Genomic DNA, 50,065 nt, shown 5'->3' on the forward strand with positions numbered 1-50,065 from the left:
CCGACACCATCGGCTTCGCCGTCCACTTCCCCCAGCCCTTCGGCCGCGTCCACATCGAGGACAACTGGGCCACCTGGCACCCCGTCGACGACTGACACCACCCGACCGCACCGGATCCCCGGCGACCTTCCCCCCGGGGATCCGGTGCCCAGCCTTCAGGCAGCCCAACCCAGGCAACCCGCCACACATAGTTTCTGCACATATTTCATGAAATGGAAAGCCATGGATCTCCGCCTCACTGGCAAGACCGCCATCGTCACCGGCGCCAGCAAGGGCATCGGACTCGCCACCGTCCGGACCCTGATCGGCGAAGGCGTCCGGGTCGTGGGCGCCGCCCGCACCATCACGCCCGAGCTGAAGGAGACCGGCGCGCACGCGGTGTCGGCCGACCTGAGCACCGCGGAAGGGGTCTCCACCCTCGTCGACGCCGCTCTGGCCGAGCTGGGCGGCATCGACCTGCTGGTGAACAACGTCGGAGGCGTCGACGACATGACCTACGCCTTCCTCGACATCAAGGACGCCGCGTGGACCAGCGCGTTCGACATCAACCTGCTCAGCACCGTCCGGACCACGCGCGCGGCCCTGCCCAGCCTGATCGAGCGCCGCGGAGCGATCGTCAACATCTCCTCCACCGTCGCGCAGCTGCCCACGAACGCCCCGGCTCCCTACAGCACGGCCAAGGCGGCACTCACCGCGCTCGGCAAGGCCCTGTCCGAGGAGTTCGGCCCGCGCGGCGTCCGCGTGAACACCATCTCCCCCGGCCTGGTCCACACCGCCGTCTACGACGACCCCGACGGCCAGGCCGCCCAGATGGCCGCCGCATCCGGCCTGAGCACCGCCGAGTTCGTCCAGCAGATCGTGGCGTCCCAGAACGTCGCGACCGGCCGCATGAGCAAGCCCGAGGAAATCGCGACCCTGGTCGCGTTCCTCCTGTCCGACGTGGCCGGCAACATCACCGGCGCCAACTACGTCATCGACGGCGGCACGATCAAGACCGTCTGAACCAGACGCACGGCCGCCCACGGATCAGTACGAAAGAAGACCGGGCTCACCGGTGACAGGCCCGGAACGCGGCGAGTGATCGCGCCGCCCGCCTGATCGGGCCCGGCGGCGCCACCCGTCGCGTGGACCGGCGAACCTTGCCGTCACCACACCCGTGAGTCCGGGCGTGTGCCCGGCCGGCCGAGGTGGGATCTTTCGGGGCCCCGTCGAAGGACCCCCGGCGAAGGATCCCACCCGGCTGTCCACCCTGTTCATCAGAGCCCCGTTCGCCAGAACCCCGTTCATCAGAGAAAGGGCAGTGTCCCGATGGGCCTACGAATAGTCGTCACCGGCGCGGCCGGGATGCTCGGCTCGCACCTGGTCGCGCGTCTGGCGGCGGACGGTCACGAAGTGCTCGGCCTCGACGTGCGTGATGTTTCTCCCCTGCCGGACGGTGCCCGGCACACGGTCGCCGACATCCGTGACGGTGCTGCCCTCGCCCGCGCGTTCGCCGGTGCCGATGCCGTGATCCACAGTGCGGCCGCGCTGCCCAGCTACCCCGCCGACCAGATCCGTTCGATCACGGTGGACGGCACCCGCAGCGTCCTGACCGCGGCCGAAGCGGCCCGCGTCGCCCGCGTCATCCACATCTCCTCCACCGCCGTCTACGGTCTGCCCAAGCTGGTACCCACGCCCGAGGAATACCCCCGCACCCCCGTCGACCCCTACAGCCGGGCCAAGGCCGAAGCCGAGGTCATCTGCGAACAGTTCCGGACCCGCGGGATGTGCCTGTCGGTGCTGCGTCCCAAGACCTTCCTCGGGCCCGGCCGCATGGGCCTGTTCTCGATGCTCTTCGAGTGGGCCGACGAAGGCCGCAACTTCCCCGTGCTGGGCAAGGGCGACGTGCGCATCCAGATGTTCGGCATGGCCGACCTGGTCGATGCCGTCGTGCTCACCCTGAACGCGCCGCCCGAGACCGCCAACGACGTCTACAATCTCGCCGCCGCCGAGTTCGGCACCATCCGCGAGGACTTCCAGGCCGTCCTGGACGCCGCGGGACATGGCAAGCGTGTGGTGTCACTGCCCGCCAAGCCGACGGTGGCCGTCCTGCGCGGCCTGGAGCGCACCGGGCTCTCCCCGGTGTACGGGCGGCTGCTCTACAAACTCCTCGACGACTCCTACGTCGACATCAGCCGCGCCCGCGAACGCCTCGGCTTCGCCCCCCACCAGTCCAACCAGGACGCCATTCTGAGCACCTACGAGTGGTGGCACAGCCGCCCCCAGGGTCCGTCGACCGCCCCCCGCACCGGCCGGACCAGCCGCGACGCCTGGCGCCAGGGAGCGCTCGGCCTCGCCAAAGTATTCTTCTGAACCCCCTTGGAGCCACAGTCATGAACAGCTCCGTCCTGCACGCACCGCCCGCACCGCCCACCCCGCCGTCCTCCGCCCGGCCCGCGCCGGCCCCCAGGCGGTGCCGTCTGTCCGGCCCGGGCAGGCCGCCGACGGCCCCCCGCGCCGTCGTCACAGTGCCGGTGGCCGCCCCCGCGGCCGGCCCGTCGGCGGCCACCCGCACCACCACGCCGCCGGCAGCGGCCACGGTCACGCCGCGCCCCCGGGCGCTCGCCGACCTGCTGTCCCTCATCCGCCCCGGCCAGTGGGTCAAGAACTTCGCGGTGATCCCGCTGGCCCTGCTCGACACCCGCTACTGGAGTGTGTGTCCGGGCTCGGCCGGATCGCCTGGGCCGTCGGCGTGTTCACCCTCGCGTCCGCCATCGTCTACGTCGTCAACGACCTGTCCGACCGGGAACGCGACCGCCTCCACCCCGTCAAACGCCACCGCCCCCTGGCCTCCGGCCGGATCGGCACCATACAGGCCCTCACCCTCGTCGGCGTTCTCGGCGCACTCCTGATCGCCGCCTGCGCCACCCGCCCCGTCACGGTGTGGTGGCCGGCCGCCCTCTACCTCGCCGTCAACTACGCCTACAGCCGCGGCCTCAAACACGTCCCCCTGCTGGACGCGTTCATCGTCGCGTTCGGCTTCATCCTGCGTTTCGTCGAGGGCTGCCTCGTCCTCTCACAGCCCGTGCCCCAATGGCTCGCCATCTGCGTCTTCTCCGTCTGCCTGCTGCTCTCCCTCGGCAAACGACGCCACGAACTCCTCAGCGCCGGAAGCAGTCACCGCCCCGCGCTGAGCGGCTACACCCTGGACTTCGTCGACCACCTGATCGTCATGGTCACCGGACTGACCGCCGTCTCCTACATGCTTTTCATAGGCGACAACCCGGCCTTCGCCGGCTCCGCCCATCTGCCTGCTCTGCTCTCCACGTTCTGCGCCCTCTTCGGACTCGCCCGCTACCTCCAGGTGCTGTACGTCATGAAGGGCGGCGCGAGCCCGGTCAAGACGCTCTTCCAGGACCCGGTCAGCCGGGTCAACTCAGCGCTCTGGGCCGTCCTCCTCGGCGCCGCCCTCCTGCTGCAGCGCTACGTCGCCTGACCGCCGGAACAGTCCGGAGGGTGCGGCTTGTCATGACCGCAGGAACACCACGCGTCCCCGTCGTGGTCCCTCATGGCGACTACGGTCGCGCACTCGGCCTCGCCAACACCGTGACCATGCTCCGTGCCAACCCTCGCACCGGCACCGTCCGGGGCACCTCCGTCGCAGAACCACCTACGCGTGACAGCCTCGTCGAGGAATACCCACGCCTCCACCAGTGCTGCCGGCTCGCCGGGATCAGGTGACTCGCCGCAGCCCCGAGGGGGACGGCCGCCCTGACCCGGTAACGCCGGCCCGAAGGCCACCGCGGCACCCGCGCCCTTTACAGCATCGGGGCGTCCCTCGACGGCCGTGAAACCCTGTTTCGGAAGCTCGGCGAACCCAGGAAGATTCGTTCAGTGATGCCAGCCCAAGTCGCCCTGTGTGCCGCCCTCGTGTGGTCGGCCTTCCTCGTGGCACACCTCCTGCTCAACGGCCGCTGGTGGGTCTGGCTGCTGCCCTCGCTCATCCCGCCGCCGCTGTTCGTGGCCGTACCCGCGCTCCTCGCACTGCTCGGTCTGCTGGCAGGCGGCCGTACGGGCCTTACCGCCGCCGCGCTCGGCGCCGCCGCCCTCGCCGCCGGCGCACGCCAGTCCGGAATCACCCCGAAAGCCCTGCATCGTGGCAGGACCGCCACGTCCCCGGCGGACGCGGTACGGCTGGTCTCCTGGAACACCCAGCACTGGTGCCAGAACACCGACCCCGACCGGTTCTACACGTTCCTGCGCGAACTCGACGCCGACGTCTACCTGCTGCAGGAATACAGCCACGACCATTTCGACGGCACCTACGAACTCATCGACGACGAGCCACGACTGCGCGCCGCCTTCCCGGAACACCAGATCGCCACCGCCCGCGGCCTGGTCACCCTCTCCCGGCTGCCGATCGCCGATGTCGTGGAGACCGCCGCCCGCCGTACCCTCCGGGTCGACCTCCAACTGCCCGACCACCGTGTGCTTTCCACCTTCAACGTGCACATCCCGGTCCAGCTGCGCCTCATCAGCCCCCTGCGCGCCGAGTTCTACCGCCAGGTACGGCAACGGGCCGCGGACCGGAAGAAAGAGTACGAAGGCCTGGCAGCCGATGTCGCCGACTGCCGCACGCCCGCGCTGATCGCGGGCGACTTCAACACCAGCCCGGCCATCGGCGACGCTCACCGCATCGCACGGCTGGGCAAGGACGCCGTCCGCCTGACCGGCCGCCTGTATCCCACCTCATGGCAGCCCAGGCCCGGCATGCGATGGTGGCGCCTCGACTGGCTGCTGACCACACCCGGCGCGCACGTCCACTCGTATCGGTTCCGCGACCCCCACGGCCTGTCCGACCACAGCGTCCAGGAAGTGACCGTCAGCCTGCGCACAACCCGCCCGGCCGGTCGGCACGCCCGGCACCTACCGCCTCGTCACTGAGCAAGGTCGGGGACCGGCGCGGCGGCTCTCGCTCCGTTTCCAGTCCCCGCCGGTGCGGACCGTGCGTGCGGTTCTCCCGCACACGGCTTTCCGACATCGTTCACCGACTGGCATGCGCCGCGGCCCCGTGCGCAGAGCCGAAGTGCCGACGAGTCCGTTCCTGGCCTACGGGAAGGGTTCGCGCGACGCCTGCCGGAGTCGACTCAGGAGTTCCTCTCAGCCGTTGCGGCGACGGGTGCGGTGAAGCCTTCCTCGTCCGGGAGTTCTTCGGTGTCGACGCCGCGAACCTGGGCCAACTCGTGCTTGAGCGCGGCAAGTTCGGTGCCGCCCGCCATGTGGTTGGTCAGCTCCTCCAGGCTCACCTCGCTGCGGGAGGCGGAGAGTTCGAGGGTGCCCAGGCGCAGCACGCTGAAGTGGTCGCCGACCATGTAGGCGTGGTGGGGGTTGTGGGTGATGAAGATGACCCCCAGGCCGCGATCCCGCGCGGCGGCGATGTACTTCAGCACCACGCCGGACTGCTTCACACCCAGGGCGGCGGTCGGCTCGTCCAGGATGAGGACGCGGGCGCCGAAGTACACGGCGCGGGCGATCGCGACACACTGGCGCTGGCCGCCGGAGAGGGTGCCGATGGGCTGGTCCAGGTCGTCGAGGACGATGCCCATGTTGCGCAGCTCTTCGTCCGCGGTCTTCTTCATCTTCGCGATGTCGAGCCGGCGCACGGGCCAGGGGCCCTTGGTCAACTCGGAGCCGAGGAAGAAGTTCCGCCACACCGGCATCAGGGGGACGGTCGCCAGGTCCTGGTAGACCGTGGCGATACCGCGGTCGAGGGCCTCGCGTGGCGTCGAGAAGCGCACCGGGGTGTCATCGACGAGGAACTCGCCCTCGGTGTGCTGATGCAGCCCGGAGATGATCTTGATGAGGGTCGACTTGCCGGCACCGTTGTCGCCGAGCACGCAGGTGACCCGGCCAGGGTGGACCCTGAGGCTTACGCCGTGCAGGGCGCGGATGTTGCCGTAGGACTTGCCGGTGTTCTTCAACTCGACCACCGGCTGGCCGTCCTGGAGTGTGGCGTCCTCGGGTGACGTCCCACTTGGTGTGGTGGTGTTGGTCGTTGTCATGTGTGTGGTCACCTCCGGGTCGCGGTCCGCTGGACCCACAGATTGATCATCACGGCGCCGAGCAGCATCACGCCGAGGAAGGCCTTGAACCAGTCGGGGTTCCAGCCCGCGTAGACGATGCCCTGCTGGACCATGCCGAACATGAAGGCGCCGAAGACGGGACCGATCGCCGAGCCGGCGCCACCGGTCAGGAGGCAGCCGCCGATGACGGCCGCGGAGATGTAGAGCAGCTCCTGGCCCACGCCCTCGCCGGACTGCACGGTGTTGAAGGAGAACAGCTGGTGCATGCCGACGAACCAGGCGCCGACGCCGACCAGCATGAACAGAGAGATCTTCGTGAACGCCACCGGGACGCCGACGGCGCGGGCGGAGTCCTTGTTGCCGCCGACCGCGAAGATCCAGTTGCCGTACTTGGTGCGCAGCAGCACCCAGGTGGCGATGGCGGCGAAGATCAGCCAGTAGAACACGGTGATCTTCACCTGGACGCCGCCGACGTCGACAGTCGAGGCGAAGATCTTCCTGGCCTGGTCGAAGCCGTCCATGTTGCTGATGTCGTCGGTGGCGACGTTCCCGGTGACCAGCTTGGTCACCGCCAGGTTCACGCCCTGGAGGATCAGGAAGGTGCCCAGGGTGACCAGGAAGCTGGGCAGTCCGGTCTTGACGACCAGCCAGCCATTGAAGAAGCCGACCGCCAGCGATACGAGCAGGGCGACGAACACACCGACCCAGACATTCATGCTCAACTGGTAGGCGAGCATGCTCGCGGTCAGCGCCGAGGTGATCACGCCAACGCCTGCCGAGAGGTCGAACTCGCCGCCGATCATCAACAGCGCCACCGGCAGCGCCATGATCCCGATGGTCGACGACTGATACAGGATGTTCGCCATCGAACTGCCGTCACGTACGGGTGGCGCCGAGATCAGGAAGAACACGTACACGGCCACCGCACCGAGGAAGACACCCACCTCGGGCCGGGCCAACAACCGCAGCGCCAAGGGGCGCTCGGCGGTCCGCCCGTCCTTCTCCTTGCCGGGGCCGGAGGCCGGCGGTGTCGCCACCGCCGGCGCAGCCTGTTGGGTCATGCTCATCACCGGGTGCCCTTCGCGGCGAACGCGGCGACCTTGTCGACGTTGGACTCGTCGACGAAGGCCGGGCCGGTCAGCACCGGCTGCTCACCGCCGCCGCTGTAGTTGCCGTTGTTCTTGTAGAGCCACAGCGAGTCGACCGCCAGGTAGCCCTGCAGGAAGGGCTGCTGGTCGACGGCGAACTCGATGGTGCCCTTCTGGATGGCGGACACAAGCTCCTTGTTGAGGTCGAAGGTGGCGACCTTCGCCTTGGTGCCCGCGTCGGACACCGACTGCACCGCGGTGAGTGCGATCGGGGCAGCGAGGGTGACCACCTGGTCGATGGAGGAGTCCTGCTTGAGCTTGGCCGTGATGGTCGACTGCACCGACGGCATGTCGGTGCCGTTGACGTAGAGGGTCTGCACCTTGCCGGAGAAGGTCTTCTTGACGCCGTCGCAGCGCTGGGTGAGGGCGACGTTGCCCTGTTCCTGAATGACACAGGCGACGTTCTTGGCACCGGTCTCGTTCAGCTTCTTGCCGAACGCCTCGCCGGCCACCGTCTCGTCCTGGCCGAAGTACTCCAGCATGCCGAGTTTCTTCCACTCGCTCAGACCGGCGTTGAGGCCCACAACGGGGATGCCCGCCGACACCGCCTTGCCGACGACGGTCTTGAGGGCGTCCGGCTTGGCGAGGGTGACCGCGATGCCGTCGACCTTCTGGTCGATCGCGTTCTGCACCAGGTTGGACTGGTTGCCCGCGTTCGGGTCGGCGGAGTAGATCAGCTTGATGTTGTCCTTGGCCGCCGCCGCTTCGGCACCCTTGCGGACGATGTCCCAGAAGGTGTCACCGGGGGCCTGGTGGGTGACCATCGCCACGGTCATGCGGGGAGTGCTCGCCTTCCCCGCGGAGGCCACCGCACCGTTGTCCTCGGACTTCTTGCCCCCGGAACTACTGGAACAGCCGGCGACGGTCAGAGCTGCCGCAGCCGCCACGGCCACGAGCGGGACCAGTCTGCGGGAGCGTGAGTGAGAAAAGCGTTCCATGTTTCGTGCACCTCGCTGTGCGACAGGGGAGACGGAAGTTGCAGATCCCAAGGATCCGGAGGATCCGGAGGATCCAGAGGCCGACATCCGATCGTCGGATACGTGCCTGATTGCCGTAGTCACGGTGACCGACGGGAGTGGCTCTGCCGACAGATGCCGGAAGGTCATCCCGACATGCGCCGACAAGGCAGGCATTGGCGTTCGCCTGCATCTAGTACGTTCTAGAAGGTGTGGTCAGTACGCCAGGCTTCGGGAGTCACGTCAAGGCATCCGGCCTGGAGCGTTATAGAAGCGTTTCGACATGAATGCACCCTCGACTGATCGCCCACCCCAACGATCGCTCGCTACAGCCCACCCGAAGCCGGAGCAAGGGGACCCGCACATGCACTGAAGTCGTCCGAGCTCCGATGACCGGGGGTACCGATAGACAACTAGTACGTTCTAAAGAATGTCAAGACATTAGCATCGAAGAATTTCCTCGAACGAGCGCCGAAGCCACGGGTCAGCGCGGCGCCGGGCCGGTGGTCGCCCGCTCCACCAGGCGGGGTGTGAGGACGACCTCCTGCGGAGTACCACCCGCGATGAGGTCCAGCGCCGCGGTCACCGCGGCGTCCGCCATGCGGGGCGCATCCTGGGAGACGGTGGTCATCCGCACGTGTGGCATCTTCGCCAGCCGTGAGTCGTCGTAGCCGACCACGGACATGTCTCCGGGCACAGCACGGCCCTGATGTGCGAGGACGTCCAGGACACCCGTGGCCGTCCGGTCGTTGAAGGCGATGACGGCCGTGGGTGGTGGCACTTGACGAGCCAGCAGGTAGTTCATGCCTTCCGCCCCGGCCTCCTCGGTGAGTCCGCCCGCGAGCACGTCGGCGAAGTCTCCCAGCCCGTGATCCGCCATGCCCTGCAGGAAGCCGAGGCGGCGGTCGGAGCTGCCCGGGGCTCCGGCGCCGTCGATGTGCGCGATCCGACGGTGGCCAAGGCCCACGAGATGGTCGACCGCGAGCCTGATGCCCAATGAGTCGTCGCCGCGGACGGCACCCACGCTCGGTACATCACTGTGGCGGGCGACGAGGAGGGTGGGCAGCCGCAGGGCCAGACGTTCGAGTTCTTCGGTGGTCAGGCGGCTGCCGAGCAGAATCCCAGCCTCGCAGCGCTCTCGCATCAAGGCGTTGAGCGCCGTGGACTCGCTGCGGCTGGGGGCCACCGCACTGATCACCGCTTCGTAGCGATGCCGTGCGGCGGCGGCGTAGATGTGCTCCACGAGATCGCCGTGGAAAGGCTGCTGGAGCTCGAAGACGACACCGAGCACCCGCGAGCTGGACCGGCGGAGTTTCTGGGCACGCTGATCAGGGACGTAACCCAACTCGTCGGCGATCCGCAGAACGCGCTGCCGGGTCTCGTCACTGGCGCCGGGGACTCCGCGGATCACGATCGAGACCAGAGCGGTGGAGATGCCTGCGGCTCGTGCCACGTCGGCCATGGTCGGGCGTCCTCTGCGTGCGGAGCCGGCGTCGGCGACAGGCGCAGGGGGCGTTTGTTCGACGCTGTCGCGAGCGTCGCCGTCGCCCAACTCGGTCACGTCACCACTCCCCAACCTGGTCGAATGCGGCTTCGTCGCCCATTCGGGCGGCCTCCGGCCGAGCATATCGACCCCTTGACCGATTCCCGGTGCGCGCTCTACCTTCCCGCCTAGAACGTACTAGTTTCTGGGAGCCCCGACATGGTCGTCGCTGACAATTCCCCCGGCCGCAACCGGCCCGTCCCGCACACACTGCGGTTCGCCACGATCGGCGCAGGCCGCATCGGGTCGAATCACGCCGCGATAGTCGCCCGCCACATCCCCGGCACCGCCCTGGCCGCGGTCAGCGACCCGGTTCCCGGCGCCGCCGAACGCCTCGCCGCCGAACTGGGCGCGCCGCAGGCCACCACCGACGTGATCGAGGTCCTCGGCCGCGACGACATCGACGGCGTGCTGATCACCGCACCGGCGCGCGCCCATACCGAGCTGGTCGTCGCGGCGGCCGAGGCCGGCAAGCACATCTTCGTCGAGAAGCCGATGGCGGTGACCCTGGCGGATGCCGACCGGGCCATCGCCGCTGCGGAACAGGCCGGCGTCGTACTCCAGGTCGGCTTCAACCGGCGCTTCGCCCCCGGCTTCGCCGCCGCCCGCGCCGCGATCGACGAGCAGCGGATCGGCACCCCGCAGCTGCTGCGCTCGCTCACCCGCGACCCGGGCCCCTTCACCGCTGACCCGGCGCGCATCCCGCAGTGGACGATCTTCCTGGAAACCCTCATCCACGACTTCGACACCCTGTGCTGGCTCAACCCCGGCGCCGAACCGCTCAGCGTCCACGCCACCGCCGACGCGCTGGTCCGCCCCGACGCCAAGGACCAGGGCCACCTGGACACCGCGGTGGTGACCGTCCGCTTCGACAACGGCGCCATCGCCACCGCCGAAGCCTCCTTCTGCGCGCTGTACGGCTACGACGTACGCGCCGAGGTGTTCGGCTCGGAAGGCATGGTCACCGCCGGCGACGCCCGCACCACGAACATGACCTTCTACGGCGCCCAGGGCATCCACATCGACACCGCCCGCCGTGACACCGACCTGCTGCACGCGGCATACGTCGGCGAACTGACCGCCTTCGCCGACGCCGTCCGCCACAAGAACCCCGCCGCCGTCACCGGCCACGACGCCCGCCGCGCCCTGTCCATCGCCCTCGCGGCGATCCGCAGCGTGGAGACCGACCGCCCCGTCACGATCGCCGAGGTGACCGCATGACCCCGACCACGTCCGGCCCGTCCCCCTTCGTCCTCGCGGCCAGCGCCGAAATGCTCTACCGTGACCGGCCGTTCACCGAGCGCGTGACCCGGATCGCCGAGCGCGGCTTCCAGGTGGAGATCTGGGACTGGTCGGCCAAGGACCTCGACGCCCTGGCCGCCACCGGCGCCACCTTCTCCTCCATGACCGGCTACCTCACCGGCAACCTCACCGACCCCGACGGCATCGACGCCCTGCTCACCTCGGCCGCCACCTCCCTGGAAGCCGCGAGCCGCATCAACTGCCCGAGGCTGAACCTGCACGGCACCGGCCTCGACGACAAGGGCCTTCCCGTCCGCCCCATCGAGGTCGTCACGCCCCACATGTGGCTCACGGCCGCCGACACGCTACGGCGCGTCGCGGAACTCGGCGAAGCCGCGGGCCGGGTCTTCACCCTGGAAAACCTCAACCTGGCCGTCGACCACCCGGGCACCCCCTTCGCCCGCGCCGCCGACACCCTGGCCCTCGTACGCGCCGTGGACAGCCCGTACCTGCGCATGAACCTGGACCTCTACCACGCCCAGATCGGCGAGGGAAACCTCGTCGAACTCTGCGAGCTGGCGCTGCCGTACATCGGTGAGATCCAGGTCGCCGACGTCCCCGGACGCTGCGAACCGGGCACCGGCGAGATCCACTACCCGGCCGTCGCCCGCGCCCTTCACGCCCTCGGCTACACCGGCGTCATCGGCCTCGAAGGCTGGGCCCGCGACGACTCCGACGCCGCCCTCGACGCCTTCCAAGACGCCTTCACCCTCACCATCCCGGCCCCACCCGGCCACGACACCACTGCGGCCACCGTCAGCTCCTGACAAGGACGAACTCCCCCCGACTGAGCGGTACCGCCCGCCGCGCCTGCGGTTCCGCCAACAACACCGCCGCGCCTTTCGCCGGGCGAAACAGCCTCCCGGCGAAACCTTCCCCCTTCACACGAGGTGACACCGATGAACTCTCGCACCCGCATCGGAAGCGCCCCCGATTCATGGGGTGTGTGGTTTCCCGAGGACCCCCACCAGACGACCTGGACGCGTTTCCTGGACGAACTCGCGCTCGCCGGGTACAGCTGGCTGGAGCTGGGCCCCTACGGTTTCCTCCCCACCGACCCGGAGGTGCTCCGCGAGGAGCTCGGCCGCCGCAACCTGAGACTGTCCGGCGCAACCGCCGGCGGCCCCCTGCACCTGCGGGAGGCCCACGAGAACATCCGCAAGGAACTGCTCCAGGTCGGTCGCCTCGCCGCCAGCCAGGAAGCGCGGTACGTCGTCTTCCTGCCCGCCATGTACCGCGACCTCCACAACGGCGCCCTGCTCGAACCAAGTGAGCTCGATGCCGACGGCCGACGGGCACTCGTGGAAGGGGCCACCGAACTCGCCCGCGCGCTCTACGAGGAGACCGGAACCCGGTTCGTCTTCCATCCGCACGCGGAAACCCATGTGGAGACCGACGAACAGATAGCAGCGTTCCTCGCCGACACCGACCCCGGGTTCGTCGGCCTCTGCCTCGACACCGGACACGTCGCCTACCGGCACGGGGACACCCGCCGGCTCATGCGCGAGTTCGCCGAACGCATCTGGTACGTCCATCTCAAGCAGGTCGACCCGCAGATACTCGGCAGGGCCGACCGGCAGCAGTTGCCCTTCGCGAAGGCCGTCCAGCTCGGCGTCATGTGCGAGCCCCCTCAGGGAGTCCCCAGCCTCCAGGAGATCGGCGAAGGACTGGCACACCTGCCCGACGACACCTTCGTCATCGTCGAGCAGGACATGTACCCCTGCGCCCTGGACCACCCTCTCCCGGTCGCCACGCGCACCCGCCGCGTGCTTCACGATTCCGCGATCGGATGACACCTCCACGGTGCGCCAGCCCCCTCTTCCATCCACACGCCCCTCCTCCGAAGTGAAGGGAACCAGCAATGCCGTTCGAAGTGCTGACCATGGGCCGGGTGGGAGTGGACGTGTATCCGCTCCAGACCGGTGTCGGGCTGGCCGAGGTCACCTCGTTCGGCAAGTACCTGGGCGGCAGCCCGACGAACGTCGCGGTGGCCGCGGCGCGGTACGGCCGTACGGCGGCCGTGATCACGAAGACCGGCCGGGACCCGTTCGGGGATTTCGTGCGCACCGCGCTGGACGGCTATGGCGTCGACAGCCGCTTCGTCGGTACGTCGGACATCGCGCCTACCCCGGTGACGTTCTGCGAGATCTTCCCGCCCGACGACTTCCCGCTGTACTTCTACCGCCTTCCCAAGGCCCCCGACCTGGACCTTCAGCCCAATGAGCTGGACTTGGACGCGGTGCGGGACGCGGCCGTCTTCTGGATCACCGGGACCGGGCTGAGCGAGGAACCCAGCCGTTCGGCGACGCTGGCCGCTCTCCAGCACCGCGCCAAGGCCGGCACGACGGTGTTCGATCTGGACTGGCGGCCGATGTTCTGGGCCGACCCTGCCGAAGCACGGACGTACTACGCCCAGGCCCTGCGCCACACCACGGTCGCGGTCGGCAACGTCGACGAGTGCGAGGTCGCCACCGGCGAGCGCGAGCCGTACGCCGCCGCGAAGGCACTGCTGGCCGCCGGTGTGGAGCTGGCCGTGGTGAAGCAGGGCCCGAAGGGCGTGCTGGCCGTGGACCGCGACGGTACGGCCACCGAGATCGCGCCCGTCCCGGTCGACGTCGTCAACGGCCTCGGCGCCGGCGACGCCTTCGGCGGGGCGCTGTGCCACGGACTGCTGTCCGGCTGGGACACCCATCGCACGGTGTCATACGCCAACGCCGCCGGCGCCATCGTCGCCGGCCGGCTCTCCTGTTCCGACGCCATGCCGACCCAGGACGAGGTCGAAGCCAAGATGCGTGAGGTGACCCGTGCCGTCTGAGAAGCTGAGCCGCATTGTGGAGGCCCGGGTGAACGACCCCGGCGCCATCGCGGCCGCCGCCGCCCGGCGGGTCCCGGCAACCTCACTGCGGGGCGACCACGGCAAGGCGATGATCATCGCCGCCGACCATCCGGCCCGCGGCGCGAACGGTGTAGGCGGCGACCCGACCGCCATGGCCGACCGCTTCGAACTCCTCGACCGCCTGTGCGTCGCACTGGAACGGCCGGGCGTGACCGGGGTGTTGGGCACCGCCGACATCCTGGAGGACCTGCTGCTGCTCGGCGTGCTGGACGGCAAGTCCGTCTTCGGCTCGATGAACCGGGCCGGACTCGCGGGCAGCGTCTTCGAGATCGACGACCGCTTCACCGGCTACGACGCCGCCACCATCGCGGCGATGGGCTTCGACGGCGGCAAGATGCTCACCCGGATCGCGCTGTCCGATCCGGCGACGCCGTCGGTGCTGGAGGCGTCCGCCCACGCCGTCGACGAGCTCAACGACCGCCGGCTCATCGCGATGGTCGAGCCGTTCATGTCCGAGTGGCGGGACGGGAGGATCCGAAACGACCTCTCCCCGGAGGCCGTCATCAAGTCGATCACGATCGCCTCGGGGCTGGGCCGCCGTACCGCCTACACCTGGCTGAAGCTGCCGGTCGTGGCCGACATGGAGCGCGTGCTGGCCTCCTCCACGCTGCCCGCCCTGTTGCTGGGCGGCGAGGTCACCGACCCGGAGGCCGCGTTCGCCTCCTGGGGCCGGGCGCTGAAGCAGCCGACCGCGCAGGGGCTGGTCGTCGGCCGCTCGCTCCTGTACCCCGCGGGCGGCGATGTCGCCGGCGCCGTCGACAAGGCGGTGAGCCTGCTGTGAGCGGCGACAGGTACCACCTGCCCAAGGGCACGTCGGCCGACGGCCCCTACGACCTCCTGGTCACGCCGGAGTCGGCGGGCTGGGGATACTCCGGCCTCAGGATCCTGACCCTGGGGCCGGGCGAAACGCACGCCCTGTCCACCGAGGACTCCGAGTTCCTGGTCCTGCCGCTGACGGGCTCGTGCACCGTCGCCACGGACGGCCAGGCCTTCGAACTCGAAGGCAGGACAGGCGTGTTCGCCTCGGTCACCGACTTCGTCCACCTCCCCCGCGAGTCGGCGGCCCTCATCAGCAGCGCGGCCGGCGGGAGGTTCGCGCTGCCCTCCGCCCGTACCGAGCAGGGAGGTCATTCCGCTCGGTACGGGCGCAAGGAGGACGTCCCCGTCGAACTGCGCGGCGCCGGGGCCTGCTCGCGGCAGGTCAACAACTACTGCCTGCCCGGCGCCTTCGACGCCGAACAGCTGCTGGTGTGCGAGGTGCTCACGCCGGGCGGCAACTGGTCCTCCTACCCGCCGCACAAGCACGACGAAGCGCGGCCGGGGGTCGAATCCGAGCTGGAGGAGATCTACTACTTCCAGGTCGCGGGCGGCGAGGGGGGCTTCGGCTACCAGCGGGTCCACGGCACCCCGGACCGCCCGATCGACGTGCTCGCCGAGGTACGCTCTGGCGACACCGTGCTGATCCCGCACGGCTGGCACGGCCCGTCGATCGCCGCGCCCGGCTACGACCTCTACTACCTCAACGTCATGGCGGGCCCCGGCCAGGACCGGGCCTGGCTGATCTGCGACGACCCGGCCCACGGGTGGGTGCGCGCGACCTGGGACGCCCAGGACGTCGACGACCGGCTGCCCTTCGGAGAGGACCGATGAAAACCGTACGACTGACCACCGCCCAGGCCCTGGTCCGCTTTCTCGCCAACCAGTACAGCGAGCGGGACGGCCAGGAGCAGCGCCTGATCCCCGGTGTGTGGGGGATCTTCGGGCACGGCAACGTCGCCGGCATCGGGCAGGCGCTGCTGCAGGCCGCGGTCACTCGGGAGGCCGATCTCCCCTACTACCTGGCGCGCAACGAACAGGGCATGGTCCACGCCTCCGTCGCCTACGCGAAGATGCGCGACCGGCTCGCGACCTTCGCCTGCACGGCGTCGACCGGTCCGGGCTCCACGAACATGATCACGGGTGCGGCGCTGGCGACCACGAACCGCCTGCCCGTCCTCCTGCTTCCCTCGGACATGTTCGCCACCCGCGCCGCCGACCCCGTCCTCCAGCAGCTGGAGGACACTCGGGGCGGCGACGTCACCGTCAACGACGCCTTCCGCGCGGTGTCGAAGTACTTCGACCGCGTCTCCCGGCCCGAGCAGCTGATCCCGGCCGCGCTGGCGGCGATGCGGGTGCTGACCGACCCGGTCGAGACCGGCGCCGTCACTCTCGCCCTGCCCCAGGACGTGCAGGCCGAGGCCTACGACTGGCCGGTCTCCTTCTTCCGCCGCCGGGTCTGGCACGTCGGCCGCCCGGTGCCGGAACCGGCCGCCGTCGAGCGAGCCACCCGGCTGCTGCGGAACGCCAGGAAGCCGCTGATCGTGGCCGGTGGCGGCGCGGTGTACTCCGGTGCCGAGACCATGCTGCGGGCCTTCGCCGAGGCCACCGGCATCCCGGTCGCCGACACCCATGCCGGCAAGGGTGCGGTGCCGTGGGACCACCCCTACGCGGTCGGCGGCATCGGCTCGACCGGTTCGTTCGCGGCCAACGAGCTCGCGAAGGACGCGGACGTGGTGCTGGGCATCGGCACCCGGTACTCCGACTTCACCACCGCCAGCCACACCGTCTTCGGCAACCCGGACGTCACGTTCGTCAACCTCAACGTGGCCCGCCTGGACGCCGTCAAGCACTCCGCCGAGCCGCTGGTCGCCGACGCCCGCTTGGGCATCCAGGCCCTCGCCGGAGCCCTGGACGGCTGGGAGGTGGAGGAGTCCTACCGGCGCCGCACCCGTGAACTGATCGCCCGCACACGGGAGATCGAGGACGCCTGCTTCACCGTCGGCCACGGCCCGCTCCCGGCCCAGACCGAGATCCTCGGCGCCCTCAACGACGTCCTGGACGACCGCGCGGTGGTCATCAACGCGGCCGGGTCCATGCCCGGAGACCTCCAGCAGCTGTGGCGGGCCCGCGACCCGAAGGCCTACCACGTGGAGTACGCCTACTCCTGCATGGGCTACGAGGTCGCCGCCGGCGTCGGGGCCAAGATGGCAGACCCGTCGCGTGAGGTCGTCGTGCTGGTCGGCGACGGCTCGTACCTGATGATGGCCCAGGAGATCGTCACCATGGTCTCCGAAGGCCTGAAGGTCATCATCGTCCTGGTCCAGAACCACGGCTTCGCCTCCATCGGCGCCCTCTCCGAATCCCTCGGCTCCCAGCGGTTCGGCACCAAGTACCGCTACCGCAACGGCGATTCGGGCCGGCTCGACGGCGACGTCCTCCCCGTCGACCTCGCCGCCAACGCCTCCTCCCTGGGCGCGGACGTCCTGCACGCCACCACCGTCGAGGAGTTCCGCTCCGCGATGGACAAGGCGAAGGCCGCCACCCGCACCACCGTCGTCCACGTCGAGACCGACCTCTACGGCCCCAACCCGCCGGGCCACGCCTGGTGGGACGTCCCCGTCAGCGAGGTCTCCGCCCTCGACACCACCCGGGCCGCCTACGACACCTACACCGCCCACAAGCAGACCCAGCGCCACTACCTGTAAGGAACCCCCGCTGTGAACACCATCCCGCACTGGATCAACGGCGCCGAGGTCAGCACCGAGACCACCGCCCCCGTCTTCAACCCCGCCACCGGCGCCGAGCAGGCCCGCGTCGCCCTCGGCGGCGCCCCCGAGGTCGACGCGGCGGTCGCCGCGGCCTCCGCCGCCTTCGATACCTGGCAGGACTCCTCCCTCTCCCAGCGCACCCAGGTCACGTTCGCCTTCCGCCAGCTGCTGGTCGACCACGAGGAAGAACTCGCCCGGATCATCTCGGCCGAGCACGGCAAGACCGTCGACGACGCCCGCGGCGAGATCACCCGCGGCCGCGAGGTCGTCGAGTACGTCTGCGGTCTCGGCGACGTCCTCAAGGGCTCCTTCTCCGACCAGGTCTCCCGCGGCGTCGACGTCCACAACTTCCGCCAGCCGCTCGGCGTGGTCGCGGGCATCACGCCCTTCAACTTCCCGGCCATGGTCCCCCTGTGGATGCACCCCGTCGCCATCGCCACCGGCAACACGTTCATCCTCAAGCCGTCCGAGCGCGACCCCTCCGCCGCGAACTTCGTCGCCGGCCTCTACCGGAAGGCGGGCCTGCCCGACGGCGTCTTCAACGTCGTCCACGGCGGCAAGGACGCGGTCGACGCGCTCCTCACCCACCCCGGCATCGAAGCCGTTTCCTTCGTCGGCTCCACCCCCATCGCCAAGTACGTCCACGAGCAGGCCACCGCCCACGGCAAGCGCGTCCAGGCCCTCGGCGGCGCCAAGAACCACGCCGTCGTCCTCCCCGACGCCGACCTCGAATTCGCCGCCAACCACCTCACCGCCGGCGCCTACGGCTCCGCCGGCGAACGCTGCATGGCCGTCTCGGTCGCCGTCGCGGTCGGCGACGCCGCCGACTCACTGGTCGAGATCCTCACGCGCAAGGCGAACGAGGTGAAGGTCGGCCCCGGCGACGCCCCCGGCACCGAGATGGGCCCCCTGGTCACCAAGGCCGCGCAGGTACGCGTCGAGAACGCCGTCACCACCGCCCAGACCCAGGGCGCCACCGTCGTCGTCGACGGCCGCGGCCTGAAGGTCGAAGGACACGAGAACGGCTTCTTCACCGGCCCCTCCCTCCTCGACCACGTCACCACCGAGATGGACGCCTACCAGGAGGAACTGTTCGGCCCGGTCCTGGCGATCCTGCGTGTCGACACCCTCGGCGAGGCCATCGAGGTCATCAACGCCAACCCCTACGGCAACGGCACCGCCCTGTTCACCGCCTCCGGCGAATCCGCCCGCACCTTCCAGCGCAGGATCAAGGTCGGCATGATCGGCATCAACGTCCCCGTGCCCGTGCCGATGTCGTACTACTCCTTCGGCGGCTGGAAGGACTCCCTCATCGGCGACTCGCCGATCCACGGCCCCGAGGGCATCCGCTTCTACACCCGCCCCAAGGTCATCACCACCCGCTGGCCCGAACCCAAGCAGCAGCTCACCGCCGGCTTCAACTTCCCCACCTCCAACTGATGGCCCTGGCCCTGCTCAGCGCATTCGTTACCAGGCCAGCGCTGGGCGAGGAGTCGATGGACCAGCCGACCACCTGGCGTGAACAGGTGTTCGGGGCGACGGTGCAGTACATTTCGGCCTCGAACGTGGGGTGTTGGGTGATGCCGGTGCCCCCCCCAGCTGGCGCCGGGCGTACCGGGTGAAGTCGCCAATCACCAGGTCGGCGACCGACGGGGGCGGGCAGGCCGTGCCGGCCGGCCCGCTGCATCAGAAGTTCCACCGCGCCATGGTGGACGTGAATGTATAACGCGAGGGCGGGTTCGGCGTGCACGCGGCGGAAGCCTTGGGTGCCGCGGGAAGCGGCACGGATGCCGATGTGGGCTTCGGTCAGCCAGGCGTGCGGCACTGCGCGGGCCGACGCCGTGCGGTCACGCCAGGCGTAGTATCCGGATTCCGCGACGTGTAGCACCCGGAAGGCCCGCTCCACGACATGCCCCGCACCGGCCACGACGCGGATGGCTTCGAACCGCCTTTTGAAGAGGCAACCTTCCCCATCGGTTCGGCAGCACGGCGGTGTATGGCCGACTCGGCTTCCAGTTCCGCGATACGAGTCTGCGGCGGCCGGCTTTCAGCAGTGCGGCCGGGGAACCGTAGCGTTCCACCAGCCAGGTCACGGCCGGGTGGTTCAGGCGGGGGCCGCGGACGCGCTCCAACGAGGGGGGAACTCGGTGAGCAGGCCGCGTATCCGGTGGGAGGTGCGGGTGGCCTCGGCCGCGAGGTCCTGGTCGAAGCCCACCAGCGCAGTCAGCTCGGCGGTGATCTCGTCGGTCAGTTCCAACGAGCGCAGGGTGTGCGGCATCGTGCGGGCCGCGTCTGGGATCACCGCGGCGTCCTTCGCATGGGTCTTGGCCTCGCCCGGATACAGGTCGGCGATCTGACGCATGGCCACGCCGGGCAGGTAGGCGGCCTTGCAGCCCACGTCCCGGGCCACGGTGGGCGGGAGGGCGCCGAACTTGATGGTCAGCTTGTCGAAGACGGCCCGCAGCCTGGGCTCGCTGTTGGGCAGCTGCTTGTCGAGGACCTTCGTCCCGGACGGGGTGAGCCCATGGCCGCGGTGAGCGGTCTTGCCGACGTCGAGGCCGAGGAACACGCCCACGTCTTCGGTGTCGAACATCCAGCGCCTCCAGGGAAGTTGAACATGCCAGCCTTGGCGGTGATGTCGTGCGCGCGCATCCACGTCATGCAGACCTGCCGCCCGAGAGCTGTCCGGCATTGCGCCGGACCGGGCAGTGGCCGGCCCTCTCATAGCCGTCTCCGACGGCACCTTCCGGGCCCGGAGGCCAGCGGCCCTCTTGCAGGACCGCGGAAAACATAACGGGGGAATGGCTGCGGGGCATGCTGGCCCGCGGAGGCTCCTGGACGGTCAGTCGCGCGGGTAAGAGCCCGCGACATCCTCGTCGGGCCACAGGCGGTCCCGCCGGTCTCGCCGACAACGCCGTCGTACCGCCCGGGACCGTCAGCCTGGGGACCAACCACCCGGCGACTTCTACCTGATCCCTGAGCATGTTGTTCAACCCGTGCGATCTTCGGAACCATCGCGTACAGGTGATGGACTCGGGTCGTCTGGTGGAGCCACCCACGTCGTCATGGGTGATGGAGCGGCGGTTCTTCGGCCCAACTGGGCGTCGGTCCGAACGTCGATGGTTCTCACGGCTGCGCCAACCTGGGCCTGGAGCCGTGTTCTTGTCGAGTCGCCGTACTCCTGACGCAGCCGACGAGCTACGCGCCCTGTGCGTCCCGCCGAGCCGTCTCTACCGATCGGCAGAGACGAAGAGGCCTTTCGGTAGAGGTTCAGTGCGCCCTCGACCGCCCATGCTGCTTCGGATCGGGCGATCGCACGCCAGGAAGTCGATCGCCGCCACGTTCCTACAGAAGGGTGCTCGGATGCGCCTCAGACGCCCGGCTCTCGGCCTCCACTCCGGGGGCCCGGACCCGGTTGGGCAAGTACCAAGAAGGTACGGAGCCGTTGTCGCCGCGGCGACCGCGGTGGCCTTGGCGGCAGGTATGAGCGGCCCGGCGTCCGCCGGCGCGGTGAACGGGCCGGACACCGCCCTGAAGAGCTCGGTGGCGCTCAACGACGCGGCCGGTCGGGCCGCCTCCACGCGCACCGTCACCCTGCTCACCGGCGATCGTGTCGTCGTCGGTGCGGGCGGCCGCGTCAGCGGTGTGGAGATGGCCGAGGGACGCGAGAAGGTCCCCGTCCGGGTGCTCAGGCTGAGCGGCCGCACTCTGGTCGTCCCCGCGGACGCGCAGCCTCTGATATCCGACGGCAGGCTCGACGAGCGGCTCTTCGACGTCGGTGCGCTGGCGGACGCGGCCCGCCTGAAGGGCCGGGCGAACACCCTGGGTGTCATCATCGGATACCGGGGACGAGCCTCCGCCATGAAGGCGGAAGTCCGGTCCGAGGGCGGCGCCCAGGAGCACCGCTCGCTGAAGGTGCTCAACGCGGACGCGGTCACCATCCCCCGGCAGGACGCCACGAAGCTGTGGAACACGCTCACCGACGCAGGGCGCGTCGGCATCCGCACCGCCGGCGGCATCTCCCATGTCTGGCTGGACGGGGTCCGCGAGGCGAGCCTGGACAAGAGCGTCCCCCAGATCGGCGCGCCCACGGCGTGGGCCGAGGGGTACGACGGCAAGGGGGTGAAGGTCGCGGTGCTGGACACCGGCGTCGACGCCGACCACCCGGACCTCAGGACCCAGGTCGTCGCCCAGAAGGACTTCTCCGGCTCCGGGAGCGTCAAGGACCGTGACGGGCACGGCACGCATGTCGCGTCCATCGTGGCCGGTACCGGCGCCAAGTCGCACGGCAGGTACAAGGGCGTCGCGCCGGGTGCGAAGATCCTCAGCGGCAAGGTCCTCGGGGACGACGGCTCCGGCAGTGACTCCGGCATCATCGCCGGGATGGAATGGGCCGCCGCGCAGGGCGCGGACGTGGTGAACCTCAGCCTCAGCGGTCCGGACACTCCCGGGATCGACCCCTTGGAGGCCGCGGTCGACAAGCTGTCGGCCGAGAAGGGCATCCTGTTCGCCGTCGGGGCGGGCAACTCGGGACCGGGGGCCGGCACGGTCGGCTCGCCCGGCAGCGCGGACGCCGCGCTCACCGTCGGCGCGGTCGACGACAACGACGAACTGGCCGACTTCTCCAGCACCGGCCCGCGCGACGGCGACGGCGCCGTCAAGCCCGACGTGACCGCGCCCGGTGTGGACATCACCGCCGCCGCGGCCCCGGGCAGCGTCATCGCCAGGGAGGTCGGCCAGAACCCGCCGGGCTACATGACCATTTCGGGTACGTCGATGGCGACCCCGCACGTCGCGGGCGCGGCGGCCATCCTGAAGCAGGCCCACCCGGACTGGAAGTACGCGGAGCTGAAGGGCGCCCTCACCGGTTCCGCCAAGGACACCGGGTACTCACCGTTCCAGCAGGGCACGGGCCGCATCCAGGTCGACAAGGCCATCGAGCAGTCCGTCATCGCGGAAGCCTCGGTGGACTTCGGCCTGCAGGCGTGGCCGCACGGCGACGACACACCGGTCACCCGGCAGCTGACGTACCGCAATCTCGGGAAGACGGACGTCACCCTGAAGCTCGCGGTGAAGGGTCTCGACCCGGAGAGGCGTCCGGCTCCGGCCGGATTCTTCGGGCTCGCCGCCACGACCGTCACGGTTCCGGCGGGCGGCAGGGCCTCCGTCGACGTGACCGTCGACACCCGGCTGGGCGGCACCGAGGACGGCGGCTACTCCGCGTACGTGACGGCCACGGGCGGTGGCCAGACCGTGCGGGCGGCCCTCGGCGTCGACCGGGAGGTCGAGTCGTACGACGTGACGCTGAAGTACATCGGGCGGGACGGCAGACCCGCGACCGGGACCGCCGTGGAGAGCAGTGCGCTCGGCATGAGAGGTCTCGGGGCCGGCAGCGAGGGCGACGCGGTGCCGGACGCCTCCGGCACCGCCAGGCTCCGCCTGGCCAAGGGCACCTACCTGCTCGACAACAGGATCTACGACGACCCCCAGGACCTCGGGAAGGGCGGCGCCTGGCTCGTCCGGCCGAAGCTGGACATCACCAGGGACACGACGGTCACGATCGACGCCCGCACCGCCAAGGCCGCCGACGTGACGGTCCCGGACGCCGCCGCCAAGCCGGCGGGCGCCGCCTCGTACTTCCGGCTGCAGAACAGTGGCATCGAGGTCTGGGTGGGCTTCCTGGGCCAGTCCTTCAAGGGACTGCGCACCGCGCACATGGGAGAGCGGATCCCCCAGGGCCTGTGGCAGCAGTGGAACGGCAGCTGGGAGAAGGGAGCCGCCACCGAGTACCACACGGTGTCCGGCGGCCCGGTGCAGAAGATCGCGACGGGCTACACCAAGCACTTCACAGCCCGCCAGTTCGCCACCGTGAAGGTCGGCATCGGGGCCGCGGCCCCGGGCAAGACGGGTATGGCCCTGGCATCCGCCGTCCTGCCGTCGGTCGGGGTGAACTTCGGCGCGATCTGGCCGAAGCCGTACAGTCTTCCGGCCAGGCGCACGCTCCATCTGTCGACGCTCGGCGATCCCGGGTGGTACGTCGACTCCCGCCAGTACGGGGGCGCCAGAGGGGCGGACGAGGTCGTGTTCCTCCAGGACCTGCCGCGGACCTACAGGTCCGGCGAGACGCGTCAGGAGACGTTCGGCACCGGAGTCATGGCGCCGAGCCTGGCCATCCGCGACACCGGCGTCCTCAGGAACGGCAATCTCATGGCGCTCTACCTGCCGATGTACACCGACGCCGGGGGGCACGCGGGCACCTCGGAGTACTCGTCCGTCAGGACGACGCTCGACCGCGACGGCACAAGGATCGTCGACACGGATGATCCGATGGAGGCCACCCGCCAGTACCAACTCCCGGCCGCGGACGCCCGGTACAGGCTGACCGCGTCCTTCACGCGAAGCACCGGGATCAGCGCCGTGTCGACCCGTATCGACGCGAGCTGGACCTTCCGTTCGAAGAAGATCGGCGAGTTCGCGGTGATGCCGCTCTCCTCGGTGCGCTTCCAGCCCGCACTCGGCCTCGACAGCACGGCTCCGGCCGGCCGGACCCAGTCGGTACCGGTCAAGGTCGAGGGCCCCGCCGCCGGCCGTAACCTCCGGTCGCTGTCCGTCTACGCCTCGTACGACGACGGCAGGACGTGGCGGAAGCTTACGGTCCGAGGCGGCAAGGTCTCCGTGAAGAACCCGGAGCGGGGCAGGGGAATCGCCCTCCGTGCCGAGATCACGGACCGGAAGGGCAACAAGTCGACGGTGTCCGTCCACAACGCGTACCGCGGCAGGTGACACCTCCCTGGTACCGAGCGGTCTGCCGGAGCCGTGTGGCTCCGGCAGACCGCTCGTCCCTGTGCGGGCGCCTCGGGCGCGGAATGAACGCGACGCGAGAGGAAGCCGTGCTTCAGGGCATGCGAGGGGATCGGGCGGAGCCGTTCCGGGGGGCTCGGGCCACCTGGCGTGTCGCACGGGAGGCCGGGCTGCTCGGCATCGTCGCCGCGTTCACCTGGGTGTCCGTCGGTCAGGTCGTCTATCTCTGGTCACCGGTCCACTTCATGACCGAGTCACGCTGGACGTGGGCCTTCGTGGCCGGCACGGTCCTCGTCACCCTCCTGCGGCTGTGGGCGCCAGCCGTCGCGGTGGTCGCCGCGGCCGCGCTGTTCGGCTGGCTGCCCGCGTCGGGCATCGCCGTGACGGTGACGGCCTACACGGTCAGCGGGCGTTACCGGCCCCCGCGGCGGCGGTTCGCGGTGCTGGGTGTGGCCGCCGTGACCGGCTACGCGATCGCGCTGTCCTCCAGCGACATGCCGAAGTCCGTGGTGACGAGCCTTCACCTGGTCACGGCGCTGGTCTGCCTGGGACTGCCCGCCGGAGTGCGGGCCCTGCTCGCCGCGGCCGACCACGTGGTCCGCACGCTGCGGGAGCGCGCGCATTTCCTTGAGGAGAACTACCGCCTGGCGCAGTCGACGGCACGTCTTCAGGAACGGTCCCGCATAGCCCAGGAGATGCACGACCAGCTGGGCCACCGACTGAGTCTGATCTCCCTCTACGCGGGAGCCATGGAGATGGCGGCGACCAGCGGGACACAGGCTCCGGACGGCGGTGCGGCCCAGCTGATCCGCGGCACCGCCCAGACCGCCATGCACGAACTGCGCACGGCTCTCGGCATCCTGCGATCGGCCGACTCCGTGGACGCGGCGGCACTGCAACCGGCCCAGGAGACCGGCCTGCGCCCCGACATCGCGAGGCTGGTCGAGCAGTCCCGGTCCGCGGGCGTGGAGATCGGCCTCACGTGGCAGGGGGCGGATCTGCGGGACGTCGCCCTGCCGGTGCGGCGGGCCGTCCACCGCGTGGTCCGTGAGGGGTTGACCAACGTGCACCGTCACGCGCCCGGCTCGACCGTCTCGGTCGTGGTCGAGCGCGCGCCCGATCACGTGCGCGTGGAAATCTCCGACGAACGCGGCCCCGTGGCGGCGCCGGACAGTAGCCCGCCGGCCGGGGCCGGTATGGGGCTGGTCGGCGTACAGGAGCGGGTGACCCTGCTGGGAGGCAGCTTCGTCGCCGGCCGCACGGGGGACGGCGGCTTCCGGCTGGCAGCCGAGCTGCCCCTGCGGATGGTGGAAGGGACCCGACCCGTTCTCCGGCGGGCCGAGCCGGACAGATCGGTCGCCGAAGCCGGGGCAGGGGCCGGAGCCGGTGTTCCCTCCCCCGACACCGCCGAACCGCTGGCGCTCTTCGGTCGCTGGGCGGGCCGGGGAACGTCCGCCGTGCTCGGCATCGGTCTGGTGGCCGTCGCGGCACTGGTCGCCGTGGCATGCGACGCCCTGCCCTGGTATTCCTCGGACTACCGGAACACGGTGCGGCAACCGGGCATCACGGAGGTGGCCATCGGCATGACGCGTGCACAGGTGACCGACATCGTCGGGTCCGACGACGCTGTGGCGCGGTTGGCCGCCCGGTCCGTGGAGTCGCCCCGGCCGCCCGCCGACACATGCACGTACGCCCAGCAATGGTCGAGCGAACTGCAAGACCACGTCGTGCGCTTCTGTTTCCGCCGGGATGTCCTGATCAGGATCGACCGGTTCCGAGCCGAGGACGGAAGTGCCGGTGACCGGTAGGAGGCGACGCGCATGAGTAAGCAACCGACCGAGCCCATCAGGGTCTTGCTGGCCGACGACGAGGCACTGCTGCGGGTGGCCCTGCGCCTCATCCTGGGGCATGCCGGCGACATCGACGTGGTCGCGGAGGCCGTCAACGGATCGGAGGCCGTCGATCTCGTCGTCCGCCACCGCGTCGACGTGGTGCTGATGGACATCCGCATGCCGGGCACGGACGGTCTCGCCGCCGCCGAGACACTGGCCGGCCTGGCCCCGGCGGTCCGGGTCGTCATGCTGACCACGTTCGGCGAGGACGAGTACGTCACCCGGGCGCTCGCCGCCGGGGCCGCTGGCTTCGTCCTCAAGGACAGCGGCCCGCAGGAGCTCATCCAGGCGGTGCGCGTGGCGGCGAGCGGTGAGGCGATCCTCTCCCCGCGTATCACTCGCGGCCTCATCGAACAGCACGTGGTCACGAACGCTCGGCGGGCCGCCGAGGCGCGGCGGCGGGTGGACATGCTGACCGCACGCGAACGGGACGTGCTGGCCCTGGTCGGACTGGGCCTTTCCAACGCCGACGCCGGCGGAAGGCTCCACCTCGGCGAGGGCACCGTCAAGACGCACGTGCGCAGCATCCTGGCCAAGCTGGGCTGTGCCAACCGGGTCCAGGCGGCGATCCTCGCGCACGAGGCCGGCCTGTTGAAGGGAGTCTGAGCCGCCCGGACGTTTGGTGCCGCCCCTGGGTTCTGGGCCCGCGGTCCTCTCGCGCGTCGCTTCGGCGAGGTGCGTCGTCGGGAGAACCGCGTGCCGCAATCCCCGTCTCAGGAGGCGCAGGTGACGTCGGCGGCCGGCAGCCGTCCGCCGGTGAGGTAGGCGTCGACGGTGCGGGTGACGCAGGTGGGGGCGCCAGGGAAGCCGTAGACGGCGTGGCCGCGGCCGCCACGGACGTACACCAGACGCGAGCCGTGCAGGGCGCGGTGCATGGCGCGGCCACCGGGCAGCGGGGTCTGCGGGTCCCACTGGTTCTGTACGACGAGGGCGCCGACGGTGTTGTCGACGTGGGTGGCCGGTTCGGAGCCGCGGGGCCAGAAGGCGCACGGGGTGATGTTGGCGGCGAAGTCCCCGTAGAGGGGGTGGCGGGAGCTCGTGCTGCGGGCGTCGCGCTGGTAGCGGGCCGGGTCGCGGGGCCAGGACTTGGTGTTGTCGGCGCAGGTGATGGCCCAGTTGAGGCCGACGCTGTTGTCGGTCGTCACGTCCGCGGGGCCGGTGCTCGGGCGGGTGGCTCGGTTGGTGGGGCGGGAGGTGCGGAGGGCGGTGATCTCGTGGGCGGCCTGGTAAGGGGCGGCGGCGAAGTAGGGGCGCAGCCAGGAGCGGATGTCGGTGCCGGTGAGGGCTTCGCCCTGGTGTTCGGGGTCGTCGCCCTGGTACAGCAGCGGTGTGCTGTCGGCGCGGGCGATCAGCTGCCAGAAGGCGGCGCGGACCTTCGCGGGCGTGTCACCGAGGTGGTAGGTGCCGTCGCGGCGGGCGATCAGGCGACTGAAGTCCTCGAAGGCGGGCTCGGCCCCGGCCGCCATGTCCAGGACCGTGCCCCTGCCGAACCGGTTCGGGTCGGGTGCGCTGTCGAGCACGATGCGGTCGCTGTGCCGCGGGAAGAGCTGGGTGTAGACGGCGCCGAGATAACTTCCGTAGGACCAGCCGAGATAGGAGAGCTTCTTCTCCCCCAGTACACCGCGGATGACGTCCATGTCCCGGGCGGTGTTGCGGGTGTTGATGTAGGGCAGGACCCGGCTTCCGTTACGGGTGGTGCACTTGGCGGCGACGTCACGGGCGTCCGCGGTGTCCTTGGCGAACGTGGCGGCACGGTAGGGGCGGTAGGGCTCCGTGTCGTCCGCCTGGTCCTGTGTCAGACCGCAGCGCAGGGGGCTGCTGGCGCCCAGGCCGCGCGGGTCGAAGCCGATCAGGTCGTAACGCTGCAGGACGCTCTTGGCCAGGGCGTCCTTGAGGGAGAGGGGGTTGCCCAGGCCGCGGTTTCCCGGGCCGCCGGGATTGGACAGCAGCACGCCGTGCCGCTCGCCAGGCGTGCTGGTGCGCAGCCGCGAGATCCGCAGGCGCAGGGTCGGGCCGTCGGGGCGGGCGTAGTCGACAGGGACGGTGATGGTGGCGCACTGGTAGGAGGCGGGGGCACCAGGGGCGTCGCACCGGTGCCATGCCGGGCGCTGGGCGTAGTAGCGGGTGAGACTGGAGGTGTGGTCCGCGACCGGGGGCCGGGCGGTGGTCGCTCCCTGGGCCTCGGCCAGGGAAAGGGCGGCGAGCAGGCCGGCGGCGGCGAGAGCGACTACGCGGGTGATGCGGGGCATGGAAACGTCCTTCTTGAGTGCGGACTTACCGCTGCGGACAGGGGGGCGACGGCGCCCACCCCCACTCTCTGATCGCCCGGCTCGGCGACGCCTCGGCCAAACGGCCAGAGCCCCGGCGTCGGCCTCGTCCGAACGGCCATCTCCGCGCCGGCCGCCGGACGATCCCTTCCGGCCCCATCGCCGGCCGGCCCGAGCCCACACCCGAGCCGTCCGCTTCGAAAGCCGGCCGCGCCTGAGTCCGAGGGGCAGCCGTCTCCTGCAGCGGAACGGCCGGACGCAGTTGGAGGACGGGCGGTCTCACGAAGGGAGGCCGACGCGAGTAGGCGCCCTCAGGGTCTCCGTGCCGGAAACACCGCCCGAACCTCCCACCCCGCGCCGCCCCGCGGTCCGGCGTGCAGTTCGCCGCCCAGTGCGGTCACTCGCTCCTTCAGGCCCACGAGGCCGAAGCCTCCGCCGTGCGCGGCGGCCGGGAGCTGGGTGCCGCCGCGGCCGTCGTCGGCCACCGACACCTCCAGGCGGCCGGTGTCGTCCCGTAGGCGGACCTCGATGTGCGCGGCGTCGGCAGCATGCCGACGGACGTTGGTCAGCGCCTCCTGCACGACCCGGAAGGCGGCGGCCTGCACCTCGTGGGGGAGGTCGTCGGCCACCGTGCGGTCACGGCTCAGGACGGCCTTCTGACCCGGCATCGCGAAGCCCTCGACCAGTTCGGCGATGCCCGCGAGGTCGCCGACCGGGCGGCGGTCGGCCGTTGCGGAACCGGTGTCGCGCAACACCCCGACCGTGCGGCGCATGGAGGCGAGGGCCTCGGTAGCTGCGCGCTCGATGCCGGCCAGGACGGGGTCCAGTTCCTGCGGCTGGGTGGTGGCCATCATGCGGGCCATCTGGGTCTGCACGAGGATGCCGGTCACATGGTGGGCGACGAAGTCGTGCAGGTCGGCGGCGATGGCCAGGCGTTCGCCGCGGCGGGTCTCGCTGACGGCGACGGTGCGGCGGTAGTCCATCGAGCGCAGATAGCCCGCGAGTCCGGCGACCAGGCCGACCAGTAGCAGGCCGATCATCTCCAGACCCGTCAGGTCACTGCTCAGCGTCACGTCGCCGCGTACCGGCAGGGTGAGCAGCGCGCCCGCGTCGAGGACACCGCACACCACTGCCCAGCGCGACGGACAGTGCCGTACCGCGATGAAGAGCAGGCACAGCAGGATCATCATCTCGCCCGGGCCGAGCACGACCTCGCCCGGGACCAGCAGCGAAGCGGCTGTGAGGAGGACCGAGGCGAGTGCGGGCACGGCGGTGCGCACCTGGGGCGTGAACCACTCGGGCCGCCGTCGGGCCGGCCACAGCACGCAGGTCAGCCCGACGAGCACCACGGCCAGGGTCTGCCAGAAGGGTTCCAGCCCCGGCAGGACGCTCGCTGCTTGGGAGTCGGAGCCCGCGTAGAGAACGACGTCCACGACAGCTGCGGCGACCAGGAGACCGGCGGCGAAGTAACGGGCGCAGCCCCGGGCGGAAACGGACTTCATGCCGATCACCGTAGGGCAGAACCCCGCCAGCGGGATCGGCCGGACGGCCGAGGAGCCCGCCCGCGCTCACGGCCGTTCGGCCGAGGCGCGCGTGCGGGCCCGCGGGCGAGGGTGGAGCCGCATCCTCACCACGGACATCAGGAGTACGCGATGGAGCGGAGCAAGTTTCTCGTCGGCGTCGTCGGTGGCGCGACCGCCGTGGTCGCGCTGGGCGGCCTCGGTACGTATCTGCTCTCGGGCACCGAGTCGACCAGCAGCCTGGACAGGTTCAGCACGGCCTCGGTGGACGGGCACAAGGTGCTTGCGGCCGACATCGTCGCGGGCCGCACCGAGAGCAAGTACCACCCGCTGCCCTGGGTCGGCGACAAGCTCGCGGGTGTGACGTGCCCGAGCGGACTCAAGGCCGTGGCGGGGGCCACTCTCACCTGCACCGGCGCGAAGCGAGACGGCGGGACCGTCGATATCCCCGTGCGTGTGGTCAAGGCCGACGCCAAGCGCGTCACCTGGACGTTCGAGCGCTGAGAAGGGATCGCACATCATGAGCACCGTTCTGGCCGGATACGGCCTGGTGAAGAAGTACGGCCCGACCACCGCCCTGGGGGGCGTGGATGTCGAGGTCGCCGAGCGCGACTCGCTGGCCATCATGGGCCCGTCAGGGTCGGGCAAGTCCACGTTGCTGCACGTCCTGGCCGGGATCATCCGCCCGGACGAGGGCCAGGTGCTGCTGCGTGGCGAGCGAAGCGAGATGGGGGTTTCCCCGGCCGAAGGCTGGGGGCGCATCGACAAGCTGGGCGAGAACCGGCTCAGCGCGCTGCGTCGCAAGCGGTTCGGGTTCGTCTTCCAGTTCGGCCAGCTGCTGCCGGAGCTGCCCGCCGAGGAGAACGTGGCGCTGCCGTTGATGCTGGAGGGCATGCCACGGCTCGAGGCCGTCGCCCGTGCCCGCCGCTGGTTCGCGCCGCTGGGTCTGGACGGGCTGGAGCACCGCCGCCCCGGCCAGCTCTCCGGCGGCCAGGCCCAGCGTGTGGCGATCGCCCGCGCCCTGGCCATCGAGCCGGACGTGGTCTTCGCCGACGAGCCCACCGGCGCCCTGGACCAGCACACCAGCAGGGAGGTGATCCAGCTGCTGACCTTCGCCACCCGGGACACGGGCGCCGCCCTGGTCCTCGTCACCCACGACGCCGACGTCGCCGCCCACTGCGGCCGCATCCTCCAGGTCCGCGACGGCCGGATCAGCGGCCACAGCCAGTACACCGTCGCCTGATCCGACCCATCTCGCCCGAAGACCTCCGGAGTCCCCATGCGTTCGCCTGTCCTGCCCCTCACCTGGCACCTCGCCAGGTCCTCCGGCCGCCGCGGCCTGCAGTCCCAACTGCTCGCCGCCGGGGCCGCCGCCGTCGGCTCGTTCCTCCTGCTGGTGATGATCGCCACCGCACTGGGGGCGGGCGCCCGCGCCGATCACACCACCTGGCGTACCCCCGACGCCGTAGCGGCGACGAAGGCCACCGCCGTCCAGGCCACGACCATCACCTACGTCCGCCATGAACCGGTCACCGTGGTCAACCTCGCCCAGCTGCCCGACCGCAAGCAGACCCCCGCCCCGCCCGGCCTGAGCGGCTTCCCGAAGCAGGGCCAGGTGTACGTCTCCCCGGCTCTGGCCGGGCTGCTGCACAAGCTCCCAGCCGGCCAGCTCGCCGACCGCTTCCCGAAGGTGACGTCCTACGGCATGATCGGCGCCGCCGGTCTCGCCTCGCCCGACGAACTGGTCGCGGTGGTCGGACGGGCGCCGGGCGACGCGGCCGTCTCCAAGGCCGCCGGAAACCAGAACTACTACGACGCGGACCTGACCGAACGCGCACTCGTCTCCGGGTTCTCCTCCACCAGGGCGAGCGTGTTCACCGGCGCCGACCAGGGGACCGTGCTGCTGGGCGTGGTGCTGCTCGTCATGCCGGTTGTCGTGCTGGCCTCGGCCGCCGGACGGCTCGGCGCGGCCCGGCGCGAACAGCGGCTCGCCGCACTGCGGCTGGCCGGGGCGACCCCGCGGCAGATCCTCGCCATGACCGCCGCCGAGGCTGCCGCGGTCGGCGCGGCCGGCGCCCTGGCGGGCGCGCTCGCCTACACCGCGCTGCTGCCCGCGCTTGCCGAACTCCCCTACGGCGTCGGCTCCTGGTACACGGGCCGACTGTGGGTGGGGCCTGCGTGGCTCGCGACAGTGGTGCTGGCGGTCACGGCGCTCATCACCGTGAGCGCCGTGACGATGCTGCGCCAGGTGGCCACCTCGCCTCTGGGCGTCGCCCAGCAGGCCGCCCCGCGCCGCACCCGCGCGATCCGCCTATTGCTGTTCGTCGCCGTCCTGCTCATCATCTGGGCAACCACAGGCGACGGCGGCCAGCTCAAGGCCCGGCAACTGCTCGTCCTGCTGGCGCTCTTCTACGGCGCGTTCTGGCTGTTCGGCCCCTGGGTCGTGGACCGGCTGGGCCGGATCGTGGGCCGTCGTGCCAAGCGCCCGGACACGCTGCTGGCCGCGCGTCGGCTCAGCGACGACCCGGGCGCGGCCTGGCGCACCGTCAGCGGCCTGGTGCTCGCCGGGTTCGTGGCCGGGTTCTTCTCCATCAGCTCGCTGGGCTCCGAAGGCCCGAGCCACCAGGGCCAGGTCGCGGTGATCACCGCCAACGCCGCCGACGCCCGGCACACCGCCACCGAGGCCCGTACGGCGTTGCACCGGGCGGGCGTCACGGCTACCGTCACCGTCACGAGCGAGGAGGAGTACTTCAGCCTGCTGGGCGGTCCCCCTGGCGTGACGGCCCAGGTCTCCGGAGGGCAGGAGAGCATCGACACCGCCGTCACCGCCCTGACGCCCCTCGGGTCGGGCAGGTACCCCTTCACGCAGGAATACGTGTCCGCCCCCGACGACACGGTCACCGCCCGCCTCGCCACCGTCAGCACTGCCACCCTCGTTCTGAGCTTCCTCGTCGCGGCTGCCTCCGCCGGCCTCACGGCGGCCGCGAACGTCCTCGACCGGCGTCGGGTGTATGGCCTGCTACGACTGGCCGGCACCCCATTGGAAGTCCTGGACCGGGCCCGGACCCGCGAGACCGTCATCCCGCTGGCCGTTCTCGCCGGCGGCACCACCGCGATGGGTGCGTTCGGGGCCATACAGCTGAACAAAGCGGCCGGCACCACAATCAACGCCTCCGGCGCCGGGCAACTGGTGCTCTGCGTGGCCGTGGGCGCGCTGGCCATGCTCGCCGCGATCACCGGCAGCAGGCCACTACTGCGGAAGGTGACCGAGGGCCCGGCTCGGATGGCGGACTGATCCCACCCCGACGGTAGGAAACGTTCCCCGGCTGCGGCCGAGCCCCGCCAGGACGGTGGGTCACCCGCGCTGGGAGCGCCGTCCGAACGACCGCTTTCCTGCCTCGCGGTGCGCCGGCCGCCGGAGCCGAGAGCGGTCATGCGAGGCGGAAAGCGGCCAGGGCGAGGTCTGCGCAACGGCGCCATCGGGCGGGGTCCGTGATGCCCGGTCTCTCCAACTGTTCGGCGCAGCCACCCGCCAGGATTTTGACGTCGGTGATACTGGCGTACGGGCGAGTCAAGCTCTGCTCCTTGGCTCCTTCGAGGAGGGCACTCAGTAGTTTGCCGGGCCCCGGTCGTGGCTCCGCTGTTGGGTCGTTGCTGCTGTGGGCCGTGGGGCGGCGCGGAGTGTTCGTTGCCTTGGCCGAATACGAATTCATCGCGGCGGCGCTGTGTGATACGGCTCAGCGACAGAAGGCTGGCGGGGACGACAGTCATCGGGGCGATGATGATCGGAGGCGTGTTCGCCTACCGGCGATAGCGCCGCTGGGGCCCCGGGTCCTCGTTCGCGTTCCGGATCGCATACGTGCTCAGCGCCGAGGACCACACGCTGGTTTGTGCCGTCAACGCCTCGGCGTTCGCCTTGAGCCTCCACGTGGCGACCAAAGGCATCGATGTGTTCGCCGCAACGGGTGCCGCGGTGGGCTCTGAGCGCGGCGTTGATGGCCACAGTAGGCACGGGGACGGGCTGCTCCTGTGGACGCGACGGGTGTCCCCAGCTCAGCGCCGTCCCCGACGGTTCACCAGCCGTTCCCGACCGTTCGGGTAACCGTCTCCGAGAAGCTCTGGCGCGTCAGCCGCCGGGCTGCACGTACCCGTACTGCCAGGCCCAGGCGGCGATCTCGACGCGGTTCCGGGTGGACAGCTTCACCTGAGCGCTGGACAGATGCGTCTTGACCGTGGACAGGGAGACGTAGAGGGCGGCGGCGATCTCTGCGTTCGTACGGCCGAGGGCAACCAAGCGTACGACGTCGAGTTCGCGGTCGGTGAGGGGCTCCGTGGGCAGGGTGGGCCTCGCCGACGCGGCGCCAGTGGTCCGCGGCGCGGTGACATGCTTAAGCAGCCGGACCGTGATCGACGGCGAGATCAGCGAGTCGCCCGCCGCGGCAGCACGCACCGCCTCCGCGAGGAGGGCGGGCCCGGAGTCCTTGAGCAGGAATCCGCACGCGCCGCCGCGCAGGGCCGCGTACACGTACTCGTCGAGGTCGAAGGTCGTGACCACGACGACCCGCATCGGGTGCGCCGCGTCGGGCCCCGCGAGCAGCCGGGTCACCTCCAGCCCGTCCAGTTTCGGCATCCGGATGTCCAGCAGGCACACGTCCGGCCGCTCCCGCCGTGCCAGCGCCACGGCCTCCTCACCATCGGCGGCCTCGGCCACCACGGTGATGTCGGGCTGGGCGCTGAGGAAGAAGCGGAAGCCGGTACGGACCATCTCCTGGTCGTCGGCGATCAGGACGCGGATCCGCGCTCCGGAAGGGCCTGAGGTGGTCATGGCTAGATCATGCCTTACCGGAAGGGAGCCACGCAGATCGCCAGCTGTGCAGCACCGGAGGGGGCGTTCATCGTGGTCTCGGCGGCTTGTTGAGCTGCATGGCGCCGAGGGTGCCGAACTCGCTTGCCAGCAAGGCGAGTTCATGGCTGGTGTATTGACCAGGTTCAACCAGTGGATGCAACACCGGCCCGGCCCCGCGGGGCGGCACTGGTGGCAGGCGGCTCGCAGGGCGTTGGCGACCAGTTCGGTGCGCAGTGGTCGGCGGTGGCCCAGCCGACCACCGAGCGGGAGGCGATGTCGATGACGGTGGCCAGGTAGAGCCAGCCCTCGTCGGTGGGGATGTAGGTGATGTCGCCGCACCAGCGGGCATCCGTCACGGTCGGGTCGGGCCGGAAGTCTCGCAGAACCAGGTCCGGGCGGGCGACCGGTACGGGGCGAGGATCGTGGTGCGGTGTCGTCGGCGACGTGACGGCCGGCGAGCCCGGCGGCTCGCATCAGCCGGGCGATGCGTCTGCGGCCGCAGGCCCCTCACGCTTGAGGACGGCGTGGATGCGCAGGGCACCGTAGGTGCCCCCGGACCGGGCGTGGACGGCGGTGATCTGTTCGATCAGCTCCGTGTCCTGCACGGCCCGGGGACCGGGTGTGCTGGTGCGGCGGGCGTAGAAGGCGGCTCGGGAGACCTTGAGCAGTTCACACGCCCGTTTGACGCTGTGGCCTGCTTGCTTCTCCGCCTCGATGAACGGGTGCACCGTCACCGGGTCGCCTTCGCGAAGAAAGCCGTGGCCCGCTTGAGGATCTCCACGTCCTCCCGCAGTCGGCGGTTCTCCCGCCGCAGCTGGGCCAGTTCCTCGCGTTCGCTGCTGGTCAGGCCGTCACGCTCGCCGGCATCGACCTCGGCCTGCCTGAGCCAGTCGCGTACCGCGGTCTCTGTCGGGTCGAAATCCTTGGGGACCGGACCAATTGAGCGGTCATCGCGTCGGCTCAGCTCGACGATCGCGGCCTTGAACTCCGGCGTGACCGAGCGGCGAGGACGCGGCTTCTTCTTCCCCATGCTCTCCATGATGGACATCATCCTTCTGGGGCCAAAGCCCCTGATCTTCGTGTCCGTCAAAGCGGATCAAGCCCACTCGGAAGCTGCGTCGGTCCTCGAAACAGCCCCGAGCATGCCCGCTCATCATGTTTGGCGCGCTGAGGAACGCCGAGGTCCCCGCAGGTCCAGGCTCAGATGTTGGGGGTTTCAGCAGCGGATATGGCTCGCTGCAGCAGGTCCCGCAGCACGTCCTGCTCCCACTGGGTCAGACCCGTCACCAGAGGTTCCTCGCACAGGAATCTCAGCATTCCTTCCCGCTCGACACCTTCGGGCGTGAGGCTGAGCTGTTTGGCCCGGCGGTCGGTGGGGTGGGGACGCCGTTCGACCAGCCGCTGGCTCTCCAGCTTGTCGATCACGACAACGGCGTTCGACGGCTCGCAGCTCAGCCGCACGGCCAGTTCGCTCAGGGTCATGGGACCCGTCAGCTCGCGCAGCGCCGTGGCCTGCGCGATGGTGAGGCCGATCTTGGCCACGCGCTCACGTAGCCGCGCGTTGTTCTGCATGTCGAGCTCGTGCACCAGCTTGCCCAGCTCCCACCACCGCGCCGCCGTCTGCGAATCCCATGTCGTCATAACCCCAGTTTAACCAACTCGTTCAAGCCATGATAGATATAGCCATATCTTTTTGATGGATAATGACATGGAGATCATATTCATGCCGGAGACGACATCGCACCTGGCCGAGCAGCCGCCGGGCATCCGGACCTTGACGCTCGGCGACACCAGGCTGAGCTTCGTACCGGACGGCGTGGGCCTGCTCAATGCCCGGCTCTGGTTGCCGGAATCCACCGACGACGACTGGGCGCAGTACTCCAGGCACCTCGACGAGTCCGGGAATCTGGTCGGCAGCATCGGCGGGCTGCTCGTGGAACGCGACGGCCGTGCGCTGCTCATCGACGCCGGGATGGGCCCGATCGAGGTCGGACCGCCGCTCAACCCCTTCGGCACGGTCACGGGCGGCCGACTGCTGGACAGCCTCGCCGCCCTCGGCCGCGACCCCGCCGACATCGAGGCGGTCGCGATCACCCACCTGCACCACGACCACGTCGGATGGGCCTGGCACCCCGCCCCCGGCAGCGACCGGCCCGCCTTCACAGGCGCCGCCTACCTCATCGCCGAACCCGAGTGGACCCAGCGCCACCACGCCGAGGCACAGGGCATGGGCGACATCATCAAGGCAATGGAGCCGCAGGTGCGCACCGTGGCCGACGGCGAGGAGATCTTCCCCGGCGTCCGTCATGCTCACCCCCGGCCACACCGTGGGACACGCCGCCTACGTCATCGACGCGGGCGGGCAGCGGGTCATCGCCTTCGGCGACGCCTTCCACTCCCCGGTCCAGCTCACTCACCCACTGTGGGAGGTCCCCGCCGACCACGACCGCGCACAGTCCATCGGCCTGCGTCGCAGCCTCGTCGACGAGCTCCTCGAGCCCGACACCATCGGCTTCGGCATCCACTTCGGCGACCGGGTGTTCGGCCGCGTCCGTGTCGACGAAGGCCGGCGGGTCTGGCACCCGGTCGGCGCCTGACAGCCGTTGATCCGTCCTCGGCCATCCGGTCGAGGGCTCGGCAGCTGTCTCGCCACCCGCGTTCTGTAAATCCGTACTCATAGTTCAGAAGCTCAGAAATTGGAGTGCCGTGAATCTCAACCTCACCGACAAGACCGCCGTCGTCACCGGCGCAAGCAAGGGCATCGGACTCGCCACCGTCCGCACCCTGACCGGCGAAGGCGTCCGGGTCGTAGGCGCCGCCCGCACCATCACACCCGAACTGAAGGAGACCGGCGCATACGCGGTGTCGGCCGACCTGAGCACAGCGGAAGGGGTCTCCGCCCTCATCGACGCCGCTCTCGTCGAACTGGGCGGCATCGACCTGCTGGTCAACAACGTCGGAGGTGGGGACGCGGCGGCGCTCGGCTTCCTCGCCGCCGATGACACCGAGTGGACCCGCACGTTCGACATCAACCTGCTCAGTGCCGTCCGGACCACGCGCGCGGCCCTGCCCAGCCTGATCGAGCGCCGCGGAGCGATCGTCAACATCTCCTCCACCGTCGCCCGGACGCCTGGCTACGCCCCGGCTCCTTACAGCACGGCCAAGGCGGCACTCACCGCGCTCGGCAAGGCCCTGTCCGAGGAGTTCGGCCCCCAGGGCGTCCGCGTGAACACCATCTCCCCCGGAGCGACGCGCACTTCCGCCTTCGAGGACCCGGACCGCCCGGTCGCCAAGTGGGCCGCCGCAGCAGGTCAGACCCTCGCCGAGTTCATCCAGCGGGTCCCGAAAGACCAGAACATCACGACCGGCCGTATGACCGAGGCCGACGAAGTGGCGGCCCTGATCGTGTTCCTCCTGTCCGACGTGGCCGGCAACATCACCGGCGCCGACTACGTCATCGACGGCGGCACGATCAAGACGGTCTGAACCACGGGTAAGAGCGGCACCGATACGTTCGAGGACGGTGGCGCCGGGCGACTGCACCTTGCGGGTCGGCACAGCACGGGGCAGTTGCATACGCTGGATGCCCTTGGTGGCGGCGGGGATCGCAGCCTTGAACGGCTGCGGTTCTCCTGTCACGCAAGGGCATCTCGGCGTTGTGGCACGCTCGCTCGGCCGACCGCATGTCGCGGCGTGTCCGGGCTTACGGCTGGTGTCCCAGCTTCACGGTCATGTTCGGGTGGCGCTTGCTCAGCGCCTTCAGCTTGAGCAGGCTGTCGATGCTGGGCTGGCGCTCGGCCAGGAAGGTGCCGGGCTCGACGTCGTTCTCCCAGCCCCAGCGCGTGTGGCACACATCGCCGGTCAGGAGCTCGGGACCCGCCGGGGTGCGGGCGACGAAGGAGAGGTGTCCCGTGGTGTGCCCCGGGGTCAGGATCGCGAAGAACGAGCCGTCGCCGAAGACGTCGTTCACCCCTTCGAACCTGCCGTCCGGGTCCTTGGCGAACTGGAGCTCCTGCAGCGGAGGCCTGCCGTCGAGGAGGTTGTTGTTCGTCCCCTGGGCGATCAGGTTCAGGAAGAGTGTCGCCTCCGGTTCGTCGGCGCCCGTGTAGATCGGGACGTCCTTCGGAATGTCGGGCAGTCCGGAGACGTGGTCAAGATGCAGATGGGTCATGAAGACCCCGTTCAGAGGAACGCCCTCCGCTTCAATGATCTCGGAAGTGCTCTCCTGGGCCTTCATCTTGTCGATGGCCTGGAACTTCCTCATCACCCATCCGACCCCCTCGCCGGCGGGGTCCTCCACGAACTGCCGGGAGACACCCGTGTCCACCAGAAAGAAACCGTGCGTGGGATGCCGTACGACGTGGGCGTAGATCTTGATCGCCTCCTTGCGGTCCTTCAGGCCCGCCTGAACAGCTTTCGGGTGCTTCAGGTTGAGCACTCCCGACAGCGGGACCTCCCAGTCCGCGGCGACCGTCCTGATCTCGACCGGACCCGGCTGATCGATCAGGTCCTCCATGACCGCCGAGCCGACCGGCGTGCCAATGCTCGCCCGCGTTGAGCTGTGGGTCGTGGTCTTGAATGCCTTCATGCGTGTACTCCCGTTCCTGACAAACATCGGCGATGAGCAACCCCACGCCGTCCGGAGCCGACGGCCATCTAGTTATGGCCTGAACCCTTCACTTCATAACTATCATAGACTGAAGTAGATGGCCAGCTCAGGCTTCCGGCGATGTCGGATCGGCAAGGAGTCACGGACTGGGGAGGTGGAAAGGTTGCTGCAGGTGCTGGGCAGGCAGAGCTACGCCCGACTGCGCGAGAAGGGGGCACACCCATCGCGTCATCAGGCCGGTCTGCGCGCTGCACGAGCTGGGTACTGCGACCCGAGCGCCGGGCCGAAGGCCGCGCGTCCGTGTGACATGCCCAGGTCGAGGGAGAAACCACCCTGCGGTCAGGCGACGGCGGCCTCGCCCAGATAGCGCGCGAGAACCTCCTGCTGCGCACTGTCCGCCGGCCCCCGCCAGGCCACGCGCCCGCGCGAGAGCAGGACGGCGTCGTCGGCGAACCGCAGCGCGCGGTGCACGAACTGCTCGATGAGCACGATGGTGACGTCCGCGCCGCGCAGCCGGTCGAGCGCGCCGAACACCATGTCGACCATCATCGGCGCGAGACCGAGAGACATCTCGTCGGCGATGATCAGCTTGGGTGAGAGAACTAGCCCACGGCTGAGCGACAGCATCTGCCGCTCGCCGCCGGAGAGCATGCCCGCTCGGGTTCCGCGGCGCCGCGCCAGGGCCGGGAAGATCTGCAGCGCCTCGTCGACGGCCGCACGACGGCGCCCCCGGGGCAGGAGGGCGGCGGCCATGCGCAGGTTCTCCGCGACGGTGAGCCCGGGGAAGACGCCGGACCCCTCCGGCAGGTACACCAGTCCCTCGCGGCGCACCCGGTGCGCCGCCTGCTTCGTGATGTCGGACCCACCGAACCGCACCGAGCCGGACGCGACGGGGACGAGCCCGCTCACGGCGCGGGCGAGTGTGCTCTTGCCGGCACCGTTGGGGCCGAGCACGGCGAGCACGCGCCCTTGTTCCAGGTCGAGGGACACGCCGTCAAGGGCGAGAGCCTGGCCGTAGCGGACCCGCATGTCCCGGACGGACAGCAGTGGCTCGTTCATTCCTGTTCCTCCGAGCTGGGTTCCGTCGGGGACTCGACGTCCTCGCCGAGGTAGGCCGCACGGACGGCCGCGTCGTCGCGGATCTCGTCGGGCGTGCCGGCAGCGATGCTGAGTCCGAAGTCCAGGACGTGGACATGACCGCACAGGCCCAGCACCATCGACACGTCGTGCTCGACCAGGACAAGCGACACGCCTCGCCGCTCGACGGCGAGCCGGAAGACCTGCATGACCTGCTCGGTCTCCTGCTGGTCGAGGCCTGAAGAGGGCTCGTCGAGCAGCAGGACCTTCGGATTGGCGGCAAGGGCGCGCGCGAGTTCCACAAGCCGGGTCATGCCGAGCGACAGGCCGGCGACCGGCAGGTGACCGATGGCGGTGAGGTCGAGCGCCTCCAGCAGGGCGTCGACGCGCTCGACCTCGTCGGCGTCGGCGCGCCAGAGCCCGCGGCCGGTGAACATGTCGGTCCAGACGCTCGAACGCCGGGTGCTGACGCGGTGGGCGAGCATGACGTGCTCGCGGACGGTCAGCGCGGAGAACACCTCCGGATGCTGGAACGTTCGCGCCAGTCCGAGCCGGGCGCGGCGGTGGGCCGGCAACGACGTTATGTCGGTGCCCTCGAACCGGACCCGGCCCGAGGTGGGACGGCGCAGACCGGACAGCACCGAGAACAGCGTGCTCTTGCCCGCGCCGTTCGGGCCGACCAGGCCGACGATCGCTGCCGGCGGCACCGTCAGCGAGACCGAGTCCAGCGCCACGACACCGCCGAATCGCACCGTGACGTCGTGGCACTCCATGCGCGGCGCGGTTTCGTTCGCAGCCGCGGGGATCGATTGGGCCGGGGCGCTCATGGCGTGGTCCCCTTCAGCAGGCCGGGCACGTCCGAAGACGCCGCTCCAGGCGGTGCCGGGGGCTGTGGCGGCGGCCCGGATCCGTCGCCGGACCTCCGCCGCGCCGCGATCCTGACCAGCAAGGCCTGCACCTGACGCGCGTGCATCGCGATCTGACCGTCCGGGTTGACGGCGACCATGACGGCCCCGAGGCCGAACAGGATGGTGGGCACGTTGCCCCATTCAGGGAGCAGGTACGTCTGGAAGACATCCGGCAGCAACGTGAAGCTGAGGCCGGCGAGGATCGCGGCGGTGGTCGATCGAAGCCCGATCGTCACCAGCACCGCGAGCCATATGAGTCCGCCGAAGGTCGCGTAGGAAGTCGGCATGGCCGACTCGTAGTTCAAGGCGAGCAGGCCGCCGCCGACCGCCGCGATGAAGGTACTGAACGCGGCGACCAGCAGCTTCATGCCGAGGACACTCAGCCCTAGGGTGCGGGCGCCCGGTTCGCTTGAGCGGATCGCCGCCAGCGCGAGCCCGGTGGTCGATCTCCGCATGCCCACGACGATGACGGCCAGCACGACGAACACCGCCAGGGTGAAATAGGCGAAGGAACGATCGCCGGAGATGAAGCCCGGCCGGGTCACCGCGACGCCCAGTCCGCTCTGGGAGAAGAGGTCACGCGTGAAGATCAGCGTCTCGGCCAGGAGCCCGACGGTGAGGGTCACCAGAGCCACGTACAGATTGCCGAGGCGGATGGTCAGCAGGCCGATCACGACGCCGATCGGCGTGGCCAGCAGCGCGCCCATGAACACGGCGAGCAGTGGGTCGAAGCCGTGGTTTGTGGCGAACTGGGCGGTGGCGATGGCGCCGATGCCGGCGAAGCTGGCCTGACACAGCCAGATCATGCCGCCTTCGCCGACGACCACGGTGAAGGACAGGAAGACCACGGCGAACGCGAACCCGCTCCCGAGCGAGGTGAGCCAGTGGCCGGGCAGCAGCAGAGGCAGCAGGGCGAAGAGCGCGACGACCAGGACCGGCCCGAGCAGGTGGAGCCACCGGCCCGACCGTGCGCCGAGGGCGGCGGCGCCACTTGCCGTGCTCGCCGCGTCGCCCCCCATCGGGCGGATCGCCCTGTCCAGCGCGCCACCGGTCGACGCCGCTTCGTCGATCCGCCCGCTGACCCCGAGGTGGACGATCAGGAACGCCCCCATCACGAAGAACGGGATGCTCACCAGGATCGCGTTCGTCAGCGAACTGTCCGACGGCAGGAACTTCTGGATGACGTCGGTGAGGACACCCATACCCATCGCCACGCCGACGGCAGTGGCAAGGCTGGCCAGTCTCGCCGCGACCACCGCGGCGAAGGCCACCGCCATGAGGGCTGTCATGCCCTCCGGCGTGAGCCCGGTGCTCGGCGCCGTCAGCACTCCGGCCAGGCCGGCGAGTGCCGTCGTCACCATCCAGACGCCGATCGAGATCGCCGACGGGTTGACGCCCGAGAGCGAGGTCAGTGCCTTGGTGTCGACCATGGCTCGTACCTTGAGCCCCAGGTCGGTGCAGCGGAGCAGCAGCGTGCCGAGAACGACGACGCCGACGACACAGCCGAACGCGACGATCTGGTCGAGGCCCGCGACCGCACCGAAGATCCGGTAGGACGGCACCGGGGCGGGCACCAGCCCCGGTGCCGTGGTGATGGTGTCGTCCCCGAAGATCGTCACCGCCACCGCGGGAAGTGCGACCGACACACCGATAGTCGACACGATCCGGATCAGTGGCGATGACGTCTGGAGGTGCCGGAACAGCAGAAGGTACAGGGCCGCACCGAGCGCCGGCCCGGCCACGAACACCGCCACCAGCAGCGAGGGGACCACTCCCCAGCCGTGCTCGGTGTTGAGGTAGTAGAAGAACCGGGCCAGCACGAACGCCAAGGCGCCGAAGGCGAAGTTCAGCACTCCTGACGCCACGTAGGTGACCACGATCCCGGCTGCCGAGATCGCGTAGATCGACCCGAGCGCTATTCCGGCGAAGATGTATGCCAGCACGACGGCTCCTCGGAAACGGGTCCGCGCACCGGGCCATACGACGACGGCGGCGCTGCAGACGTCATGTGTCGAGATCGTTGTGAGCAGTGGTGTCGCGCCCCCGGCTTCAGCGGGTTCGCGCATTCGGCGCATCGAGCGCGCAACTGTATTACTTACGGGATGGCCGCTGACCGTAGATGGCGGCTTGCGCGAGTGTCAAGTACGTCACACGGCCACACACGGCGGGGTTACCGACCCGTGACGCTTACGGTAACGTTTTCGGCACATCTTGCCGTTGGAGCGACGATACGGCTGCCGAGCTGCATTACGGTCAGCGCACTTCCCACCCGGTCGCAGGCCGTGCCGGGACATCACGGACGCAGGAGACCGCCAATGACGGCAGTTGAACCCGCGATGATCGAGTCGAAGGAGCTTCCGGCGACGGACCGCCGGGCTCACGTTTCCGCGACAGCCACAGCGACCCCCGCGGCGTCACGCCGGCATGACCGACGTGACGGTGAGCGGTCGGCAGCCGCTCCCACCTGGTACGTGCACCGTTTGCGAAGGCGGACCTCTTCGCGCGGGACTGCCTGCGCAGTCTCGGCACGTACACACATCTGACCGACACAGTTCGCACGCTGCAGGACGTCCGGTCCCTGATGGATTCGCGTCGCGCCTGACCCGGATCGCATGGCCTCCCGGCCGGCGTGCTGCCCACACCGACGTGTTCGTCGACAGCCTCAGTCCCCCGAAGTGAGTCGAGGAAGGCAGACACATGAGCAAAAGAAGCAGAGTCATCGGCCTGACAGCAACGGCGATGGCGCTGACCGTGGCCTTGAGCGGCTGCAATTCGAATTCGTCCACCGCCGGTGGCGGTGGCGCCGGCGACGACGGCACCATCAAGCTCGGGGTTCTCACCGACCTGACAGGTCCGGCCGCTTCCGCCTTCAAGTCCACCGAGCAGGGCATCAAGGCCTACGTCGAGGCGGCCAACCAGGCGGGCGGCATCGCCGGACACAAGATCCAGTACGTCGTGCGCGACACGGCCTCGACCCCGACCGGCGCGCTGACCGCGGCTCAGAAACTCGTCCAGAACGACCACGTGTTCGCCGTCGTCGAGGTCTCGTCCAACTTCTACGGAGCCGAGCCGTACCTGCTCAAGCAGGGCGTTCCCGTCGTCGGCGGTGGCTTCGACGGACCGGAGTGGACGGACAGCAAGAACACCAACCTGTTCAGCGTGATCGGCACCTTCGACCTCGACGGCGTGAGTACCACCGTGGGCGATTACATGAAGTCGCGCGGCGCCACGAGCTGCGGCTCGATCGGTTACGGCAGCTCGAAAGCTTCGCAGAGGGGGGCACGGAACGCGGTCGAGTCCTGCACCGCGGTCGGCCTGAAGGACGGCTACCTCAACGACCAGGTGCCCTATGGCACCACCGACGTGGGCGCCGTCGCGCTCGCCATCAAGAAGGCCGGCGTCGACGCCGTCTACCTGCCCGTCGTGCCCAACACCGCGTTCGCACTCGCCGCCGCCCTGAAACAGCTCGGCGTGAAACTGAAGTCGGTCATGCTCACGACCGGCTACGGCGGTGACCTCCTCGCGTCGAAGGCCGCTGTCCAGGCCGCGCAGGGTTACGAGTTCGGCTCGGCCGGCCTGCCGATCGAGGCCAACACTCCGGCGACGCGGAAGTTCGCGAAGGCACTCGCCGGTGTCGGCATCAACGGCGACCCCTCCTTCGCACAGCAGCATGCCTACATGGGGATGACCGCCGTCGCCGCGGGCCTGAAAGCCGCCGGGCCGAAACCGTCGCGTGCGTCGTTCATGACCGCGCTGCGCGGCATCAAGAGCTTCGACGCCGAAGGGCTGCTGGCGCCGTCGAAGATCGACTTCAGCAACTTCAAGCAGTTCGCCGAGGGCGGCGGCCCCGCCGGGTGCCTGTACCCGGTCCGGCTGACCGGCGACAAGTTCGTCCCCGTCGCCGGCACACCGATCTGCGGCAAGAAGATCAAGTAGCACAACACCGGCCTCGCGCACGCTTCCTGTCCACGAGAACTGCGTGCCCACCCGCGCCATGCACCGGTTCGGCCGCCCTGCACGCTCCAGAGCCGCAGGGGGCTCGGATCAGCAACCCGAACGCGGCGGCCGCGATCTGGTCCCACGTCCGGCTGGACGGGTTGGCACGGTGAGGACTTCGCCGCCTGATAGCCGCGCGACGAGCGGCCGGGGTTGTCCCCGGCCCACCTCGTAGTCAGGGGTCAGGTCGGGCGGAGGGCGGCCAGGACGAGGCCGCCGTAACGGCGCCACTGTGCCAGGTCCGTGATGCCAAGTCGCACCAGCTGTTTGGTGCAGCCGCCGGCGAGGATTCTGAGGTCGGTCACGGTGGCGTCCGGGCGGATCTCGCCCTGTGCCTTGGCCGACTCCAGGAGGGTGTCGAGCAGTTCCAGAAGATCGGTCGATCCCGAGGAGGGCTGCTCGTAAAGGACCTCGGCCAGCAGCCGGTTGGCCGCCGTCATCTCGAAGATGTCGGGCAGGAGCGCGGCGAGGGCCCGGCCGGCGTCCGCTTCCGCCAGAGCGGCGCAGGTACGTTCCTCAAGCTGGCCGAACCGGTGCCGGATGGCGGCCTGGATCAGGTCGTCCTTGGTCGGATAGCTGCGGTAGACCGTCGCCTTGCCGACACCGGCGCGGGCGGCGACCTCGGGGACGGTGGCCTCCAGGCCCCGTTCCGCGAAGACCTGGAGGGCCGCTGCGACGATGCGCTCGTGGTTTCGGCGGGCGTCGGTGCGGCGGTCGGACCAGTCCGTGCCGGGCCTGTCCCCGGGCGCGGGCCGTGCGGCTCTGGGCGTGTGCATGGGCTCAAGTGTGCCGTGGGGGGGTCTCGTCGGCGGCGAGGGCCGGCTCGGGCAGCGGGGCGGCGGCGCCGATCTCTTCGAGGGCCGACACGTGGGCGTGGCTGCGGGGACGCGGGATGAGCAGGGCGACGGCCGCGGCGACCAGGGCCCCGGCGCCGCCGACGGCGAACGACACCGTGTAGGCGTGACCGGTGGGCAGGGGGCTCGGCGCGATGACGCTGTGCGCGAGGATGCCGGCGATCACCTGGGTGCCGAGCGAGGAGCCCACCGACCGGATGAGGGCGTTGACCCCGGTGGCCTCGCCGGTCTTGGCCGCCTCGACGGCGTCCACGATCAGGTTCGGCATGGCAGCGAAGGCCAGGCCGATGCCGGTGAAGACGAGCATCGTGAAGCCCAGGACGGCCCCCTGCGAACCGTGCTCGGCGGCGAGCAGGACCATGCCCGTGGCGGTGACGGCACCACCCAGCGCCATCGGCACCTTCCCGCCGAAACGCGCGGTCAGCATGCCGGACACCGGACCGGACACCAGCATCGTCAGGCACCCGGGCAGCATCAGCAGCCCGGCCCGGGTGGCGTCGCCGCCGAAGCCGTACCCACTCGCCGCGGGCGTCTCGACGAGCTGGGGGATCAGAAGGAAGGCACCGAACATACCGAAGCCGATCAGCAGTGTGGCGACGTTGGTCATCAGCACCGGCCGGCGTGTGAAGACCGTCATGTCGACCAGCGGCTCGGCGGTGCGCCGCTCGACGAGGGCGAAGACCGCCAGGACCGCCAGGCCGGCGGCGATCAGGCCCAGGGTGCGGCCGCTGGTCCAGCCCCACGACGTGGCCTGGCTGATGGCGATCAGCGGGGCGGTGACCCCCGCCCCCAGCAGGACGGTACCGACGAGGTCCACCTTGCCGGGGGTACGCACCGGCGACTCCGGCAGCAGGAACCGCGCCGCGACCGCCGCCGCGGTCGCCATCATGGTGCCGGCCCAGAAGATCCAGCGGTACGAGGTGTGGTCCACCAGCAGGCCGCCCAGGAGCAGTCCCAGCCCGCCGCCGATCCCGGCGAGGGCGGAGATCAGCCCCACCGCGCCGGCTCGCCGTTCCGGCTCGAACTCATCGCGGACGATGCCGAAGCAGAGGGGGAAGATGCCACCGCCCGCGCCCATCACCACCCGCCCGGCCACGACCATGGCCAGGTTGTCGCCGAGCGCGGCCACCGCGCCGCCGACGGCGAACAGTGCCAGCGAGATCACCAGCAGCCGCCGCTTGCCGAACATGTCGCCCAGGCGCCCGAACACCGGCGTCAGCACGGCCGCGGCAACGAGGTAACCGGTCAGCGCCCAGGTCGTGTTGTGGGCACTGGTGTGCAGCGAGACGGCCATGTCGCCCAGCGCCGGCGCCACGGAGGTCTGTGCCAAGGAGTAGGCGAGCGCCGCCAGGCCCAGGATGGCAAGGCTCCGGCCCACAGGCACGGTTCTCGCCTCGTTCGTATCTGCCATGACTTCTGTCTCCCAAGTACGGGCATTAAATGGACTGTTGGGTCCGTTTCTTCCCCGATCCTAACCGAACCCGATGGTCCAGTTCGGCTTGGGGTGACCGGACAGTCCGACTTCGTGACCGTACCGACGGCGGCCCGGGGAACGGCGTACTCGGCGACGGACTCTGTTCGGGCAGGTCAGCCTTGATGGATTCCGCCGGCGCGGCACGATCGACGCACTCGCGGCCAGCGGAGAGTTGGGGCGCGGACGTGCGGAAGGTGGCCCGGGCGCTTGCGTCCGGGCCACCTGGCGGCTGCGGGACGTCACCGAGATCTCCGCCGCGGAGTTCGTCGAAGGGTAACCCCCTTGCCGCCACCGCGAGTAAGGGCTTACTCGCCCGGGCCCACCGGTGTCGGCGCGAACGCCCACAGCAGATCGTGACCGCGACGGGCGATCTTCCATTCCCCGTCGACACGGACCGCCTCGTCACGGAGGCCGATCCCCCGGACGCGCATGGCCGGCGCGCCGTCGCGCTGGCCGACGAGGGTGGTGATCGCCAGGCTCTCGACCGTGGCGGTGTCACCGTGCAGTTCGACACTCACGTTGGTCGTGGCGCTGCTGGACGCGTCGATGCGGTCGAGCCCGTTCGTCCTCCTCATGACCGCGGGATCCACAGAGCTCATCGCCCCCAGTCCGAGATCGCTCACTCGCAGAGGCTCTCCCCCGTCGAACACGAAGACCGCGTCCTCGGTGAAGCAGGAGGCCGTCAACTCGGCGTCGCGGTCGCTGTGTCCATGGACATGATGGGCGTAACGGTGGACCAGTTCGGTGAGGGCCACGTGGTCGGCAGCGTCTTCCAGTTTCTCGGTCATGGTCATTTCCTCTTTCTCTTGTCTCGGCATGCGGATCCGCGGTGCGCCGCAGGCGTCACGCGCGGGGCTTCATGCAGCGGCGGCGAGCCGAGGGACCCGCCCCGTGCCGTGCTTTCTGATTTCTCGTCACCGCCGGGCCGGCACAGTGGCACCGGCCGGCCCCAAGCGGTTTCCGGCCCGGTCGGTCGCTCGGCCAGAACGGCGCGTCCGAGATGCCGGAGCGGCTCTCCGCGCTCAGCGCGCCGCCAGCGCGGCTTCGTACAGGGCGTCGCCGAGGGCCGCCAGCGGGGGCTCGGGCGGGGCGTAGAACATGCGGTTGTGGCAGATCGCTATCGAAATGCCGGTGTCCACGTCGGCCCAGCCGAGCGACCCGCCGGCGCCGGCCTGGCAGAGAGCGCGCTTGCCCTCGCCACCGGGCGCCATGAACGGGATCAGGTTGATCGAGTAGCCGGCGTTCCCTGTGGGGACACCCGGTGTCCGGTACGTCTCGTCGAGCTCGCCCAGGCCCGGAGAGGGGTCCAGAAGGGACAGGACGCGCTTCTCGGAGAGCAGCCGGACACCGTCGACCTCGCCCCGGTTGGCGAGGAGCGAGAAGATACGTGCCACGGACTTGGCGTCGGCGATGCCGCCGGCCCCCGGGATGACCGCTCGGTGCACCTCGGGCCGGTTGTAGAGCGTCGGGGTGAAGAACACGGACGGCGGTACGGCCTCGGACCAGAGCGTCCCCGCGTCCGGCTGATAGATGTTCTCGCGGGTGTGGAGTTCGGCGACGCGGGGCTCGACCGACTCCGGGAGGCCCAGCCAGAAGTTCTCGACGCCGAGGGGCTGGCAGATCTCCTGCTGCACGAAGTCGGCGAAGGCGCGGCCGGCCGGGTCCGTGCGCCGCACGACCTCCCCCAGGATCCAGCCGTAGCTGTACGGCTGGTACGCGTTCACCGTCCCCGGCGCAAACCGCGGGTCCACCTGGGCCAGGCGCTCGACGACCCAGTCCCAGTCACCGAGCCGGTCGGGAGTGATGTCGGACGGCATCTGCGGGGCACCCGCCCGGTGCGTCAGGACATGGCGAACGGTCACCGTCTCCTTGCCGTTGGCCGCGTACTCCGGCCAGTAGGTGGCGACCGGCGCGTCGTAGTCGATCAGGCCCCGCTCGGCCTGCAGATGGACCGCGGTCGCCGTCACCGCCTTGGTCACCGAGAAGACGGGGAACAGTGTCGTCTCGTCCACGGCCGCTGCCCCGGCCCGGTCGGCGAGCTTGCCCGCCTGGACGTTCACAACCAACTCCCCGCCGACGTAGGCGGCCGCGCTGATCCCTGTCTCCCCGCGTTCCAGCGCCAGTTCCAAAGCCTCGTTTACGTCCATCGGACGACTCCTTCCATTCATGGTTCTCGATCGGACACCGCGGGCCGGACCGGCCCGCGCGTGAAGGTCTGCTGCTGGGCCGGGTTCAGTCGTCGACGGGGTGCCAGGTGGCCCAGTTGTCCTCGATGTGGACGCGGCCGAAGGGCTGGGGGAAGTGGACGGCGAAGCCGATGGTGTCGG

40 protein-coding genes and 2 pseudogenes are annotated in these 50,065 nt (G+C 70.1%); 22 read left to right on the forward strand and 20 right to left on the reverse strand.

Annotation, left to right across the window (positions count from 1 at the left end; translation table 11 throughout):
* Window positions 1-222: 222 nt before the first annotated feature.
* From ACIQVL_RS50095 to ACIQVL_RS50110, 4 genes are all read left to right on the forward strand, one after another.
* Window positions 223-1,002 carry an oxidoreductase gene (locus tag ACIQVL_RS50095; protein WP_403479095.1) on the forward strand — a complete coding sequence of 260 codons (780 nt, stop codon included), beginning with the start codon at window positions 223-225 and terminating at the stop codon, window positions 1,000-1,002.
* Between the two features lie 306 nt (window positions 1,003-1,308).
* The gene (locus ACIQVL_RS50100) at window positions 1,309-2,352 is read left to right on the forward strand and encodes an NAD-dependent epimerase/dehydratase family protein (protein ID WP_403479096.1); all 1,044 of its coding nucleotides are present in this window, start codon (window positions 1,309-1,311) and stop codon (window positions 2,350-2,352) included.
* A gap of 343 nt (window positions 2,353-2,695) precedes the next feature.
* The gene (locus ACIQVL_RS50105; protein ID WP_403479097.1) at window positions 2,696-3,475 is read left to right on the forward strand and encodes a UbiA prenyltransferase family protein; all 780 of its coding nucleotides are present in this window, start codon (window positions 2,696-2,698) and stop codon (window positions 3,473-3,475) included.
* A 401-nt stretch (window positions 3,476-3,876) separates the two neighbouring features.
* A complete protein-coding gene (locus tag ACIQVL_RS50110) occupies window positions 3,877-4,923 on the forward strand; it encodes an endonuclease/exonuclease/phosphatase family protein (RefSeq protein WP_403479098.1) in 1,047 nt (348 codons plus the stop codon).
* A 203-nt stretch (window positions 4,924-5,126) separates the two neighbouring features.
* On the opposite strand, the gene ACIQVL_RS50115 is transcribed toward ACIQVL_RS50110, so the two are convergent.
* From ACIQVL_RS50115 to ACIQVL_RS50130, 4 genes are all read right to left on the reverse strand, one after another.
* Window positions 5,127-6,041: an ATP-binding cassette domain-containing protein gene (locus ACIQVL_RS50115; protein WP_403479099.1), complete on the reverse strand. Its 915-nt coding sequence runs from the start codon at window positions 6,039-6,041 to the stop codon at window positions 5,127-5,129.
* Window positions 6,042-6,049: 8 nt separating this feature from the next.
* A complete protein-coding gene (locus tag ACIQVL_RS50120; protein ID WP_403479100.1) occupies window positions 6,050-7,129 on the reverse strand; it encodes an ABC transporter permease in 1,080 nt (359 codons plus the stop codon).
* Window positions 7,129-8,148 carry a sugar ABC transporter substrate-binding protein gene (locus ACIQVL_RS50125; RefSeq protein WP_403479101.1) on the reverse strand — a complete coding sequence of 340 codons (1,020 nt, stop codon included), beginning with the start codon at window positions 8,146-8,148 and terminating at the stop codon, window positions 7,129-7,131. The genes ACIQVL_RS50120 and ACIQVL_RS50125 overlap by 1 nt, the downstream gene beginning before the upstream one ends.
* Window positions 8,149-8,650: 502 nt before the next feature.
* A complete protein-coding gene (locus ACIQVL_RS50130) occupies window positions 8,651-9,628 on the reverse strand; it encodes a LacI family DNA-binding transcriptional regulator (protein ID WP_403479102.1) in 978 nt (325 codons plus the stop codon).
* Window positions 9,629-9,868: 240 nt separating this feature from the next.
* Here ACIQVL_RS50130 and ACIQVL_RS50135 point away from each other — a divergent pair, with 240 nt between their 5' ends.
* From ACIQVL_RS50135 to ACIQVL_RS50170, 8 genes are all read left to right on the forward strand, one after another.
* On the forward strand, window positions 9,869-10,930 hold the full coding sequence (locus ACIQVL_RS50135; RefSeq protein ID WP_403479103.1) for a Gfo/Idh/MocA family oxidoreductase: 1,062 nt from the start codon (window positions 9,869-9,871) through the stop codon (window positions 10,928-10,930).
* Window positions 10,927-11,778 (forward strand): TIM barrel protein, encoded by an 852-nt coding sequence (locus ACIQVL_RS50140; RefSeq protein WP_403479104.1) that lies wholly within the window; start codon window positions 10,927-10,929, stop codon window positions 11,776-11,778. The genes ACIQVL_RS50135 and ACIQVL_RS50140 overlap by 4 nt, the downstream gene beginning before the upstream one ends.
* 132 nt (window positions 11,779-11,910) lie before the next feature.
* A complete protein-coding gene (locus ACIQVL_RS50145; RefSeq protein ID WP_403479105.1) occupies window positions 11,911-12,804 on the forward strand; it encodes a TIM barrel protein in 894 nt (297 codons plus the stop codon).
* A gap of 68 nt (window positions 12,805-12,872) precedes the next feature.
* A complete protein-coding gene (iolC, locus tag ACIQVL_RS50150) occupies window positions 12,873-13,826 on the forward strand; it encodes a 5-dehydro-2-deoxygluconokinase (protein ID WP_403479106.1) in 954 nt (317 codons plus the stop codon).
* Window positions 13,816-14,688 carry an aldolase gene (locus tag ACIQVL_RS50155; protein ID WP_355728191.1) on the forward strand — a complete coding sequence of 291 codons (873 nt, stop codon included), beginning with the start codon at window positions 13,816-13,818 and terminating at the stop codon, window positions 14,686-14,688. Before iolC ends, ACIQVL_RS50155 begins: the two co-directional genes overlap by 11 nt.
* A complete protein-coding gene (gene iolB / locus ACIQVL_RS50160; RefSeq protein WP_403479107.1) occupies window positions 14,685-15,557 on the forward strand; it encodes a 5-deoxy-glucuronate isomerase in 873 nt (290 codons plus the stop codon). The genes ACIQVL_RS50155 and iolB overlap by 4 nt, the downstream gene beginning before the upstream one ends.
* Window positions 15,554-17,431 carry a 3D-(3,5/4)-trihydroxycyclohexane-1,2-dione acylhydrolase (decyclizing) gene (gene iolD, locus ACIQVL_RS50165; protein WP_403479108.1) on the forward strand — a complete coding sequence of 626 codons (1,878 nt, stop codon included), beginning with the start codon at window positions 15,554-15,556 and terminating at the stop codon, window positions 17,429-17,431. The genes iolB and iolD overlap by 4 nt, the downstream gene beginning before the upstream one ends.
* A 12-nt stretch (window positions 17,432-17,443) precedes the next feature.
* Entirely contained in the window at window positions 17,444-18,934 is a 1,491-nt protein-coding gene (locus tag ACIQVL_RS50170) for a CoA-acylating methylmalonate-semialdehyde dehydrogenase (RefSeq protein ID WP_403479109.1), read from the forward strand.
* A gap of 584 nt (window positions 18,935-19,518) precedes the next feature.
* Here ACIQVL_RS50170 and ACIQVL_RS50175 read toward each other — a convergent pair.
* Window positions 19,519-20,087: pseudogene (locus ACIQVL_RS50175) on the reverse strand (IS110 family transposase); the annotation flags it as partial.
* An 890-nt stretch (window positions 20,088-20,977) separates the two neighbouring features.
* Here ACIQVL_RS50175 and ACIQVL_RS50180 point away from each other — a divergent pair.
* The 3 genes from ACIQVL_RS50180 (at window position 20,978) to ACIQVL_RS50190 (ending at window position 26,793) form a co-directional block, all read left to right on the forward strand.
* A complete protein-coding gene (locus ACIQVL_RS50180) occupies window positions 20,978-24,277 on the forward strand; it encodes a S8 family peptidase (RefSeq protein ID WP_403479110.1) in 3,300 nt (1,099 codons plus the stop codon).
* Window positions 24,278-24,396: 119 nt separating this feature from the next.
* Window positions 24,397-26,103, forward strand: a complete 1,707-nt coding sequence (locus ACIQVL_RS50185; protein ID WP_403479111.1) for a sensor histidine kinase — start codon at window positions 24,397-24,399, stop codon at window positions 26,101-26,103.
* Window positions 26,104-26,115: 12 nt separating this feature from the next.
* Window positions 26,116-26,793 carry a response regulator gene (locus ACIQVL_RS50190; RefSeq protein WP_403479112.1) on the forward strand — a complete coding sequence of 226 codons (678 nt, stop codon included), beginning with the start codon at window positions 26,116-26,118 and terminating at the stop codon, window positions 26,791-26,793.
* A gap of 107 nt (window positions 26,794-26,900) precedes the next feature.
* On the opposite strand, the gene ACIQVL_RS50195 is transcribed toward ACIQVL_RS50190, so the two are convergent.
* Both ACIQVL_RS50195 and ACIQVL_RS50200 read right to left on the reverse strand, forming a co-directional pair.
* Complete coding sequence (locus ACIQVL_RS50195; protein WP_403479113.1) at window positions 26,901-28,436, reverse strand: alpha/beta hydrolase; 1,536 nt, start codon at window positions 28,434-28,436, stop codon at window positions 26,901-26,903.
* 329 nt (window positions 28,437-28,765) lie between these two features.
* The gene (locus ACIQVL_RS50200) at window positions 28,766-29,956 is read right to left on the reverse strand and encodes a sensor histidine kinase (RefSeq protein ID WP_403479114.1); all 1,191 of its coding nucleotides are present in this window, start codon (window positions 29,954-29,956) and stop codon (window positions 28,766-28,768) included.
* A gap of 150 nt (window positions 29,957-30,106) precedes the next feature.
* Here ACIQVL_RS50200 and ACIQVL_RS50205 point away from each other — a divergent pair, with 150 nt between their 5' ends.
* From ACIQVL_RS50205 to ACIQVL_RS50215, 3 genes are read left to right on the forward strand one after another with little or no spacing between them, the layout of a single operon-like run.
* Window positions 30,107-30,478 carry a DUF4333 domain-containing protein gene (locus ACIQVL_RS50205; protein ID WP_403479115.1) on the forward strand — a complete coding sequence of 124 codons (372 nt, stop codon included), beginning with the start codon at window positions 30,107-30,109 and terminating at the stop codon, window positions 30,476-30,478.
* 16 nt (window positions 30,479-30,494) lie between these two features.
* Window positions 30,495-31,217, forward strand: a complete 723-nt coding sequence (locus tag ACIQVL_RS50210) for an ABC transporter ATP-binding protein (RefSeq protein ID WP_403479116.1) — start codon at window positions 30,495-30,497, stop codon at window positions 31,215-31,217.
* Between the two features lie 36 nt (window positions 31,218-31,253).
* Window positions 31,254-33,269 carry an FtsX-like permease family protein gene (locus ACIQVL_RS50215; RefSeq protein WP_403479117.1) on the forward strand — a complete coding sequence of 672 codons (2,016 nt, stop codon included), beginning with the start codon at window positions 31,254-31,256 and terminating at the stop codon, window positions 33,267-33,269.
* 831 nt (window positions 33,270-34,100) lie between these two features.
* Here ACIQVL_RS50215 and ACIQVL_RS50220 read toward each other — a convergent pair.
* The 5 genes from ACIQVL_RS50220 to ACIQVL_RS50240 all read right to left on the reverse strand — a co-directional run bounded on the left by ACIQVL_RS50220 (window position 34,101) and on the right by ACIQVL_RS50240 (window position 36,461).
* The gene (locus ACIQVL_RS50220) at window positions 34,101-34,799 is read right to left on the reverse strand and encodes a response regulator (RefSeq protein WP_403479118.1); all 699 of its coding nucleotides are present in this window, start codon (window positions 34,797-34,799) and stop codon (window positions 34,101-34,103) included.
* Window positions 34,800-34,963: 164 nt separating this feature from the next.
* Window positions 34,964-35,176 (reverse strand): DDE-type integrase/transposase/recombinase, encoded by a 213-nt coding sequence (locus ACIQVL_RS50225; RefSeq protein ID WP_403479119.1) that lies wholly within the window; start codon window positions 35,174-35,176, stop codon window positions 34,964-34,966.
* A gap of 117 nt (window positions 35,177-35,293) precedes the next feature.
* A complete protein-coding gene (locus tag ACIQVL_RS50230; RefSeq protein WP_403479120.1) occupies window positions 35,294-35,554 on the reverse strand; it encodes an IS3 family transposase in 261 nt (86 codons plus the stop codon).
* The gene (locus ACIQVL_RS50235) at window positions 35,551-35,859 is read right to left on the reverse strand and encodes a transposase (RefSeq protein ID WP_403479121.1); all 309 of its coding nucleotides are present in this window, start codon (window positions 35,857-35,859) and stop codon (window positions 35,551-35,553) included. The genes ACIQVL_RS50230 and ACIQVL_RS50235 overlap by 4 nt, the downstream gene beginning before the upstream one ends.
* A 161-nt stretch (window positions 35,860-36,020) precedes the next feature.
* Window positions 36,021-36,461: a MarR family winged helix-turn-helix transcriptional regulator gene (locus ACIQVL_RS50240; RefSeq protein ID WP_403479122.1), complete on the reverse strand. Its 441-nt coding sequence runs from the start codon at window positions 36,459-36,461 to the stop codon at window positions 36,021-36,023.
* A 331-nt stretch (window positions 36,462-36,792) separates the two neighbouring features.
* Between ACIQVL_RS50240 and ACIQVL_RS50245 the strand changes: the two are divergent.
* The 3 genes and pseudogenes from ACIQVL_RS50245 to ACIQVL_RS50255 all read left to right on the forward strand — a co-directional run.
* A pseudogene (locus ACIQVL_RS50245) lies at window positions 36,793-36,891 on the forward strand (MBL fold metallo-hydrolase); the annotation flags it as partial.
* 235 nt (window positions 36,892-37,126) lie between these two features.
* The gene (locus tag ACIQVL_RS50250) at window positions 37,127-37,417 is read left to right on the forward strand and encodes a hypothetical protein (RefSeq protein WP_403479133.1); all 291 of its coding nucleotides are present in this window, start codon (window positions 37,127-37,129) and stop codon (window positions 37,415-37,417) included.
* A gap of 109 nt (window positions 37,418-37,526) precedes the next feature.
* The gene (locus tag ACIQVL_RS50255; protein WP_403479123.1) at window positions 37,527-38,306 is read left to right on the forward strand and encodes an oxidoreductase; all 780 of its coding nucleotides are present in this window, start codon (window positions 37,527-37,529) and stop codon (window positions 38,304-38,306) included.
* A gap of 217 nt (window positions 38,307-38,523) precedes the next feature.
* Here ACIQVL_RS50255 and ACIQVL_RS50260 read toward each other — a convergent pair whose 3' ends face one another.
* The 4 genes from ACIQVL_RS50260 to ACIQVL_RS50275 form a co-directional block, all read right to left on the reverse strand.
* The gene (locus ACIQVL_RS50260; RefSeq protein WP_403479124.1) at window positions 38,524-39,408 is read right to left on the reverse strand and encodes an MBL fold metallo-hydrolase; all 885 of its coding nucleotides are present in this window, start codon (window positions 39,406-39,408) and stop codon (window positions 38,524-38,526) included.
* Window positions 39,409-39,768: 360 nt separating this feature from the next.
* On the reverse strand, window positions 39,769-40,488 hold the full coding sequence (locus tag ACIQVL_RS50265) for an ABC transporter ATP-binding protein (RefSeq protein WP_403479125.1): 720 nt from the start codon (window positions 40,486-40,488) through the stop codon (window positions 39,769-39,771).
* Window positions 40,485-41,333 carry an ABC transporter ATP-binding protein gene (locus tag ACIQVL_RS50270; RefSeq protein ID WP_403479126.1) on the reverse strand — a complete coding sequence of 283 codons (849 nt, stop codon included), beginning with the start codon at window positions 41,331-41,333 and terminating at the stop codon, window positions 40,485-40,487. The genes ACIQVL_RS50265 and ACIQVL_RS50270 overlap by 4 nt, the downstream gene beginning before the upstream one ends.
* Complete coding sequence (locus ACIQVL_RS50275) at window positions 41,330-43,357, reverse strand: hypothetical protein (RefSeq protein ID WP_403479127.1); 2,028 nt, start codon at window positions 43,355-43,357, stop codon at window positions 41,330-41,332. The genes ACIQVL_RS50270 and ACIQVL_RS50275 overlap by 4 nt, the downstream gene beginning before the upstream one ends.
* 754 nt (window positions 43,358-44,111) lie before the next feature.
* Between ACIQVL_RS50275 and ACIQVL_RS50280 the strand changes: the two genes are divergently transcribed.
* Entirely contained in the window at window positions 44,112-45,350 is a 1,239-nt protein-coding gene (locus ACIQVL_RS50280) for an ABC transporter substrate-binding protein (RefSeq protein WP_403479128.1), read from the forward strand.
* A gap of 242 nt (window positions 45,351-45,592) precedes the next feature.
* Here ACIQVL_RS50280 and ACIQVL_RS50285 read toward each other — a convergent pair whose 3' ends face one another.
* The 4 genes from ACIQVL_RS50285 to ACIQVL_RS50300 form a co-directional block, all read right to left on the reverse strand.
* Window positions 45,593-46,186 carry a TetR/AcrR family transcriptional regulator gene (locus ACIQVL_RS50285; RefSeq protein WP_403479129.1) on the reverse strand — a complete coding sequence of 198 codons (594 nt, stop codon included), beginning with the start codon at window positions 46,184-46,186 and terminating at the stop codon, window positions 45,593-45,595.
* A 4-nt stretch (window positions 46,187-46,190) separates the two neighbouring features.
* Complete coding sequence (locus tag ACIQVL_RS50290; RefSeq protein WP_403479130.1) at window positions 46,191-47,675, reverse strand: MFS transporter; 1,485 nt, start codon at window positions 47,673-47,675, stop codon at window positions 46,191-46,193.
* 368 nt (window positions 47,676-48,043) lie between these two features.
* Complete coding sequence (locus ACIQVL_RS50295) at window positions 48,044-48,526, reverse strand: nuclear transport factor 2 family protein (protein WP_403479131.1); 483 nt, start codon at window positions 48,524-48,526, stop codon at window positions 48,044-48,046.
* 234 nt (window positions 48,527-48,760) lie between these two features.
* Window positions 48,761-49,885: a serine hydrolase domain-containing protein gene (locus tag ACIQVL_RS50300; protein WP_403479132.1), complete on the reverse strand. Its 1,125-nt coding sequence runs from the start codon at window positions 49,883-49,885 to the stop codon at window positions 48,761-48,763.
* Window positions 49,886-50,065: the final 180 nt, after the last annotated feature.

Origin of the sequence: Streptomyces sp. NPDC090499 (genome assembly GCF_044769305.1) — a bacterium.
GTDB lineage: Bacteria > Actinomycetota > Actinomycetes > Streptomycetales > Streptomycetaceae > Streptomyces.

Excerpts from the sequence above, each read along its gene's own strand:
- ACIQVL_RS50205 (WP_403479115.1), top strand. The coding sequence starts at position 30,107 with ATGGAGCGGAGCAAGTTTCTCGTCGGCGTCGTCGGTGGCGCGACCGCC.
- ACIQVL_RS50265 (WP_403479125.1), bottom strand. The coding sequence starts at position 40,488 with ATGAACGAGCCACTGCTGTCCGTCCGGGACATGCGGGTCCGCTACGGC.
- ACIQVL_RS50145 (WP_403479105.1), top strand. The coding sequence starts at position 11,911 with ATGAACTCTCGCACCCGCATCGGAAGCGCCCCCGATTCATGGGGTGTG.
- ACIQVL_RS50235 (WP_403479121.1), bottom strand. The coding sequence starts at position 35,859 with ATGGAGAGCATGGGGAAGAAGAAGCCGCGTCCTCGCCGCTCGGTCACG.
- ACIQVL_RS50095 (WP_403479095.1), top strand. The coding sequence starts at position 223 with ATGGATCTCCGCCTCACTGGCAAGACCGCCATCGTCACCGGCGCCAGC.
- ACIQVL_RS50125 (WP_403479101.1), bottom strand. The coding sequence starts at position 8,148 with ATGGAACGCTTTTCTCACTCACGCTCCCGCAGACTGGTCCCGCTCGTG.
- ACIQVL_RS50300 (WP_403479132.1), bottom strand. The coding sequence starts at position 49,885 with ATGGACGTAAACGAGGCTTTGGAACTGGCGCTGGAACGCGGGGAGACA.
- ACIQVL_RS50135 (WP_403479103.1), top strand. The coding sequence starts at position 9,869 with ATGGTCGTCGCTGACAATTCCCCCGGCCGCAACCGGCCCGTCCCGCAC.
- iolD (WP_403479108.1), top strand. The coding sequence starts at position 15,554 with ATGAAAACCGTACGACTGACCACCGCCCAGGCCCTGGTCCGCTTTCTC.
- ACIQVL_RS50215 (WP_403479117.1), top strand. The coding sequence starts at position 31,254 with ATGCGTTCGCCTGTCCTGCCCCTCACCTGGCACCTCGCCAGGTCCTCC.
- ACIQVL_RS50270 (WP_403479126.1), bottom strand. The coding sequence starts at position 41,333 with ATGAGCGCCCCGGCCCAATCGATCCCCGCGGCTGCGAACGAAACCGCG.
- iolC (WP_403479106.1), top strand. The coding sequence starts at position 12,873 with ATGCCGTTCGAAGTGCTGACCATGGGCCGGGTGGGAGTGGACGTGTAT.
- ACIQVL_RS50290 (WP_403479130.1), bottom strand. The coding sequence starts at position 47,675 with ATGGCAGATACGAACGAGGCGAGAACCGTGCCTGTGGGCCGGAGCCTT.
- ACIQVL_RS50130 (WP_403479102.1), bottom strand. The coding sequence starts at position 9,628 with ATGGCCGACGTGGCACGAGCCGCAGGCATCTCCACCGCTCTGGTCTCG.
- ACIQVL_RS50210 (WP_403479116.1), top strand. The coding sequence starts at position 30,495 with ATGAGCACCGTTCTGGCCGGATACGGCCTGGTGAAGAAGTACGGCCCG.
- ACIQVL_RS50195 (WP_403479113.1), bottom strand. The coding sequence starts at position 28,436 with ATGCCCCGCATCACCCGCGTAGTCGCTCTCGCCGCCGCCGGCCTGCTC.
- ACIQVL_RS50185 (WP_403479111.1), top strand. The coding sequence starts at position 24,397 with ATGCGAGGGGATCGGGCGGAGCCGTTCCGGGGGGCTCGGGCCACCTGG.
- ACIQVL_RS50250 (WP_403479133.1), top strand. The coding sequence starts at position 37,127 with ATGCTCACCCCCGGCCACACCGTGGGACACGCCGCCTACGTCATCGAC.
- ACIQVL_RS50180 (WP_403479110.1), top strand. The coding sequence starts at position 20,978 with ATGAGCGGCCCGGCGTCCGCCGGCGCGGTGAACGGGCCGGACACCGCC.
- ACIQVL_RS50190 (WP_403479112.1), top strand. The coding sequence starts at position 26,116 with ATGAGTAAGCAACCGACCGAGCCCATCAGGGTCTTGCTGGCCGACGAC.
- ACIQVL_RS50220 (WP_403479118.1), bottom strand. The coding sequence starts at position 34,799 with ATGACCACCTCAGGCCCTTCCGGAGCGCGGATCCGCGTCCTGATCGCC.
- ACIQVL_RS50140 (WP_403479104.1), top strand. The coding sequence starts at position 10,927 with ATGACCCCGACCACGTCCGGCCCGTCCCCCTTCGTCCTCGCGGCCAGC.
- ACIQVL_RS50295 (WP_403479131.1), bottom strand. The coding sequence starts at position 48,526 with ATGACCGAGAAACTGGAAGACGCTGCCGACCACGTGGCCCTCACCGAA.
- ACIQVL_RS50120 (WP_403479100.1), bottom strand. The coding sequence starts at position 7,129 with ATGAGCATGACCCAACAGGCTGCGCCGGCGGTGGCGACACCGCCGGCC.
- ACIQVL_RS50100 (WP_403479096.1), top strand. The coding sequence starts at position 1,309 with ATGGGCCTACGAATAGTCGTCACCGGCGCGGCCGGGATGCTCGGCTCG.
- ACIQVL_RS50240 (WP_403479122.1), bottom strand. The coding sequence starts at position 36,461 with ATGACGACATGGGATTCGCAGACGGCGGCGCGGTGGTGGGAGCTGGGC.
- ACIQVL_RS50285 (WP_403479129.1), bottom strand. The coding sequence starts at position 46,186 with ATGCACACGCCCAGAGCCGCACGGCCCGCGCCCGGGGACAGGCCCGGC.
- ACIQVL_RS50110 (WP_403479098.1), top strand. The coding sequence starts at position 3,877 with ATGCCAGCCCAAGTCGCCCTGTGTGCCGCCCTCGTGTGGTCGGCCTTC.
- ACIQVL_RS50115 (WP_403479099.1), bottom strand. The coding sequence starts at position 6,041 with ATGACAACGACCAACACCACCACACCAAGTGGGACGTCACCCGAGGAC.
- ACIQVL_RS50280 (WP_403479128.1), top strand. The coding sequence starts at position 44,112 with ATGAGCAAAAGAAGCAGAGTCATCGGCCTGACAGCAACGGCGATGGCG.
- ACIQVL_RS50260 (WP_403479124.1), bottom strand. The coding sequence starts at position 39,408 with ATGAAGGCATTCAAGACCACGACCCACAGCTCAACGCGGGCGAGCATT.
- ACIQVL_RS50200 (WP_403479114.1), bottom strand. The coding sequence starts at position 29,956 with ATGAAGTCCGTTTCCGCCCGGGGCTGCGCCCGTTACTTCGCCGCCGGT.